General features: G+C 67.0%; 62 protein-coding genes and 2 pseudogenes (1 of these 64 only partly in view). 48 read left to right on the forward strand and 16 right to left on the reverse strand.

Features of this window, described 5'->3' with window-relative positions:
* The 14 genes and pseudogenes from FAZ79_RS07625 to cmoB all read left to right on the forward strand — a co-directional run.
* A pseudogene (locus FAZ79_RS07625) lies at positions 1 to 127 on the forward strand (IS481 family transposase); the annotation flags it as partial.
* A gap of 308 nt (positions 128 to 435) precedes the next feature.
* Positions 436 to 570, forward strand: a complete 135-nt coding sequence (gene rpmH, locus FAZ79_RS07630) for a 50S ribosomal protein L34 (RefSeq protein WP_058574926.1) — start codon at positions 436 to 438, stop codon at positions 568 to 570.
* 5 nt (positions 571 to 575) lie between these two features.
* Positions 576 to 995, forward strand: coding sequence for a ribonuclease P protein component (gene rnpA, locus FAZ79_RS07635; protein WP_136867385.1), 420 nt, complete (start codon positions 576 to 578; stop codon positions 993 to 995).
* Entirely contained in the window at positions 980 to 1,288 is a 309-nt protein-coding gene (gene yidD, locus FAZ79_RS07640; RefSeq protein ID WP_136867386.1) for a membrane protein insertion efficiency factor YidD, read from the forward strand. Before rnpA ends, yidD begins: the two co-directional genes overlap by 16 nt.
* A gap of 9 nt (positions 1,289 to 1,297) precedes the next feature.
* Positions 1,298 to 3,004, forward strand: coding sequence for a membrane protein insertase YidC (gene yidC, locus FAZ79_RS07645; RefSeq protein ID WP_136867387.1), 1,707 nt, complete (start codon positions 1,298 to 1,300; stop codon positions 3,002 to 3,004).
* A gap of 67 nt (positions 3,005 to 3,071) precedes the next feature.
* Positions 3,072 to 4,418 (forward strand): tRNA uridine-5-carboxymethylaminomethyl(34) synthesis GTPase MnmE, encoded by a 1,347-nt coding sequence (gene mnmE / locus FAZ79_RS07650; RefSeq protein WP_136867388.1) that lies wholly within the window; start codon positions 3,072 to 3,074, stop codon positions 4,416 to 4,418.
* Positions 4,419 to 4,534: 116 nt separating this feature from the next.
* On the forward strand, positions 4,535 to 5,089 hold the full coding sequence (locus FAZ79_RS07655) for a PAS domain-containing protein (RefSeq protein ID WP_136867389.1): 555 nt from the start codon (positions 4,535 to 4,537) through the stop codon (positions 5,087 to 5,089).
* A gap of 4 nt (positions 5,090 to 5,093) precedes the next feature.
* Entirely contained in the window at positions 5,094 to 5,639 is a 546-nt protein-coding gene (locus FAZ79_RS07660; RefSeq protein ID WP_136867390.1) for a GNAT family N-acetyltransferase, read from the forward strand.
* Positions 5,640 to 5,698: 59 nt separating this feature from the next.
* Complete coding sequence (locus FAZ79_RS07665; RefSeq protein WP_136867391.1) at positions 5,699 to 6,493, forward strand: EAL domain-containing protein; 795 nt, start codon at positions 5,699 to 5,701, stop codon at positions 6,491 to 6,493.
* Positions 6,494 to 6,634: 141 nt separating this feature from the next.
* Positions 6,635 to 7,702 carry a selenide, water dikinase SelD gene (selD, locus tag FAZ79_RS07670; RefSeq protein ID WP_136867392.1) on the forward strand — a complete coding sequence of 356 codons (1,068 nt, stop codon included), beginning with the start codon at positions 6,635 to 6,637 and terminating at the stop codon, positions 7,700 to 7,702.
* Entirely contained in the window at positions 7,699 to 8,844 is a 1,146-nt protein-coding gene (gene mnmH / locus FAZ79_RS07675; protein ID WP_197039160.1) for a tRNA 2-selenouridine(34) synthase MnmH, read from the forward strand. The genes selD and mnmH overlap by 4 nt, the downstream gene beginning before the upstream one ends.
* Before the next feature lie 49 nt (positions 8,845 to 8,893).
* Complete coding sequence (cmoA, locus tag FAZ79_RS07680) at positions 8,894 to 9,730, forward strand: carboxy-S-adenosyl-L-methionine synthase CmoA (RefSeq protein ID WP_136867393.1); 837 nt, start codon at positions 8,894 to 8,896, stop codon at positions 9,728 to 9,730.
* 151 nt (positions 9,731 to 9,881) lie between these two features.
* Positions 9,882 to 10,856: a DUF2860 family protein gene (locus FAZ79_RS07685; protein ID WP_169303644.1), complete on the forward strand. Its 975-nt coding sequence runs from the start codon at positions 9,882 to 9,884 to the stop codon at positions 10,854 to 10,856.
* 7 nt (positions 10,857 to 10,863) lie between these two features.
* Complete coding sequence (gene cmoB / locus FAZ79_RS07690) at positions 10,864 to 11,862, forward strand: tRNA 5-methoxyuridine(34)/uridine 5-oxyacetic acid(34) synthase CmoB (RefSeq protein ID WP_211238821.1); 999 nt, start codon at positions 10,864 to 10,866, stop codon at positions 11,860 to 11,862.
* A 134-nt stretch (positions 11,863 to 11,996) separates the two neighbouring features.
* Here the strand turns inward: cmoB and FAZ79_RS07695 are convergent, their stop codons facing one another.
* The 3 genes from FAZ79_RS07695 to FAZ79_RS07705 all read right to left on the reverse strand — a co-directional run bounded on the left by FAZ79_RS07695 (position 11,997) and on the right by FAZ79_RS07705 (position 14,682).
* The gene (locus tag FAZ79_RS07695) at positions 11,997 to 12,377 is read right to left on the reverse strand and encodes a hypothetical protein (RefSeq protein WP_169303645.1); all 381 of its coding nucleotides are present in this window, start codon (positions 12,375 to 12,377) and stop codon (positions 11,997 to 11,999) included.
* A gap of 360 nt (positions 12,378 to 12,737) precedes the next feature.
* Positions 12,738 to 14,240 (reverse strand): YifB family Mg chelatase-like AAA ATPase, encoded by a 1,503-nt coding sequence (locus FAZ79_RS07700; protein ID WP_136867396.1) that lies wholly within the window; start codon positions 14,238 to 14,240, stop codon positions 12,738 to 12,740.
* 160 nt (positions 14,241 to 14,400) lie between these two features.
* Positions 14,401 to 14,682, reverse strand: coding sequence for an accessory factor UbiK family protein (locus FAZ79_RS07705; RefSeq protein ID WP_136867397.1), 282 nt, complete (start codon positions 14,680 to 14,682; stop codon positions 14,401 to 14,403).
* 341 nt (positions 14,683 to 15,023) lie between these two features.
* On the opposite strand from FAZ79_RS07705, the gene FAZ79_RS07710 reads away from it, so the two are divergent.
* From FAZ79_RS07710 to FAZ79_RS07720, 3 genes are all read left to right on the forward strand, one after another.
* Positions 15,024 to 15,740 (forward strand): TorF family putative porin, encoded by a 717-nt coding sequence (locus tag FAZ79_RS07710; protein WP_136867398.1) that lies wholly within the window; start codon positions 15,024 to 15,026, stop codon positions 15,738 to 15,740.
* Between the two features lie 64 nt (positions 15,741 to 15,804).
* A complete protein-coding gene (locus FAZ79_RS07715) occupies positions 15,805 to 16,143 on the forward strand; it encodes a P-II family nitrogen regulator (RefSeq protein WP_136867399.1) in 339 nt (112 codons plus the stop codon).
* 15 nt (positions 16,144 to 16,158) lie between these two features.
* Positions 16,159 to 17,403 carry an ammonium transporter gene (locus FAZ79_RS07720; protein ID WP_136867400.1) on the forward strand — a complete coding sequence of 415 codons (1,245 nt, stop codon included), beginning with the start codon at positions 16,159 to 16,161 and terminating at the stop codon, positions 17,401 to 17,403.
* A 108-nt stretch (positions 17,404 to 17,511) separates the two neighbouring features.
* On the opposite strand, the gene FAZ79_RS07725 is transcribed toward FAZ79_RS07720, so the two are convergent.
* The 4 genes from FAZ79_RS07725 to FAZ79_RS07740 form a co-directional block, all read right to left on the reverse strand.
* Positions 17,512 to 18,138 carry a YigZ family protein gene (locus tag FAZ79_RS07725; protein ID WP_136867401.1) on the reverse strand — a complete coding sequence of 209 codons (627 nt, stop codon included), beginning with the start codon at positions 18,136 to 18,138 and terminating at the stop codon, positions 17,512 to 17,514.
* Between the two features lie 73 nt (positions 18,139 to 18,211).
* Entirely contained in the window at positions 18,212 to 18,766 is a 555-nt protein-coding gene (locus tag FAZ79_RS07730; protein WP_136867402.1) for a DJ-1 family glyoxalase III, read from the reverse strand.
* Positions 18,767 to 18,795: 29 nt separating this feature from the next.
* Positions 18,796 to 20,127 (reverse strand): S41 family peptidase, encoded by a 1,332-nt coding sequence (locus FAZ79_RS07735; protein ID WP_136867403.1) that lies wholly within the window; start codon positions 20,125 to 20,127, stop codon positions 18,796 to 18,798.
* Between the two features lie 328 nt (positions 20,128 to 20,455).
* Positions 20,456 to 21,733: a peptidoglycan DD-metalloendopeptidase family protein gene (locus FAZ79_RS07740; RefSeq protein ID WP_169303646.1), complete on the reverse strand. Its 1,278-nt coding sequence runs from the start codon at positions 21,731 to 21,733 to the stop codon at positions 20,456 to 20,458.
* Between the two features lie 360 nt (positions 21,734 to 22,093).
* On the opposite strand from FAZ79_RS07740, the gene FAZ79_RS07745 reads away from it, so the two are divergent.
* From FAZ79_RS07745 to FAZ79_RS07775, 7 genes are all read left to right on the forward strand, one after another.
* Complete coding sequence (locus tag FAZ79_RS07745) at positions 22,094 to 22,423, forward strand: metalloregulator ArsR/SmtB family transcription factor (protein WP_058574906.1); 330 nt, start codon at positions 22,094 to 22,096, stop codon at positions 22,421 to 22,423.
* 80 nt (positions 22,424 to 22,503) lie between these two features.
* Positions 22,504 to 22,716 carry a DUF2892 domain-containing protein gene (locus FAZ79_RS07750; protein ID WP_136867405.1) on the forward strand — a complete coding sequence of 71 codons (213 nt, stop codon included), beginning with the start codon at positions 22,504 to 22,506 and terminating at the stop codon, positions 22,714 to 22,716.
* Between the two features lie 144 nt (positions 22,717 to 22,860).
* On the forward strand, positions 22,861 to 23,289 hold the full coding sequence (locus tag FAZ79_RS07755; protein ID WP_136867406.1) for a rhodanese-like domain-containing protein: 429 nt from the start codon (positions 22,861 to 22,863) through the stop codon (positions 23,287 to 23,289).
* Positions 23,290 to 23,299: 10 nt separating this feature from the next.
* Entirely contained in the window at positions 23,300 to 23,617 is a 318-nt protein-coding gene (gene grxC / locus FAZ79_RS07760) for a glutaredoxin 3 (protein ID WP_136867407.1), read from the forward strand.
* An 84-nt stretch (positions 23,618 to 23,701) separates the two neighbouring features.
* Positions 23,702 to 24,139 carry a thioredoxin TrxC gene (trxC, locus tag FAZ79_RS07765; RefSeq protein ID WP_136867408.1) on the forward strand — a complete coding sequence of 146 codons (438 nt, stop codon included), beginning with the start codon at positions 23,702 to 23,704 and terminating at the stop codon, positions 24,137 to 24,139.
* A gap of 36 nt (positions 24,140 to 24,175) precedes the next feature.
* Positions 24,176 to 24,685 (forward strand): protein-export chaperone SecB, encoded by a 510-nt coding sequence (secB, locus tag FAZ79_RS07770; protein WP_136867409.1) that lies wholly within the window; start codon positions 24,176 to 24,178, stop codon positions 24,683 to 24,685.
* Between the two features lie 9 nt (positions 24,686 to 24,694).
* The gene (locus FAZ79_RS07775; protein ID WP_136867410.1) at positions 24,695 to 25,702 is read left to right on the forward strand and encodes an NAD(P)H-dependent glycerol-3-phosphate dehydrogenase; all 1,008 of its coding nucleotides are present in this window, start codon (positions 24,695 to 24,697) and stop codon (positions 25,700 to 25,702) included.
* Positions 25,703 to 25,721: 19 nt separating this feature from the next.
* On the opposite strand, the gene FAZ79_RS11700 is transcribed toward FAZ79_RS07775, so the two are convergent.
* The 3 genes and pseudogenes from FAZ79_RS11700 to FAZ79_RS07785 form a co-directional block, all read right to left on the reverse strand.
* Positions 25,722 to 25,931 carry a hypothetical protein gene (locus FAZ79_RS11700; protein ID WP_247709525.1) on the reverse strand — a complete coding sequence of 70 codons (210 nt, stop codon included), beginning with the start codon at positions 25,929 to 25,931 and terminating at the stop codon, positions 25,722 to 25,724.
* 103 nt (positions 25,932 to 26,034) lie between these two features.
* A pseudogene (tsaA, locus tag FAZ79_RS11705) lies at positions 26,035 to 26,424 on the reverse strand (tRNA (N6-threonylcarbamoyladenosine(37)-N6)-methyltransferase TrmO); the annotation flags it as partial.
* The gene (locus FAZ79_RS07785) at positions 26,421 to 26,882 is read right to left on the reverse strand and encodes a tRNA (cytidine(34)-2'-O)-methyltransferase (protein ID WP_136867411.1); all 462 of its coding nucleotides are present in this window, start codon (positions 26,880 to 26,882) and stop codon (positions 26,421 to 26,423) included. The gene FAZ79_RS07785 and the pseudogene tsaA, both read right to left, overlap by 4 nt.
* Positions 26,883 to 27,222: 340 nt before the next feature.
* Between FAZ79_RS07785 and purD the strand changes: the two genes are divergently transcribed.
* Both purD and FAZ79_RS07795 read left to right on the forward strand, forming a co-directional pair.
* On the forward strand, positions 27,223 to 28,497 hold the full coding sequence (gene purD, locus FAZ79_RS07790; protein ID WP_136867412.1) for a phosphoribosylamine--glycine ligase: 1,275 nt from the start codon (positions 27,223 to 27,225) through the stop codon (positions 28,495 to 28,497).
* A gap of 102 nt (positions 28,498 to 28,599) precedes the next feature.
* On the forward strand, positions 28,600 to 29,118 hold the full coding sequence (locus FAZ79_RS07795) for a peroxiredoxin (protein ID WP_136867413.1): 519 nt from the start codon (positions 28,600 to 28,602) through the stop codon (positions 29,116 to 29,118).
* 14 nt (positions 29,119 to 29,132) lie between these two features.
* Here FAZ79_RS07795 and FAZ79_RS07800 read toward each other — a convergent pair whose 3' ends face one another.
* From FAZ79_RS07800 to trxA, 3 genes are all read right to left on the reverse strand, one after another.
* Positions 29,133 to 29,588, reverse strand: a complete 456-nt coding sequence (locus FAZ79_RS07800) for a hypothetical protein (RefSeq protein WP_136867414.1) — start codon at positions 29,586 to 29,588, stop codon at positions 29,133 to 29,135.
* A 111-nt stretch (positions 29,589 to 29,699) separates the two neighbouring features.
* Positions 29,700 to 30,959 carry a transcription termination factor Rho gene (rho, locus tag FAZ79_RS07805; protein ID WP_136867415.1) on the reverse strand — a complete coding sequence of 420 codons (1,260 nt, stop codon included), beginning with the start codon at positions 30,957 to 30,959 and terminating at the stop codon, positions 29,700 to 29,702.
* A gap of 321 nt (positions 30,960 to 31,280) precedes the next feature.
* Positions 31,281 to 31,607, reverse strand: a complete 327-nt coding sequence (gene trxA / locus FAZ79_RS07810; RefSeq protein ID WP_136867416.1) for a thioredoxin TrxA — start codon at positions 31,605 to 31,607, stop codon at positions 31,281 to 31,283.
* A 179-nt stretch (positions 31,608 to 31,786) separates the two neighbouring features.
* Between trxA and FAZ79_RS07815 the strand changes: the two genes are divergently transcribed.
* Positions 31,787 to 32,725 carry a hydrogen peroxide-inducible genes activator gene (locus FAZ79_RS07815; protein ID WP_136867417.1) on the forward strand — a complete coding sequence of 313 codons (939 nt, stop codon included), beginning with the start codon at positions 31,787 to 31,789 and terminating at the stop codon, positions 32,723 to 32,725.
* On the opposite strand, the gene FAZ79_RS11710 is transcribed toward FAZ79_RS07815, so the two are convergent.
* Complete coding sequence (locus FAZ79_RS11710; RefSeq protein ID WP_231505854.1) at positions 32,712 to 32,918, reverse strand: cold-shock protein; 207 nt, start codon at positions 32,916 to 32,918, stop codon at positions 32,712 to 32,714. The two genes, FAZ79_RS07815 and FAZ79_RS11710, sit on opposite strands and share 14 nt — an antisense overlap.
* Before the next feature lie 421 nt (positions 32,919 to 33,339).
* On the opposite strand from FAZ79_RS11710, the gene speE reads away from it, so the two are divergent.
* The 17 genes from speE (at position 33,340) to glmU (ending at position 49,179) form a co-directional block, all read left to right on the forward strand.
* On the forward strand, positions 33,340 to 34,191 hold the full coding sequence (gene speE, locus FAZ79_RS07825; protein WP_136867419.1) for a polyamine aminopropyltransferase: 852 nt from the start codon (positions 33,340 to 33,342) through the stop codon (positions 34,189 to 34,191).
* A gap of 100 nt (positions 34,192 to 34,291) precedes the next feature.
* Entirely contained in the window at positions 34,292 to 35,776 is a 1,485-nt protein-coding gene (locus tag FAZ79_RS07830; protein ID WP_136867420.1) for a THUMP domain-containing protein, read from the forward strand.
* A gap of 143 nt (positions 35,777 to 35,919) precedes the next feature.
* Entirely contained in the window at positions 35,920 to 37,800 is a 1,881-nt protein-coding gene (gene mnmG, locus FAZ79_RS07835; RefSeq protein WP_136867421.1) for a tRNA uridine-5-carboxymethylaminomethyl(34) synthesis enzyme MnmG, read from the forward strand.
* A 4-nt stretch (positions 37,801 to 37,804) separates the two neighbouring features.
* Complete coding sequence (gene rsmG / locus FAZ79_RS07840) at positions 37,805 to 38,470, forward strand: 16S rRNA (guanine(527)-N(7))-methyltransferase RsmG (RefSeq protein ID WP_136867422.1); 666 nt, start codon at positions 37,805 to 37,807, stop codon at positions 38,468 to 38,470.
* A complete protein-coding gene (locus FAZ79_RS07845; RefSeq protein ID WP_136867423.1) occupies positions 38,467 to 39,297 on the forward strand; it encodes an AAA family ATPase in 831 nt (276 codons plus the stop codon). The genes rsmG and FAZ79_RS07845 overlap by 4 nt, the downstream gene beginning before the upstream one ends.
* 26 nt (positions 39,298 to 39,323) lie before the next feature.
* Complete coding sequence (locus FAZ79_RS07850; protein ID WP_136867424.1) at positions 39,324 to 40,205, forward strand: ParB/RepB/Spo0J family partition protein; 882 nt, start codon at positions 39,324 to 39,326, stop codon at positions 40,203 to 40,205.
* 175 nt (positions 40,206 to 40,380) lie between these two features.
* Positions 40,381 to 40,671, forward strand: a complete 291-nt coding sequence (locus FAZ79_RS11570) for an AtpZ/AtpI family protein (protein WP_197039158.1) — start codon at positions 40,381 to 40,383, stop codon at positions 40,669 to 40,671.
* A 5-nt stretch (positions 40,672 to 40,676) separates the two neighbouring features.
* Positions 40,677 to 41,075, forward strand: coding sequence for an ATP synthase subunit I (locus FAZ79_RS07860; protein WP_247709526.1), 399 nt, complete (start codon positions 40,677 to 40,679; stop codon positions 41,073 to 41,075).
* 25 nt (positions 41,076 to 41,100) lie between these two features.
* Positions 41,101 to 41,919 carry a F0F1 ATP synthase subunit A gene (gene atpB, locus FAZ79_RS07865; protein ID WP_136867426.1) on the forward strand — a complete coding sequence of 273 codons (819 nt, stop codon included), beginning with the start codon at positions 41,101 to 41,103 and terminating at the stop codon, positions 41,917 to 41,919.
* 54 nt (positions 41,920 to 41,973) lie between these two features.
* Complete coding sequence (gene atpE, locus FAZ79_RS07870; RefSeq protein ID WP_058574883.1) at positions 41,974 to 42,261, forward strand: F0F1 ATP synthase subunit C; 288 nt, start codon at positions 41,974 to 41,976, stop codon at positions 42,259 to 42,261.
* A 98-nt stretch (positions 42,262 to 42,359) separates the two neighbouring features.
* Entirely contained in the window at positions 42,360 to 42,830 is a 471-nt protein-coding gene (locus FAZ79_RS07875; RefSeq protein WP_136867427.1) for a F0F1 ATP synthase subunit B, read from the forward strand.
* Positions 42,831 to 42,846: 16 nt separating this feature from the next.
* Positions 42,847 to 43,383, forward strand: a complete 537-nt coding sequence (locus tag FAZ79_RS07880) for a F0F1 ATP synthase subunit delta (protein ID WP_136867428.1) — start codon at positions 42,847 to 42,849, stop codon at positions 43,381 to 43,383.
* Positions 43,384 to 43,394: 11 nt separating this feature from the next.
* Complete coding sequence (gene atpA / locus FAZ79_RS07885; protein ID WP_136867429.1) at positions 43,395 to 44,933, forward strand: F0F1 ATP synthase subunit alpha; 1,539 nt, start codon at positions 43,395 to 43,397, stop codon at positions 44,931 to 44,933.
* Positions 44,934 to 44,948: 15 nt separating this feature from the next.
* On the forward strand, positions 44,949 to 45,809 hold the full coding sequence (gene atpG / locus FAZ79_RS07890; RefSeq protein ID WP_136867430.1) for a F0F1 ATP synthase subunit gamma: 861 nt from the start codon (positions 44,949 to 44,951) through the stop codon (positions 45,807 to 45,809).
* Positions 45,810 to 45,851: 42 nt separating this feature from the next.
* Positions 45,852 to 47,240, forward strand: coding sequence for a F0F1 ATP synthase subunit beta (gene atpD / locus FAZ79_RS07895; RefSeq protein WP_136867431.1), 1,389 nt, complete (start codon positions 45,852 to 45,854; stop codon positions 47,238 to 47,240).
* A 15-nt stretch (positions 47,241 to 47,255) separates the two neighbouring features.
* Positions 47,256 to 47,699, forward strand: a complete 444-nt coding sequence (gene atpC, locus FAZ79_RS07900; RefSeq protein ID WP_136867432.1) for an ATP synthase F1 subunit epsilon — start codon at positions 47,256 to 47,258, stop codon at positions 47,697 to 47,699.
* Between the two features lie 94 nt (positions 47,700 to 47,793).
* A complete protein-coding gene (glmU, locus tag FAZ79_RS07905; RefSeq protein ID WP_136867433.1) occupies positions 47,794 to 49,179 on the forward strand; it encodes a bifunctional UDP-N-acetylglucosamine diphosphorylase/glucosamine-1-phosphate N-acetyltransferase GlmU in 1,386 nt (461 codons plus the stop codon).
* 21 nt (positions 49,180 to 49,200) lie between these two features.
* On the opposite strand, the gene hemW is transcribed toward glmU, so the two are convergent.
* Both hemW and rdgB read right to left on the reverse strand, forming a co-directional pair.
* Positions 49,201 to 50,370 (reverse strand): radical SAM family heme chaperone HemW, encoded by a 1,170-nt coding sequence (gene hemW, locus FAZ79_RS07910; protein ID WP_136867434.1) that lies wholly within the window; start codon positions 50,368 to 50,370, stop codon positions 49,201 to 49,203.
* Positions 50,371 to 50,377: 7 nt separating this feature from the next.
* Positions 50,378 to 51,010: an RdgB/HAM1 family non-canonical purine NTP pyrophosphatase gene (gene rdgB / locus FAZ79_RS07915; protein WP_136867435.1), complete on the reverse strand. Its 633-nt coding sequence runs from the start codon at positions 51,008 to 51,010 to the stop codon at positions 50,378 to 50,380.
* Positions 51,011 to 51,175: 165 nt separating this feature from the next.
* Here rdgB and ykgO point away from each other — a divergent pair, with 165 nt between their 5' ends.
* The 4 genes from ykgO to tal all read left to right on the forward strand — a co-directional run.
* Positions 51,176 to 51,301 carry a type B 50S ribosomal protein L36 gene (ykgO, locus tag FAZ79_RS07920; protein ID WP_058574874.1) on the forward strand — a complete coding sequence of 42 codons (126 nt, stop codon included), beginning with the start codon at positions 51,176 to 51,178 and terminating at the stop codon, positions 51,299 to 51,301.
* A 148-nt stretch (positions 51,302 to 51,449) separates the two neighbouring features.
* Positions 51,450 to 51,914, forward strand: coding sequence for an Hsp20/alpha crystallin family protein (locus tag FAZ79_RS07925; protein ID WP_136867436.1), 465 nt, complete (start codon positions 51,450 to 51,452; stop codon positions 51,912 to 51,914).
* A 180-nt stretch (positions 51,915 to 52,094) separates the two neighbouring features.
* Positions 52,095 to 52,997, forward strand: a complete 903-nt coding sequence (locus FAZ79_RS07930; protein ID WP_136867437.1) for a DnaJ C-terminal domain-containing protein — start codon at positions 52,095 to 52,097, stop codon at positions 52,995 to 52,997.
* Between the two features lie 97 nt (positions 52,998 to 53,094).
* A protein-coding gene (gene tal / locus FAZ79_RS07935; RefSeq protein ID WP_136867438.1) for a transaldolase crosses the window boundary here: on the forward strand, positions 53,095 to 54,090 show its 5' portion. Its footprint extends 102 nt past the window's final position; the window shows 996 of its 1,098 coding nt (coding positions 1–996); the start codon lies at positions 53,095 to 53,097; its stop codon lies off the right edge, out of view.

Below are 54,090 nucleotides of genomic sequence, written 5' to 3' on the forward strand. Positions count from 1 at the left end.
TGCTCAGCACTTACCCAGATGGCTGCATGACTACAATTGGCACCGGCAACATGGCAGCCTTGACCATAAACCGCCCATCAGCGTCCTTGGGTTACCCGAGGACAACCTCATGAGACTCCACAGCTAGACAAGGGGCGGATGATAACATCCAGCCACGGGTGGTCGACATCTTATCCACAAGATGCCAGCTGGCCTCGACCGACGCGTCGGGGACCCCGATGGGGGCGGTAATTGACGGTCCTCACGTCCGTCGATCGGTGTCACGAGGCCCGGTTCGACCGGGTGGTGTGACGTCGCCCTTGACAGCAGCCCCCGGTCTGTCAGAGTATTCGGCCCCTTTTTCAAGCGGATATGGTCGCCTGAGTTGGCCGAGACGGGCCGATCGAGATCGGCCGATCCGTGCAGTAACACCTGAATCACTACTGGGACGTCGTCATGAAAAGAACCTTTCAGCCGAGCAACTTGCGCCGCAAGCGCACCCACGGTTTCCGTGCCCGCATGAAGACCCGCGGTGGTCGCGCCATCATCAACGCCCGTCGCGCCAAGGGCCGCAAGCGGCTCTCTGCCTGAGGCCGATGACCCCGGCCGCGCCCGAGGCCCCGACCTCCGGGGCCGACAGCAAGGAACCGGCCGTCATTCGTGGCGGCCGGTTTCCGCGTTCGGCGCGCCTGCTTTCCGGGTCGGACTACCAACGCGTGATGCGCGGAGGTAACCGGGTGCATACCGCCAACCTGATGCTGGCCTTGCACGCCAATCCCGGCGGCGAGCCGCGCCTGGGATTGGCTGTCAGCCGCAAGCGGGTACGGCTTGCCCACGAGCGCAATCGGGTCAAGCGCGTCGCCCGCGAACAGTTCCGCCTGAGCCGGGCCGAGTTACCCGGCATGGACGTCGTGGTCCTGGCCAAGTCGGGAGTGGACGGGTTGTCGATGCCCGAGCTGCATCGCCAGATGCGCCAGGCACTGAACAAGGCGAGCCGGAAATGCGCCGCGTCCTGATCGGCCTGGTCAAGGGCTATCGCCTGCTGATCAGCCCGATGCTGCCGCCCTCCTGTCGTTTTTATCCGACCTGTTCCGAGTACGCCGTCGAGGCCCTGTCCCGACACGGTGCGCTCAAGGGGGGCTGGCTGACGCTGCGCCGCCTGGGGCGCTGCCATCCCTTCTGTGCCGGGGGCATCGATCCGGTGCCCGGCACCTCCTCGGAACCCGGCGGCTGCCCGCATGATGCCGAGTCCTCCGCTTCCCGAGCCGATGCCCACCACGGGCCCCATGCCGTTCAATCGCGAGACTGAAAGATTCCCATGGAACAACGCCGCCTGATCCTGATCATCGCCCTGGGCTTCGTCCTGATCCTGCTCTGGCAGGCCTGGCTGGAGGACAATCAGTCACCGGCCGAGCGCAGCAATGTCACCCAGACGACCGAGCAGGCGGCCGCCGACAAGGCGCCGGCCGACGACCTGCCCACCTCGGGCGGGCCGTCCACGGGCGGGGACGTGCCGGCCGCAGCGGGTGGTGACTCGAACGGCAGTGCCTCGGTCGCCGGGGACCGGGTTCGCGTCGAGACCGACGTCCTCTCGCTCGAGATCGACCCGCGGGGTGGCGTAATTCGCCAGGCCGACCTGCTGGAATACCCGGTTGAGCTCGACCGCCCCGACGACCCGGTGCGCCTGCTACAGGACACCAGCGGCTTCACCTACATCGCCCAGTCCGGCCTGATCGGTTCCAAGAACGCGCCGGCGCCGGATCACCACGCCCGTTTCCAGGTCGAGCAGCCCGAATACCGGCTTGCCGAGGGCGAGTCCGTGCTCGAGGTGCCGATGACCTGGGAGCAGGACGGCATCCGCGTCACCAAGACCTACCTGTTCAAGCGCGGCTCCTACGCCGTCGATCTGCGCTACACGGTGGAGAACACCACCGACGCCGAATGGCGCGGCCAGCAATACCGTCAGCTGACCCGCTCGGGTTCCACCCCCGGCATGCAGCTGATGTACACCTATACCGGCGGCGTCTATGCGGGCACGCCGGCCGGCGGTGGCGATCGACTCAACTACGAGAAGATCGAATTCGACGAGATGGGCAAGATCAAGCTGCAGAAGGACCTGCAGGACGGCTGGGCGGCGATCATCCAGCACTACTTCATGAGCGCCTGGGTGCCGTCGAACCCCGAGCAGGTGAACCAGTACTACACGCTCAAGAGCCAGAAGGACGGCTTTACCGTCTACAGCCTCGGGCTGATGTCGCCGGTCACCGCCGTCGCGCCGCAATCGAGCGAGACGCTTGAGTCGATCCTTTACGTCGGGCCCAAGATCCAGTCGAACCTCGAGCCGCTGGCCACCGGCCTGCACCTGGCCGTCGACTTCGGCATCCTCACCTTCATCTCCGAGCCGATCTTCTGGCTGCTCGACCTGTTCCATGACTGGGTCGGCAACTGGGGCTGGGCGATCGTGCTGGTCACCGTGGTGATCAAGCTCCTGTTCCTGTGGCCATCGGCGGTGAGCTACCGCTCCATGGCCCGCATGCGGGCGGTCACGCCCAAGATGCAGGCGCTCAAGGAGCGCTTCGGCGATGACAAGCAGCGTCTCTCGCAGGAGATGATGAAGCTCTACCAGAAGGAGAAGATCAATCCGCTGGGCGGCTGCCTGCCGATCCTGATCCAGATCCCGGTGTTCATCGCGCTCTACTGGGTGCTGGTCGAGTCGGTCGAACTGCGCCAGGCGCCGTGGATCCTGTGGATCGAGGACCTCACCCAGAAGGACCCGTACTTCATCCTGCCGCTGCTGATGGGCGCCTCGATGTTCCTGCAGCAGAAGCTCAACCCCGCACCGGTCGATCCGATGCAGAAGAAGATCTTCCAGTGGCTGCCGGTGGTGTTCACGGTCTTCTTCGCCTTCTTCCCGGCCGGCCTGGTGCTGTACTGGTTCGTCAACAACCTGCTCTCGATCGTCCAGCAGGCGATCATCACCCGCCGGGTGGAAAAGCAGATGGCGGCCCAGAAGGGATCGAGCTGATCCGCGGCGATGGTTGCCCCGAGATGTTTCCCGTGAAACATCGCCCCGGCGCTCGTCGGTTGCCGTCGTGAGTGCGGCACCGGTCGACACGATCTGCGCGGTGGCCACGGCCGCCGGTCGGGCCGGCGTGGGCGTGGTGCGCCTGTCGGGCCCGGAAGCCCGCGCGATCATCACGCGGTTGACCGGCACCTCCCCCCGGCCGCGTCACGCGCATTACGTCACCTTGAAGCGTCGAGCCGACGAGTCGGTGCTCGACGACGGTATCGTCCTCTACTTTCCGGGGCCGCACTCCTACACCGGCGAGGACGTGGTCGAGTGGCAGGGTCACGGCAACCCGGTGCTGCTGGACGCCGCGGTCGAGGAAATGGTCGGCTGCGGCGCCCGCACGGCGCGTCCGGGGGAGTTCACCGAACGCGCCTTTCTCAACGGCCGGATGGATCTCGCGCAGGCCGAGGCGGTTGCCGACCTGATCGAGGCCGGTTCCACGCAGGCGGCCACCGCCGCGCGCCGGTCCCTGACCGGGGCGTTCTCGCGACGCGTGGATGCCTTCGTCGAGCACCTGATCCACCTGCGCATGTACATCGAGGCGGCGCTCGATTTCCCGGAAGAAGAGATCGACTTCCTCTCCGACACGCGCCTGCGCGACCAGCTGGCCGACTTGCGCCGCGAACTCGCCGACCTGCTGGGGCGCACCGGCGAGGGCGTGCGGTTGCGCGAGGGGTTGCAGCTGGTGATCGTCGGTCAGCCCAATGCCGGCAAGTCCAGCCTGCTCAACCAGCTGGCCGGGGAATCGCGCGCGATCGTCACCGAGATCGCCGGCACGACCCGCGACGTGCTGCGCGCCGAGATCATGCTCGACGGCCTGCCGATCCACGTGATCGACACCGCCGGGCTGCGCGAGAGCGATGACCCGATCGAGCAGGAAGGCATTCGGCGTGCCTGGGAAGAGGTCGAGCGAGCCGACCTGATCCTGCACCTGATCGACGGCGCGCGCGGGCGCTCGGCCGAGGACGAGGAAACCCTCGCCCGCCTGCCTGACAAGCCGCTGCTGACCGTGATCAACAAGGTCGACCTGACCGACCAGTCGCCGTCCGAGTCCGTCGAGGACGGCACGCTGCGCCTCAGTGCCCGGACCGGGGCCGGCGTGGACGCGCTGCGTCGCGAGTTGCGTCACCTGGCTGGCGTCTCCGACCGGACCGAGGACCCCTTTATCGCGCGCCGTCGCCACCTCGAGGCACTGGAGCGTGCCCGGGACAGCTTGGCCGAGGCGGGTGACTCGCTGGCCCTGGGTGCAGGCGAACTCGCTGCCGAGTCGCTGCGTCGCGCGCAGAGCTCGATGGAGGCGATCACCGGGCGCTACACCGCCGACGACCTGCTCGGCGAGATATTCGGCAGCTTCTGCATCGGCAAGTAGGCCTTCCCGAGCGCCACGCTTGGTTGAAGGGCCGGACGCCGCAGGCTTTAATACCCGATCGAATTTTCTTGGGAACCGGTTCGCCGCCGGCATCCCGCGGGTAGAGGAGTGTCGCCATGCTGTCGATGGAGTACCAGCCGCCGATCGACATCCGTCAGGTCACCGGGCGCGTGGTGGGCCTGGGTAGCCACCGTGCCCTGCAGTCGAAGACCGACTGCCGCGGCATCATCACTCAGGCCAGCCGGTCGCTGGCCGAGATCTCCGGGTTCGCGGTCGACGAGCTGATCGGCCAGCCGCACAACATCCTGCGCCACCCGGATATGCCGGATACGGTCTATCACCTGATGTGGCAGACGATCCAGGCGGATGACGAGTTCTTCGGCATCGTCAAGAATCGCTGCAAGAACGGCGATCACTACTGGGTGCTCACCCGAGTCGCGCCGATCGTGCGCGAGGGCCAGACGCAGGGCTACACCTCGGCCCGCTTCCTGCCACGCGCGGACGTCGTGCCGGAGTGGGAGAAGCTGTTTACCGACATGCGCGCCGCCGAGCAGCGCAGTGGCCACGACGACCAGCGCCGTTTTGCCCCGGCCGTCGAGGTGATGAACCGTTTCGTTCGGCGCCACGGTTACGCGAACCTGCAGCAAATGGTGCTCTCCTCGCGGGGTTGAGCCGATGGCGCTGCCCACACCTGCCCCCACGAACCGCCGTGGCCTGTCGCTCGATCCGGCCGCCACCGCCGACCTGCCCGAGATCGCCCGCCTGGCGGAGATCATCTGGTGGCGTTGCTACCCGCCGATCATCGGCAGCGGCCAGGTGCACTACATGCTCGGCCGGGGCTATGCCTTGCCGGCGCTGCGTGAGTCGCTGCGAAACGGCACGCGGTTTTCCCTGTTGCGCCTGGCCGGCCGGTCGATCGGCTTTTCCGCCTGGCGTCCGGCGGGCGGGGGCGGTTTCCTCGACAAGTTGTACCTGCATCCGGGGTTTCACGGCACGGGACTGGGGCGATGGTTGATCGATGCCACCTGCCGTGAGATGGCCCGCGACGGGGTCGACCGGGCCTGTCTGCGGGTCAATCGACACAACCGGCCGGCGATCCGTGCCTACGAGCGGGCCGGCTTCGTGATCACCGGCACCGACTGCCAGCCCATCGGGGGCGGCTACGTGATGGACGATTACCTCATGAGCCGCACGGGAATCCTCGGGCTTTTGCTAGACTGATCCACTGGTCCCGCGTGTCTTCACGGGCCATGGATTGCAGGTGCCCCTGGAGGTTGTCGATGCCGCAAGTAACCGAACTCAACGATTTGCAGGTGTTCCCCGACGGGGTGCGCCAGGTGACTTGCCGCGACTGCCTCGCCGAGGCCTCGGATCGACTGGGGTTCGCGTTCTCCATGGCCTTCCAGCCGATCGTCGATATCGATCGCGGCGAGGTCTATGCCTACGAGGCCCTGGTGCGCGGCCCCAACGGCGAATCGGCGGGCAGCGTGCTCACCCAGGTCAATGACCAGAATCGCTACTACTTCGACCAGGCCGCGCGCGTGACCGCGATTCGCCTGGCCGCGGAGCTCGGCATCGAGGCCAATCTGAGCATCAATTTCATGCCCAACGCGGTCTACAAGCCGCAGGCCTGCATCCGCGCGACCATGGAGGCGGCGAGCATCTACGGCTTCGACCCGAGGCGGTTGATCTTCGAGGTCACCGAGGCCGAGCGCATCACCGATCGCGGCCACCTGCGGTCGATTTTCGACGAGTACCGTGAGCGCGGGCTGCTGCGCGCGATCGACGATTACGGCGAGGGCTTTGCCGGACTGAACCACCTGATCGAGCTCGAACCGGACCTGGTCAAGATCGATCTCAACCTGGTGCGCGGCGTCGATGACCATCAAAGCAAGCAGGCCGTGATCCGTTCGACGGCGATGATGTGCGAGGAGATGGGTATCGAGTTGATCGCCGAGGGCGTCGAGACGCGCGAGGAATACGAGACGCTGCGGTCGCTCGGACTGAACCGATTCCAGGGCTACTGGTTCGCCAAGCCCGGTTTCGAGACCCTGCCGATTCCCGAGATGCCCTGAAGACGTTGAAGACGGCCCGGTTCGGCACGGGTAGCCCCTGCCGGACCCGACGGGACGACAGTTTGCGCGGCCGGCTGTGCCGCCCGTCGACCACGCGCCTCTCGCCCCACCCGTGCTCGATCACTTGCCACCGACGATTCCATGCCCAGAGAAAACGCCCCCACCATCCGCTTGACCCAGTACAGCCACGGTGCCGGCTGCGGCTGCAAGATCGCCCCGGCGCTGCTCGACGACATGCTGGCCTCCAGCCTGGCCCCGATCCAGCCCGATGCCCGCCTGCTCGTGGGCAACGATTCGCGCGATGACGCGGCGGTCTTCGACCTGGGCGATGGCAGCGCGATCATCTCGACCACCGACTTCTTCATGCCGATCGTCGACGACCCGTTCACCTTCGGCCGGATCGCTGCGACCAATGCCATCAGCGACGTCTACGCCATGGGTGGCCAACCCCTGCTCGCCATCGCCATCCTTGGCTGGCCGATCGACAAGCTTGGGCCCGAGGTGGCCGCGGCGGTCATCGACGGTGGGCGCAGCGCCTGCCTTGATGCGGGCATCACGTTGGCCGGCGGCCACTCGATCGACGCGCCCGAGCCCATCTTCGGCCTGGCCGTCACCGGCCGCGTCGAGCTCGACCGCCTCAAGCGCAACGACACCGCGCGTGCCGGCGACCAGTTGTTCCTGACCAAGCCGCTTGGCGTGGGCGTGCTGACCACGGCGCAGAAGAACGGCGTGCTCGATGCCGCGCATGCCGATTTCGCCCCGGACAGCATGACGCGCCTGAACCGCATCGGCCGGGAGCTGGCATCGATCGAGGCGGTCACCGCGATGACCGACGTCACCGGTTTCGGGCTGGGTGGCCACCTGCTCGAGCTGGTGCGGGGCAGCCGCTTGCGCGCCGAGATCGACGTGGCATCCCTGCCGCTGATCGAGGCGGTCGCCGATTACATCGCCGCCGGCCAGATGCCGGGCGGCACCGGCCGCAATTTTGCGAGCTATGGGCAGGAGCTCGGCGCCATGAGCGAGTTCGCGCGCGCCATCGTCTGCGACCCGCAGACCTCGGGGGGGCTGCTGGTCTCGGTGCGCCCCGAGGCAGTGGACTCGGTCGCCGCGTTGCTGAAAGAGGCGGGCCTGCACGCCACGCCCATCGGTCGCCTGCACGAACCGGATGACGGCCCGCGCGTGGTCTTCCACGAGGACGACCGAGCGTGAGCGGGCGAGCCGATCTGCCGCTGGTCACCGACATCGCCTCGATCTTCCTCGACGAGCGGCCGATGCTGGACGTTCGCGCGCCGGTGGAATTCGAGCAGGGCGCCTTTCCCGGCGCCGAGAATCGTCCCCTGCTCACCGACGAGGAACGTCACCAGGTCGGGATTCGCTACAAGGAAGCGGGCCAGGACGCAGCGATCGCGCTGGGTTACGCGTTGGTGGATGCCGAGGAGAAGGCCCGGCGCGTGGCCGAATGGCGGGCGTTCGTCGAGGCGCATCCGCAAGGCCTCTTGTACTGCTTTCGTGGCGGGCTGCGCTCGCGGCTGACCCAGCAGATGCTGTTCGAGGCGACCGGTATCGCCTACCCGCGCGTCGCCGGCGGCTACAAGGCGATGCGGCGTTTCCTGCTCGATGCGCTCGAGACCCAGGCCGTCGACGCGCCGCTGATCATGCTCGGCGGGCGTACCGGGGTCGGCAAGACGCCCTTCCTGACTCGATTCGAGCGGTTTCTCGACCTCGAGGGACGGGCTCGTCACAAGGGCTCGGCCTTCGGCCGCGAGCCCGAGCCCCAGCCCACGCCGATCGATTTCGAGAACCAGGTCGCCATCGACCTGCTGCGCCTGCGCCACCGCGCGCCCGACGAGCCGATCCTGGTGGAGGACGAGGGCAAGATGGTCGGCGCGCGCCAGGTGCCGCCGACGCTGTTCGAGCGCATGCGCACCTCGCCGCTGGTGGTGATCGAACGGCCCCTGGACGAGCGCGTCGAACAGAGTCTCAAGGACTACATCATCGACCTCGAGGCCGGTTACCGTCGGGTGCTGGCCACCGATGCCGCCGGGGCGAGTGAGCGGGTCCGAGCGCATATCCTCGGGGCGATCGACCGGGTGGCCAAGCGCCTGGGCGGGGTGCGCCACGCCAGGGTGCGCGGCATGGCCGCCGAGGCACTGGATGCCTGGTACGAACGCGACGACGTCCAGGGTCTGCGTGACCTGATCCGCGTCATGCTGGTCGAGTACTACGACCCGATGTACGACTACCAGCTGGCCGGAAAGCGCGACCGGATCGTCTTCAGCGGCCCGCCGGAGGCGGTGGCCGAGGAGCTGGTTTCGCGGGGGTTGCGACCGCAAGGGTCGCCCTGTTCGTGATCCACCCGTCGCGGTAGACTTTCCCGCCCCTGGGAAGACCGCGTAACTCATGTCCGAATCAAAGCCACCAACCGCCACCAGCGGTCGCGACGATCTCTTTTCCGGCCCGACGGCGCCGGCGGCGTTCCGTTTCGACGCCTCGGTGGCGGCGGTCTTTCCGGACATGATCTCGCGCTCCGTGCCGGGCTATCGCTTCAACCTCGAGCTGGTGGCCGCGATTGCCCGTCGGCACGTTCGGTCCGATTCGAGGGTCTACGACCTGGGCTGTTCGCTGGGCGCCATGACCCTCTCGATCCGCTCGGCCCTCGCCGGGATGGACGCGCCGCCGGATCGAGTCGAGCTGATTGGCGTGGACAACTCGCCGGCCATGCTCGAACGCGCCCGCGCCCAGCTCGCCGCCTTCCATTCGCCCTATCCCACCGATCTCGTCTGTGCCGATCTGGCCGAGGTGGTGCCCGAACGCGCCTCGATGGTGGTGCTCGGCTACACGTTGCAGTTCGTCGACCCGGACAGCCGGGATGCCGTGATCGAGTCGATCCACGACGGCCTGCTGCCGGGCGGCGTGCTGGTGCTGGCCGAAAAGGTCCACGAACCCGATCCCGGGGCGCAAGCCCTGATGACCGAGTTGCACCACGACTTCAAGCGGGCCAACGGCTACTCCGAGCTCGAGATTGCCGGCAAGCGTCAGGCCCTGGAAAACGTGCTGCGCAGCGAGACGGTCACGGCGCATGAACAGCGGCTGCGCCGCGCCGGATTTGCCGAGGTGGTGATGCTCTCGCGCCATTACGGTTTCTGCCTGTGGTTGGCGCGACGATGCAAAAAAACAACGCGAGATGCCGACGGATCGGTGACTCCAGGGAACCGCTCATGGCGCGAGGAGACATAACTCTTATGCTGTGCGGCCCGTGCCGATCGGACGCGCGATTCGTGGCCGGTGAACAACAGGAACATAGCCGATGACATCCTCCGAACAACCCGTTGCTCGAGCCATTGGTCAAACCCTCGCCGGAACCCTGGGCCGGGGACTCGCCTTGACGATGCTGTCGCTCGGCCTCCTGGTCGCGACGGGCGTCCAGTCGGCCCCGATCGCCGACGAGACCGGCCTGTCCGGCGAAGTCCAGCCGCTGGTCGGGGTGATCTCGAGTCGCTCCAACCTGGCCGTCTCCAGCGACCAGAAACGCATCGATTCCCTCTACAGCCTCTCCTCGCGCGAGATGCGCGCCGTGGGGGGCGTGCTGGGCCGCATCGACTACACCGTGGTGCCGCGCGAGCTCGCGCTCTACGCCGGCACCCCGCGGTCGGCACTGGCCGACGGCGAGCTCGCCCTCGAGCTGGGCGCGCGCTACCTGGTCGACCGGGTCGGCCTGCTGACCGCCGGGGTGATCCCGGTCACGGTCAACGATAGCGAGGTGTGGTCGGATCCATTCGTCACGGGGACCCGCCGGGATGCCAGCGACGTCGACCGGCGGGGTCTGCGTCTGGGTCTCGCCGGCATCGCCGGCACCGGCCTGTCGATCGACTACCGTCTCTATCGTCGCGACATCGACCAGGAGCGCTCCGGCCAGGCATTGGGGCTGTCGGCCGCCGATCGCCGACTGCTAGACCGCGAGGGCACCGAGCATCGGTTCGACCTCAACTATCGCCTCGCCGTGACCGACAACCTGAGTCTCACCCCGGGCGTGCAGTATCGCCGCCTGGATGCCGATGGTGCCGCGAATCGCGGCTGGCTGGTTCGACCGCAGCTGACCGCGAGCTACGACATCGATCGCTGGTCGCTCTCGATGACCGGCTACTACGGGGTGGATCGCTACGACGCCCGTCAACCGATCTACGACGAGTACCGCGATGGCCGGGAAATGGGCGTGGTCGCCGGTGTGCGCTACGCCGAGCCATTCGGCTGGTCGAACTGGTCGGTCAATGCCTACGGCGTGTGGTCCGAACGCGATTCCGACATCCGGTTCTATGACCAGGAAACCGGCCTGTTCGCCGTCGGGCTGGGTTACCGGTTCTGATTCGTCGATGAGGGATGCCGCCACCGAGGGGGCGATCGCGCTCGGCATCGAACGCATCGCTCGGCAGACGCGTGCCGCGCTCGGTCATCTCCCCCGGCGCATGCCGATGGAGGGATGGCGTACGTTCGACTGGGCGGCGGTCAACCACGGCGACTGGCCACGCTGGCTCGCCGCGATCGGCCGGCTGCCTGAACGACCGGTCGATGCCGTCAACCACCTTGATTGCCCTGCCATCACTGCCCGGGCCGAGGCGCCCCTGCCCGGGCTCGAGGACGCCCTCCGCGACCTGATCCCGTGGCGCAAGGGCCCGTACGAGCTCTTCGGCGTAACGATCGACACCGAGTGGCGCTCGGACCTCAAGTGGGACCGACTGGTCGACCATATCCAGCCGCTCGCCGGGCGGCGGGTGCTCGATATCGGCAGCGGCAACGGCTATCACCTCTGGCGCATGCTCGGTGCCGGGGCGGATTTCGCGCTCGGCGTCGATCCCACCTGGGTGTTCGTGGCGCAGTTTCATGCCGTCGCCCACCTGCTCGGCGAGACGCGTGCCGGCATCGTGCCCACCACGCTGGAGGGTTTTCCGCAGCGCCCGCGCTTCGACACCGTCTTCTCGATGGGCGTGCTCTACCACCGCCGCGACCCGTTCACGCACCTCGGCGAACTCAAGGCCTGCCTGCGTCCGGGCGGCGAGCTGGTGCTCGAGACCCTGGTGGTCGAGGGCGATGCCACCACCATTCTCACGCCGGCCGATCGCTACGCCGGCATGCGCAACGTCTGGTTCCTGCCCAGCCCGGCCGCCGTCATCGGCTGGCTCAAGCGCATGGGTTTCGTCGATCCCGAGCTGGTCGACGTGTCGGTGACCACGACCGAGGAGCAGCACCGCACCGAGTGGTTCGGCGACCGGCAGTCGCTGGTCGACTTCCTCGATCCCGACGATCCTGTCCGTACCCGCGAAGGGCTGCCTGCGCCCCGGCGCGCGATCATCACGGCCCGCTGCCCGGGCTGAGGCCCGGCACGCTCCCTCTACTAGTTGCCGGCGAACAGCCGGCCAAGGTTGGGGTAAACGGTAGCTGCGGCCAATACTCCCCTCGATATAGCGGGAAGCTGGTCGGGCTCGAGTTAGGGAGGATGAAATGCCGTTCAGAGCGGCTTAGAAAAGGCGTGGTACATGGGCAACATTTTGATGAGCTCGCCGATAAGTTCGGCTGCATCCGCACATTCTTGCGCCAAGTCCCGGAAGTCCTGCGGCGTGTACTTCCATGTCTTTGGTATTGGTTCTGGTTTAAAGGTTGGCATGCTCAAACCTTTAGCCATCCGTTGTGCAGCCGAACCGCCTGTCCTCCACGCGAATTCGTTATGCCTGTCGGTGATGATTCCGAAGAATCCATGCGCCAGCTTGGCTCGACGCGTGGCGAGTTGCTCGTACTTATCAAGCTCTATCGAAAGCCACTGCGCAAAGCCTTCATTGGTCAAAGCGGTTTCAGTCAAAATCACCTCAACCTTTCTCTTTGTCGAGGTCATCTTTCGCCATCTTTCCACTGCGGTCGGGGCCTCTTCCCAGCGAATCATGGCAAGCATGACCCCTAGAGTTGCTTCCAAGCTTGCAAATGAGGTGATACAGGCGCCCACACCGGAGCTAAGCACAGGGTGGTTGGCAACGGCTTCTGTACTCCAGTCGATCGGAGGGTCCTGGCGTCGTAGTGGTTGGGGCATGGCGCATCGAATAATACGGATTGAATGGCTCGATGGGCTGTGGGTCGATCGAGAGCGTAGCGGAGAAATTGACCTGGACACCTGCACGCCATCAATCCCGCCCTGTACGAGTATCTGTCTAGGGCCGGTAATCATCATAGCCCGCCACGCGTACTGAGCCATTGACCGTCAGCTCCCAGCGAAAAGCCGATCGAGGTTCCGGTAGCCGATCGCCTCGGCCAGGGCGGCCGAATCGATCGCCTCGCGATCCTCGTAGTCGGCGATGCTGCGGGCGAGCTTGAGGATCCGTTCGCGTGCCCGCCCCGAAAGATTCAACTGCTCGATCGCCCGGTTGAGCATGTCGCGCTCGGCGTTGGCCAGCACGATGTGTTCGGCCACCCCGGCGGCGTCCAGCCGCGCGTTGACCACTCCTTGTCGAGCCCGCATGCGCTCTCGCGCGGCAATGACCCGCTCGCGGACGGCTTGGCTGTCCTCACCGTCCGGCTGGGCCTGATCCAGATCGGTGGCCGGCACGCGCGGTACCTCGAGGTGAATGTCGATCCGGTCGAGCAAGGGCCCGGAAACCTTGGCGCGGTAGCGCTGGGCCGCGCGCGAGTGGATCTCCGTGCCCTGCGGTGAGGGGTTCATCGCCGCGACCAGCTGAAAGTCGGCCGGGAAGCGGGCGTGGCGTGCGGCCCGGGAGATCATCACCGAACCCGCCTCGAGCGGCTCGCGCAGGGCCTCGAGCACGCGGCGATCGAATTCCGGCAGCTCGTCGAGAAAGAGCGTGCCGTGGTGGGCGAGCGAAATCTCCCCCGGCGCCGGGTGAGAGCCGCCACCGATCAGCGCGACGGCCGAGGCCGAATGGTGCGGGGCGCGAAACGGGCGTTCGCCGAAGCGAGTCGGGTCGAACCCACCGGGCGTGACCGTGGCGACCTCGGCGGCGGCCAGCGCCTCCTCCTCGGTCATCGGGGGCAGGATGCCGGCCAGCCGCTGGGCCAGCATGCTCTTGCCGGCACCCGGTGGACCGATCAGCAAGAGGTTGTGTTTGCCCGCCGCCGCGATGGCGAGCGCGCGCTTGGCGCGCGGCTGACCGCGGACGTCGGCCAGATCCCCGTTGATGGCCGGGTCGACCGGCGGGGGTGGGCGGTGTTCCAGTCGCACGGGATCGGCCTCGCCGGCGAGGTAGGCGACCAGGTCGCGCAGGTGATGCAGTCCTCGCCCGGCCACCCCCGGGATCAGTTCCGCCTCGGCCTGCCCGTCGACCGGCAGGAGCAACTCCCGCCCGGCATCGCGCGCCGCTCGAGCCGCCGACAGATTGCCGCGCACCGAGCGCAGGCCGCCGTCCAGGGACAGCTCGCCCAGGCATTCGATCTGTGACAGGCGTTCGCGTGCGGGTGCCGGCAGCTGGCCGGTGGCGGCCAGGATGGCCAGGGCGATGGCGAGATCGAAGCGCGCGCTTTCCTTGGGCAGGTCGGCCGGGGCCAGATTGACGGTCAGCCGTCGTGGCGGGAACTCAAAGCCCGAGGACAGGATCGCCGCGCGTACGCGGTCCCGCGACTCGCGCACGGCGGTCTCGGGAAGCCCGACCAGGGTGAATGCCGGTAGTCCCGGGGCGACGTGGGCCTCCACGGTGACTTGCGGGGCATGAATGCCGAGCAGCGCCCGGCTGTGGATCTTGGCGATGGGCATGTCCGTATGCCTCGTTTGTCGGGTTATCGGTCGGCGCCTATTGCGGGAAACTCGGCGCCGAGGAGGGGTGAGCTGAGGCAGCTGGCGGCCGGGCATCCATGCCCGTCGGCCGTGGTCGTTCTGGCGAACCGGTCCGGAAACCGCTTCGCGGGTCCTGGGTTCAGTTGGCCATGTCGCCTTCTTCATTCTCGGGCTGGCCGCCGTGGTGCTTTTCCATCTCGGCGACGCGCTGCTCGAGCGCCTCGAGCTTGGCACGGGTGCGGGCGAGCACCTGGGTCTGGACGTCGAATTCCTCGCGCGTGACCAGATCCATGCGGGAAAACCCGTTGCTGACGGCCTGGCGGACGGCCTTCTCGAACTCCTGCTTGCCCTCGCGCAGGCTGTCGGGCATTGCCTGCTCGATGCGCTGGGAGATCTCTTCGATCGTGTGGGTGATGGACATCTCGGTACCTCGGGTGGTTCGTGCAGACCTGACCTCGGGATTGTTGGGGATACCCCGGGCAGATGCAAGACAACCTGAGCCGGGGAGATCACACCGATCCGCACCCCGAAGCATCGGTGTATCGCGGGCGATACACCGGTCGATCACGGGCGTGCCGTGCGCACCATAAAGAGGCAGGCGAGAAAATTGCCGTCCCCAAATTGGGGAGGCGGGGCGGTCGGTGCCGAAGAGGGTTTCGGTGAGGTCGTCGATAAGTGTCTATAAGTAAAGGAAAACCGCAACTGGCACGGGCGGTGCAATGGCCTGGGTGAACCCGAACGTTCACCTGATGGAGCACAGACATGAAAAAGACCCTTATCGCTACCAGCATTGCCTCCGCCGTCAGCCTGTCGGCCCTCACCCTGCCCTCCGTGGCTGCGGCCGAGGTGTCCGCCAATGTCGGCGTGGTCTCCAACTACTTCTTCCGTGGCGTGACCCAGACCGACGACGGCGCAGCCGTCCAGGGTGGTCTCGACTACGCGCACGACTCCGGTTTCTACGCCGGCACCTGGGCGTCCACCGTCGATTTCGGCGACGGCACCAGCTACGAGCTCGACCTCTACGCCGGTTACGGCGGCAGCATCGGCGATCTCGGCTACGACGTGGGCTACATCTACTACGCCTACCCGGACGGTGACGATCTCGACTTCGGCGAGATCTACGGCTCGCTGTCCTACAGCTATCTCACCGCGGGCCTGGCCTACACGGTGAACTCCCAGGCCACGGGCGAAAGCGCCTTCGACACGGGCGACCTGTACTACTACGCCGGTGTCGACGTGCCGTTCGGCGAGTCCGGCTACAGCGGCAGCCTGTACTACGGCTACTACACCTTCGATGCCGACAGCTCGACCAACGAGCTCGATTACGGCCACTGGAGCGCCGGCCTGTCCAAGGATGCCGGTGAATTCGGCTCCTTTGGCCTGAATCTCGAACTGGCCGACATCGACGAGAACCACGGCTTCGGCGACGACAACTCGGACGACCTGAAGCTCTGGATCAGCTGGTCGAAGTCGTTCTGATCGCCCCCGCCCCAAACGGACTCATGGGTCGGCCCGGTGCCGGCCCGCATCCGAGGAGAGAGACATGAAACTGATTACGGCAATCATCAAGCCCTTCAAGCTTGACGACGTGCGCGAGGCGCTCGGCGGCGTCGGCGTGAAGGGCATCACCATGACCGAGGTCAAGGGCTTCGGTCGCCAGAAAGGCCACACCGAGCTGTATCGCGGCGCGGAATACGTGGTCGACTTCCTGCCCAAGGTCAAGCTGGAGATGGTCGTGGACGACGCGCTCGCCGACCAGGTGATCGAGGTGATCACCAACGCGGCGAGTACCGGCAAGATCGGCGACGGCAAGATCTTCGTCTCGCCGATCGAGGAAGCCATTCGCATCCGGACCGGCGAGACCGGTACGGACGCCCTTTAAGCGGAGGATTTCACCGTGGAAACTCAAGTCATCGAACTGGGCTATGCCCTCGATACGTTCTACTTCCTGATCGCCGGTGCCTTCGTCATGTGGATGGCGGCGGGCTTCACCATGCTCGAGGCGGGCCTGGTGCGCTCCAAGAGCACCGTCGAGATCCTGACCAAGAACATCGCGCTGTTCTCGATCGCCTGCGTGATGTACATGGTGGTGGGCTACAACATCATGTACAGCGACGGCATCTCCAGCCTGATCCCGGGCCTGTCGTTCTTCATCGGCGGCGACAACTCGGCGGCGGACGTCGTGGCGAGTGGTGGCGACATCTACTACTCCAACATGGCCGACTTCTTCTTCCAGGTCGTGTTCGTGGCCACCGCCATGTCGATTGTGTCCGGCGTGGTCGCCGAGCGCATGAAGCTGTGGGCCTTCCTCGCCTTCACCGTGGTCCTCACCGGCCTGATCTACCCGATCCAGGGCTACTGGAGCTGGGGTGGCGGCATCCTGAGCGATCTCGGCTACTCCGACTACGCCGGCTCGGGCATCGTCCACTTCACCGGTGCGGTCGCCGCGCTGGCGGGTGTGCTGCTGCTTGGTCCGCGTAAGGGCAAGTTCGGTCCGAACGGCCAGGTCAACGCCCTGCCGGGTGCGAACCTGCCGCTGGCGACCCTAGGTACGTTCATCCTGTGGCTGGGCTGGTTCGGCTTCAACGGCGGCTCGGAGCTCAAGGTGTCCGACGTCGGTTCGGCCAACGCCGTCGCCCAGGTGTTCACCAACACCAATCTGGCGGCCGCCGGTGGCGTGATCGCGGCGATGATCACCTCGCGCCTGGCCTTCGGCAAGGTCGACCTGACCATGGTGCTCAACGGCGCGCTGGCCGGTCTCGTCGCCATCACCGCCGACCCGGCTTCCCCGTCGGCCCTGCTGGCGACCCTGATCGGTGCGATCGGCGGCGTGATCGTGGTGTTCTCGATCCTCGGTTTCGAGAAGATCAAGATCGACGACCCGGTCGGTGCCCTGTCGGTCCACGGCGTGGCCGGTATCTGGGGTGTGCTGGCGGTCCTGCTGTCGAACGACGAGGCGACCCTCGGCGGGCAGCTCGCGGGTCTGGCCCTGATCGGTGGCTTCGTCTTCGTCGCCAGCCTGGTGATCTGGCTGATCCTCAAGGCCGTCATGGGCCTGCGCATCAGCGAGGAAGACGAGCAGGAAGGCGTTGACTCGGTCGAGTGCGGCATGGAGGCCTACCCCGAGTTCACCAACAAGTAAGGACGCATCGAGTCGTTCGACGACACAGGGACGTGTCAGGAAAAACGAGGCCCGGGCAACTGCCCGGGCCTTTTTGCGTGCGTCGGCCGGCATGGAGGCCGGCGTCGCTCAATCGTCGGGCGGCTTGATCCGTTCGATGCCCTGGGAACCGAGAAAGGCCTGGAAGGCCTCGACCTGTTCCACGGGTACGTCGAGGCGTGCGGTGACCCGGTTGCCGTAGTCGATCGATTGCAGTTGGGCGCCGTGCTGCTCCGCCCAGTGCCGCAACGGTTGCTCGTCGGCGAAGTCGAACGCCAGGTCGAACCCCTGCTGCGGGCGATGCGCGTCCAGGGGGAGGTCGGCGAGCGCCTGTTGTGTCGCCCCGGCATAGGCGCGCACCAGGCCGCCCGCGCCCAGCTTCACGCCGCCGAAGTAGCGCGTCACCACCACGATCACGTCGCCGATGCCCTTGTGCTGGATCACGTTGAGGATCGGCTTGCCGGCCGTGCCGCTCGGCTCGCCGTCATCGCTCATCGCCGCGCTGGCGGCGGTGTCGGGATTGCCGACCAGGTAGGCCCAGCAATGATGGCGGGCGTCCGGGTAGTCAGTCTTCATCGAGTCGACGAAGGCCAGGGCGGCCCGGCGGTCCGCGACCGGCCCGGCACGGGCGATAAAGCGGCTTTTCTTGACCTCGAGCTCGCGCTCGATCGTCGTGGCCGGGGTGACGTAGCCGGTTGACGAGGGTTGCTGGCTCATGACGTCATAACGGAAAACGCCTGCCGGGTGGGCAGGCGCGGTATGTAATTGGAGCGCTTGTCGATCAGGCGACTCAACGGGCGAGCTTGGCTTCCACCGCGTCGCGGGTCTCGCGCCCGGCCAGCTGTTCGACCAGCGCGAGCGCAAAGTCCATCGCCACCCCCGGGCCCCGGCCGGTGACCAGGTTGCCGTCGACCACCACGGCCTCGTCGGTCACCTCGGCCCCCTGCGCCTCGTTGGCATCGAGCGCGCCGGGGAAATGCGTGATGCGCCGGCCCTTGAGCAGGTTTGCGGCGGCCAGCACCTTCGGCGCGGCACAGATCGCGCCGATCCAGCGTCCGGCAACCGACTGGTCCTGCAGGCGCTTGAGCACCCGCTTGTCGGCGGCGAGGTTGTTCGCCCCCGGCTGGCCGCCAGGCAGGACGATGGCATCGAAGACCCGGCTGTCGTCGAGCAGCGTGAGGTTGGTATCCGCGACCACCGTGGTGCCGCGCGAACCGGTCACCTCATCCTCGTGCAGGGCGGTGATCTCCACCTGGATCCCGCCACGACGCAGGATGTCGATGGTGGTGATGGCCTCCAGGTCCTCGAACCCGGGTGCCAGGATGACCAGAGCCTTGCTTGCCATGTCGTGTTTCCTCCTCGTGTGCCGCCGGATCAGCGGTGGGTGTTCTTGCTGACGATCACCATGCCCTTGAGCATGTTGAGTGCCTCGTAGAGCTGGTAGTCACGGATGACGAGCGGTTCGCGCTCCTCGTCGTCCTCGTCGCCCTCCGCCTGCTTGATGGCATCCATCATGTCCGAGTCGCCGTTGGTCAGGTGGCCGGCCAGGCTGGCCTCGGAGATCGAGAACACGTCCTCGATGTCGCTGACCTTGAGCTGGTGGACGGTGACGTCGGGCGTGATGCCCTCGGCCTGGATGGAGCGGCCGCTCGGGGTGTAGTAGCGCGCGGTGGTCAGGCGCAGGGCGCCGCCGTTTGACAGCGGCATGATCGACTGGACCGAGCCCTTGCCGAAGGTCTTCTCGCCGATGACCAGTGCCCGGCCGCTGTCCTGCAGGGCGCCGGCAACGATCTCGGACGCCGAGGCCGACCCGCCGTTGACCAGCACCACGATGGGCGCGCCGTCGAGGCGATCGCCGTTGCTGGCCTCGAAGCTCATCTTGGCGTCGGCAACCCGGCCCTTGGTGTAGACGATCTGGCCTTCCTCTAGGAAGGCGTCGACCATCTCGACCGAGCCGTCGAGCACGCCGCCCGGGTTGTTGCGCAGGTCGAGCACCAGCCCCTTGAGCGCCTCGTCCTCGTTCTTCTCGACCAGCGCATCGAGGGCCTTGTGCATCTGCTCGACGGTGCGCGACTGGAACTGCGAGACGCGGATGTAGCCCATGCCCGGCTCGAGCAGCTCGTGCTTGACCGACTCGGTCTTGATGATCGCGCGGGTGATGGTGAACTCGAGCGGTTTCTTCTCGCCTTCGCGGGCGATGGTCAGGTCGATGTCGGTGTCCGGCTTGCCGCGCATGCGCTTGACGGCCTCTTCCAGGTCCATGTCCTGGGTGAGCTCGCCGTCGATGCGGATGATCTTGTCGCCCGCCTCGAGCCCGGCGCGCTTGGCCGGCGTGTCGTCGATCGGCGCGATGACCGTCAGCACGCCGTCCTTCATGCCGACCTGGATGCCCAGGCCGCCGAATTCGCCGCTGGTGGACTCGCGCAGGCTCTTGAATTCCTCGTCATCGAGGTAGCCCGAGTGCGGATCGAGCTCCGAGATCATCCCGCGGATGGAATTCTCGATCAGCTCGCCCTCGCTGATGTCGTCGACGTAGTCCGAGCGCACCCGGTCGAGCACGTCGGAGTAGGTCCGCAGCTGCTCGAGCGGGATGTCGCCGTTGACGTCGGCCGGGCGTTCGGCCATCGCGTTGATGGCGATGGCAATGGCAAAACCGAAGAAGGCGGCGATGCCCAGGCTCGAGGTTTTGCGGATCCAAGTGGTCATGGTGTTCTCTCTAGACATGTATCGTCGGCGTCGTGCGGCCGGTCGGGCCGGTCAGGCGTCTGCCCAGGCGGCAGGCCGTGTGGTTACGTGACGGTGGGGGCGAGACGGCGGCAATCAAGATGCCCCGTCCAACGCGATCGCCCGGCCGCGGTCGTCCGCCCCTGGCGCTCGTTTCGTCGCCCCCCGGTCGCCCCCGACCAGGCCCGGGCCTGGTCGGCATGGGCACCGCCAACTATGCCACGGTCGCGCCCCCGGCGGCGAGCCCGATCGGTGGATCGGAACGTACCTTGAATAGTACACGCGGCGACCCGGTGCCATCGCCGTCCGGTCAGCCGCCCACGGCCTGGCGCCAGGCCGGCCAGCGGCCCGGATCGACCGGCCGATTGCCCCGCCGCACCTCCACGTACAACCCCTCCTGGCCGGCGTCGATCACGCCCGATGTGCAGAGGCGATCGCCCCGCTCGACCCGGTCGCCCTTGGCGACGTCCAGCGAGCGGCAATGGGCGTAAAGGGAGAGAAAGTCGCCATCGTGGCGCAGCATCACCAGTTGCCCCCATCCCTTGAGCGTGCCGGCGAAGGCCACCCGCCCGCCGTCGACCGCCCGCACGGCGCTGGCACCGTCGGCGTGGAAGATCACGCCATCGTTGCGCAGGCGGCCTTGCGGCAGGGTTTCGCCAAAGCGTCGCTCGATGCGCCCGGTGATCGGGATGCTGCCGTCATCCCGGACCTGGGCGGGGGGCGTCGTGCCGGGCGGTTCGCTTTCCTGTCTGGCCAGCCGCTCGGTCCGCTCGCGTTCGGCCCGCTGCTCGGCCTCGCGGCGTTCCTGGTCCGCGCGCTTGGCCGCTTCCTCGGCGGCCTTGCGTGCCGCGGCCACCTCGCGATCGAGTCGGCGCTTGCGGTCCAGCAGGCCTTTCAGGTCCCGCTGCTGCTTGTCCAGTGTCTCGCCCAGCGAGGCGAGCAGTCGTTGCTGTTCGGTGAGGTTCTTGCCCACCTCTTCGTAATGGCGATCGAGCCGCGTGCCCGCGTCGCGCAGCTCGCGGTCGGTCTCGGCGATCGCCGTACGGTTCTCGGCCAGCTCGACGCGTTGCCTTTCCAGGGCCCGGCGGGCCTCCTGGACCGGGCGAATCAGGGCGCGCAGGTAGTGCAGGTCGCGATCGGTTTGCAGGGCATCGCCATCGCCGAGCAGTGCCTGCAGCACGCTGCCGCGCGTCAGCGGGTAGGCGGCCTGCAGGCGACGCTCGAGTTCGGCCCGTCGCTGGGCCAGCCCGTCGCGCAGTTCGGCCTCGTGGCGGTCGAGGGTCCGTTGCCGCGCCTCGAGTTCGCGGCGCTCGGCGTCGAGTTCGGCCGACTTCTCTTCCAGGAAGGCCATGCGCTTTTGCAGCTTGGCCAATGCCTCGCGCGCCGCGGCCCGTTCCTGCTCGGTGGACTCGATCTCCTCGCGCTGGGCCTCGATGCGCTGCTCGATGGCCGGCTCGGCGAACGTCGGCGTGGCGGCCCCCGCCATCAGGGCCAGGGCCAGGACGAGCGGGATTGGCCGCCGGGCCGCGCGGTGGCGGTGTCGGGCCGGCGGGCTGGCGATGGGTGATTGTGGCGGTGACTGTGGCAAGGCGGCCCCTGACCGTGGACGAACGATAGGATGTGGCAGCGCCGGGTGACGGTTGCCGGGTCGGCGGTCGGCTGGGGTCACCGGCCCGCCACGGGGTCGAGCGGCGGCTGCAACAATTCGGTGGAAAAGCGGTAGTATACGGAGGTGGGGAATCTCTGCACGAATCGGCAATGCCTGCCTAAACAACGCGCGGGCGATCGTGTCGGTAGATCCCTGGGGGGAGGCCGCCGAGCGGGCCAACCGGGCCATCTGGGGTGAGCGGCGGGGCGATGGCCCCGGCCGCCGCGCATCCGGAGCTTGTCCCGGGTCCCGTGGAGGCTGTCGCCGTCCGTCACCCGCAACCAGCACTTGGGTCGAACCATGAATTTGGAAACCGAGGAATATCCCGCCACCCGGCTGATGGGCCGCTCAGAGGACATCGAGCGTGCCTCGCGGTCGTTGAAGGCGATGTCGCACCCGCTGCGGCTCAAGATCCTGTGCGTCTTGGGCGACAACGAGCTCAGCGTGCAGCAGATCGTCGAGGCCGTCGGCACGACCCAGAGCAACATCTCTCAGCACCTGGCCATCCTGCGCGACAAGGGCATCCTCGCCTCGCGCAAGGACGCCAACCGGGTGTTCTACCGGGTCTCCGACGCGCGAACGTTGCGCCTGATCGGCATGATGCAGGAAGTTTTTTGCCCGCTTAATTAGGATAGAATAAAATAATTCTATTCGGGTGTGCCTTTCCTTGCTGGCGCGCCCTCCTAACGAGTTTTTGCGGAGGCATGCACATGACGACCGATCGCTACGTTCGCATCATCGCCGGGTTGATGATCCTGGCCACCCTCGCCCTGGCGCACGTCACCGGCCAGGCGGATCTCGGCCGGTTGTCCTGGCTGTGGCTGACCGCGTTCATCGGCCTGAATCTGTTCCAGAGCGGCATCACCCGCTTTTGCCCGCTGGATTCGATTCTGGCCAAGCTGGGCGTGCGGCGCGCCTCCTGAGTCCAGCCGCCGGTCGCGAAACGGCCGGCTCGTTGACCCGACAAGGCACCGGATCGGCATCATGCCGCCGGTGCCTTGAATTTTTTGTGCGCCGCGGCCATTGTATGGCCCACCTTATCTCCCCCGATTTTCAGAGAAGACGCAATGGAATCCTTTATCGATTTCCTGGCCCGCCACTGGGTGCTCTCGACCGTAGCCGCCGTCCTCATCGTGCTGCTGGTTAGCAACGAGCTCTCCCGCCGCCTGCAGAAGTTCAAGACGCTCGATCCGGCCGAGGTCGCCCGCAAGGCCGGCCGCGACGGCGTGGCGCTGATCGACGTGCGCGAGGACAACGAGTGGAAGGCCGGGCACATCAAGGGCGCGCGCCACATCCCGCTGGGCAAGCTGGAAAAGAAGCTCGGCGAGATCAAGGGCGAGAACCCCGACGAGGTGGTGCTGTACTGCCGCTCGGGCAATCGCTCGGCCACCGCGGCCAACATCCTGGTCAAGGGCGGGTTCGAGAACGTCAGCCATCTCGGCGGCGGCATCCTGGCCTGGGAAGGCCAGAACTACCCCGTTTCCAAGGGCAAGTAAGGCGTTCGGCATGACCGCTGACCCCGGCAACCAGCCGGCGATCGTCGTCTACCAGAGCCCGCTCTGCCCCTTCTGCCATTTCGCCAAGCGGCTGCTGAAAAAGCGCGGGCTCGCCTTCGAGTCGATCAACGTGCAGCTGTCCTCGGCGAAACGGGACGAGATGATCCAGCGCGCCAAGCGCCTGACCGTCCCGCAGATCTTCATCGGCGAGACGCACGTGGGCGGTTACGACGAACTGGCGGCCCTGGACCGGAACGATCGACTGATGCCGCTGGTGGAGGCCGAGGCCCGCCGTGCGGCGGGCGAGCCGCCGGTCGAGGGTGCCTGACGCGACGCCGCGCCACGTACTGGCACCACGGCGCCCCGGTCGCGCTATCATGACGGTCGGCATCGAGCGAGAGGACGCGCCGCGATGAGTGATTCCAGACACGTGGTCTGCCCGGCCTGCGGGGCAATCAACCGCCTGCCCGTCGAACGGCTTGGCAGCGGCAACTGCGGCCGCTGCGGCGAGACCCTGTTTCCCGGCCAGCCCGTGGTGCTGGACGACTCCCGCTTCGAGCGCCAGGTCAGCCGCAGCGAGCTGCCGGTGCTGGTCGACTTCTGGGCCGAGTGGTGCGGGCCGTGCAAGATGATGGCCCCGACCTTCGACCAGCTGGCACGCGACTTCCGTGGCCGGCTGGTGGTCGCCAAGCTCGAGACCGAGCGTGCGCCGGCCGTCTCGGCGCGCTTCGGCATCCGCAGCATCCCGACGATGATCCTTTTCTCCGGCGGCCGCGAGATCGACCGCCTTTCCGGTGCCCTGCCGGCCGCGCAACTGACGCAGTGGCTGGCCGGGCACGGCATCCGCTGACTCCCGACGAATCCACCGACGACCAGGAAATACGACATGGCAGAGGGCGAAAACACCGCCGCCGGCAATGGCCAGGCAACGGAAGGCAACGACCAGCAGTTCTTCGTGCAGAAGATCTACCTGAAGGACCTGTCCTTCGAGTCGCCGCAGGCGCCGGACATCTTCACCCGCGACGACTGGAAGCCCGAGGTCAGCGTCCAGGTAGGCAACAACGCCACGCGCCTGAGCGATGCCGCCTTCGAGACCGAGCTGACCATCACCGTCACGGCCACCGTCGAGGAAAAGACCATCTACCTCGCCGAGGTGCAGTACGGCGGGGTGTTCACCATCAAGGGCTTCGACGACGCCACGCGTCGCCAGCTGCTGGGTGCCTACTGCCCGACGCTGCTCTTCCCCTACATCCGCGAGACGGTCGGTGACCTGGTGATGAAGGGCGGCTTCCCGCAGATGGTGCTCCAGCCGATCAACTTCGACGCCCTGTACGCCCAGCACGAGCAGCAGCGCGCGGCGCAGGCCGAAGGCGCAGCCGACGCCCGTCCGAACTGATCGTTCGCGATGAGTGACGCGGCACGCACACGGATCGCGGTGCTCGGTGCCGGCTCCTGGGGCACCGCGCTGGCCTCCCTGCTGGCGACCAACGGGGCCCAGGTCCGCCTGTGGGCGCGTGATGCCGAGCAGGCGCAGGCGATCGATCGCGACCACCAGAACGCGCGCTACCTGCCGGGAATCGCCTTGCCCGAGACATTGCGGGCGGGTTCGGACCTGGCCTGGGCCGTGGAGGACGCCGACCAGGTCTGGCTGGTGCTGCCGACCAAGATTCTGGGCGAGTTCCTCGCCGAGCACGCCGCGACACTCCCGCGTTCGGCCATCTACGTCACCGCCTCCAAGGGCTTCGAGCCCGGCACGGGGCGGCGTATCGACGAGCTGGTGGCCGGCGCGCTGGGCGACGTCTCGTTCGCGGTGGTCTCCGGGCCGACCTTCGCCATCGAGGTGGCTCACGGTCGGCCGGCGGCGCTGGCCGTCGGCAGCCGCGACCGGGCCGTCGCCGAGACGGTCGCCGATGCCCTGCGCAACGACCATATCCGCTGCTACCCCAGTAGCGACGTGGTGGGCATCGAGCTCGCCGGTGGTCTCAAGAACGTGCTGGCGATCGCGGCCGGCGTCTCCGACGGGTTCGGTTTTGGCGCCAACACGCGCGCGGCGCTGATCACGCGGGGGCTGGCGGAGATCATGCGCCTGGGCGAGGCGATGGGCGCGCGGATGGAGACCTTCACCGGACTGGCGGGGCTGGGCGATCTGGTGCTGACCTGCACCGACGATCACTCGCGCAACCGCCAGTTCGGCCTGCGGCTGGCGAAGGGCGAGTCGGTCGAGGCGGCGGTGGCCGGCATCGGCCAGGCCGTCGAGGGCATCAGCGCCGCGCGTGAGGGCCACCGCCTCGCGCAGGCGCACGGTCAGGAGATGCCGATTACCGAGGCGGTCTATCGCGTGCTTTACGAAGGCTTGCCCGCCCGGGAGGCCGTCGCCGAGCTGCTGTCGCGCGATCCGCGCCCCGAAGACTGAGGCGCGCCTGTCCCGGCCGTCAGTCGGCGGCGGTCACGATCTCCCGGATCTCCGCGCGATGCTCGCGCACCACGAAGCGCACGTCGATCTCCTCGATGCGCATACCGTAGACCCGCTCCGGGTCGTCGTGGAAGGCCGGGCGCGGGTCCTGTGCCAGGGTCTGTTCGATCAGCGCGACCCGTTCGGAGGACAATCGCTCCAGCCACGGCTCGGCCGCCCCCCAGACCACGGCCAGCCGCGCCGGTGGCTCGCTGGCCCAGCCCCCCCCGGCTGTCGGCCGGGCAGTCGGCGTAGGGCACGTGCGGCTTGACGTCGAGGATCGGCGTGCCGTCGAGCAGGTCCAGTCCACCCAGGTGCAGCCGCACCCCGTCCTCGTCGCGTTGCACGTCGATCAGTCGCACCACCGACAGCCCGATCGGATTCGGTCGGATCGGGGCGCGACTGGCGAACACCCCCACCCGTTCGTTGCCCCCCAGCCGCGGCGGGCGGACCGCCTTGCGGTCTCCCGCCTGCATGCGGCGCTTGGCGTGGAACACCCAGACCAGCCACAGGTGCGAGAACGCCTCGATGCCTTGCCACGCGGTCGGGTCCCGCCATTCGGCGGTCGGCACCAGGATGCCGGTGGCCGCCGGCACGATGCCCGACTGGCGCGGGATGCCGAAGCCCTCCCGATAGGGGCTCTCGATAAGCCCGATGGGCCGCATGCGCCACTCGTCGATCATTGCGCCCCCTCGAAGTTCAGTTGACGCCAGGCCTCGAAGAAGGCCACGGCGGCGGCGTTGGCCAGGTTGAGGCTGCGCGAGCCCGGCACCATCGGCAGGTAGAGCCGTTGCGATGCGGGCAGGGACTCCAGTACCTCGTCGGGCAGACCGCGGGTCTCGGGGCCAAACAGCAACACGTCATCGGGCCGGTATTCGATCCGGTCGTAGCGCGTGGTGCCGCGTGTGGAGAAGGCCAGCATCCGCCCGGCAACCGCCGTCCGCGCCTGCTCGAGATTGGCGTGTCGATGGACGTGGGTCAGGGCGTGGTAGTCCAGCCCGGCCCGGCGCACGGCCTTTTCCGACAGGGAGAAGCCGAGCGGCTCGATCAGGTGCAGCGCCGAGCCGGTATTGGCGCACAGCCGGATCAGGTTGCCGGTGTTGGGCGGGATCTCGGGTTCGAACAGCATGATCGATGGCATCCGGGCATTGTAGGCCAGCCCGGCGATTCGCCGTGCAGGACCAGCGGGCGGAGGGTCCGTGGGCTGATGTAGAATGCGAGCCACATCCCGTTCGTCCGCCCGTGACTCCACCTCCCGTGGCGCGGGCGCGCGAACTTTAGGGAAACTCTGCACGACTGCCATACCGCTCTGCGCGTTTTGGCGAGTCGCCCGTGCTCCGCGTTGCGATGTCTTGACGTGGCCGCCGGCACGCCGGCGACATCGCGCCTTGATCACGAACGACTCGCCAGGCCAGAGTGGCATGGCATTCGTGTAGAGTTTCCCCAGCAGACTTGCCTGGTGACGGCGTGGAGGAAAAGGCATGAAGGTACTGGTAATCGGTGGTGGCGGCCGCGAGCACGCCCTGGCGTGGAAGATCGCCCAGTCGTCGCGGGTGGAGACGGTCTTTGTCGCGCCCGGCAATCCCGGCACGGCCGCCGAAGCCAAGTGCCGCAACGTGCCGATTTCCGCGGCGAACGTCGCCGAACTGGTCGCCTTCGCGGCCGATAACGCCATCGATCTGACCGTGGTGGGTCCCGAGGCGCCGCTGGTGGAGGGCGTGGTCGACACCTTCCGTGACGCCGGGCTGGCGATCTTCGGCCCGACCCAGAAGGCGGCCCAGCTTGAGGGTTCCAAGGCCTTCGCCAAGGACTTCATGGAGCGCCACGCCATCCCCACCGCCAAGTACCGGGTGTTCGACACCGCCGCGCCGGCGATCGACTTCGTTCACGAGCATGGCGCCCCGGTGGTGGTGAAGGCCGACGGGCTGGCCGCCGGCAAGGGCGTGATCGTCGCCCAGAGTACCGACGAGGCCGAGGCCGCCATCCGCGACATCTTCGCCGGTCAGTTCGGTGCGGCCGGCGCGCGCGTGGTGGTCGAGTCCTTCCTTGCGGGCGAGGAGGCGAGCTTCATCGTCATGGTCGATGGCGAACACGTCCTGCCGATGGCCTCCAGCCAGGACCACAAGGCCCGCGACGAGGGCGATAAAGGCCCCAACACCGGCGGCATGGGCGCCTACTCGCCTGCGCCAGTGCTCGATGACGCGATGATCGAGCAGGTGATGGCGCAGGTGATCGAGCCGACGGTGAAGGGCATGGCCCTCGACGGCCTGCCCTACACCGGCTTTCTCTACGCCGGGCTGATGATCGGCGCGGATGGCGAGCCGCAGGTGCTCGAGTTCAACTGCCGCTTCGGCGACCCGGAGACCCAGCCGGTGCTGATGCGCCTGGACAGCGACCTCGTCGACCTGGTCGAGGCCGGCGTCAACGGCACGCTCGACCAGGCCACCGCCGAGTGGACCGACAGGGCGGCCGTGGGCGTGGTGCTGGCCTCGGCTGGCTACCCGGAGAGTTCGTCGAAGGGGGACGTGATCACCGGTCTCGATGCGTTGCCCGACGGCGTGAAGGCCTTCCACGCCGGCACGGCGGAAACGGACGGCCAGATCGTCACCAACGGCGGGCGGGTGCTCTGCATCACCGCGCTGGGCGAAACGGTCGAGGCGGCGCAGCAGGCCGCCTACGCCGGGGTCGACCAGGTGCACTTCGAGGGCGGCTTCTGCCGTCGCGATATCGGCTGGCGGGCGATCGGCCGAGGCTGATCACGGCGGAGCCGGTTGCCGTTGGCGGCATCCGACCGACTGGTGAACGGCGCAAAAGCTGCTTTACTCCGTGACCGACCAACCTGTCACGGTGACTTCCCCATGCGTCGTTTCCTTTCCCTGCTCGCCACCCTCGTTATCGCCGGCACCGCGCAGGCCGCGGATCTCGCCGTGGGCGATCCCGCCCCGGTCTTCGCCCTGCCCGACCAGGATGGCGAGACCCGCCGCCTCGAGGATTACCGTGGCCAGTGGCTGGTGCTGTACTTCTATCCCAAGGACGACACGCCCGGCTGCACCACCGAGGCCTGCAGCTTTCGCGACAATATCAACCGCCTGATCGCGCAGGACGCGGCCGTGCTGGGCGTGAGCATGGACAGCGTCGCGAGCCACGCCGATTTCGCCCGCGAGTACGAGTTGCCCTTCCCATTGCTCGCCGACCCGGACGGCGAGGTGGTCGAGCGGTACGGCGCGCTGAGCGACTTCATGGTGGTGAAGTTCGCCAAGCGCCAGACCTTCATCATCGATCCCGAGGGCAATATCGCGACGATCTACCGCAAGGTGGACCCCGACGAACACGTGAAGGACGTGCTCGATGACCTCAAGGCCTTGAGAGGAAACTAGGCGCTAACTGGGCGCTAGTCCACACGGAACTGCGCGTGGCAGGCCATGCACTGGTTCATGGCCTCGGCGGTCATTGCCGTGATGTCCTCGAGCGGGTCGACCTCGGCACGCACCGCGATTTCCTCGAAGGCCATGTGCATCGGTCCGCCGATGGCCCGGAATTCGGACGGCGTCTTGGCGCGGATCGACTCCGGGGTGTTGCGCGCCATGCGATTGCCGGAGCGCTGGGCCGCAGCGATGATCATCTCGCGGTCGTCATCGGCGATGCCCCGCAGGATCTGCTGGACGCTGCCGAGCATCTGGCGCATGTCTTCGAGGAAGATCGCCTGCTCTTCGGAGGTAAAGCCGAGGCTTTGGCGGGGATCGGGATGGTTCGAGGCCGCGCTTGAGAGTGTCGGTAGCGCGAGCAGTGCCAGTCCGGCGAGTGCCATGAGCGAGTCGGTGGCCAGGCGGTGGTGGGACGGGTTCATGCCATGTTCATCGTGACGCGGGATCCACCTCATCTTAGGCGGTCAGCCATGAGGCGCGCCATAAAAAACCCCGGCCTGAGCCGGGGTTTCTCGTTTCGAGCGATGGGTCTGTTAGCCGCGACGCATCGAGTCGTAGAACTCGTTGTTGGTCTTGGTCTGCTGGAGCTTGTCGAGCAGGAACTCCACCGCCTCGAGCTCGCCCATCGGGTGGAGGAACTTGCGCAAGATCCACATCTTCTGCAGCTCCTCGGTATCCGTGAGCAGCTCCTCTCGGCGGGTGCCGGAGCGGTTGATGTTGATCGCCGGGTAGACGCGCTTTTCCGCGATGCGCCGATCGAGGTGGAGCTCCATGTTGCCGGTGCCCTTGAATTCCTCGTAGATCACCTCGTCCATCTTCGATCCGGTGTCGACCAGCGCGGTGGCGAGGATGGTCAGGCTGCCGCCTTCCTCGACGTTGCGCGCCGCACCGAAGAAGCGCTTCGGCCGGTGCAGGGCGTTGGCATCGACACCACCGGTCAGGACCTTGCCCGAGGACGGCACCACGGTGTTGTAGGCGCGCGCCAGGCGGGTGATCGAGTCGAGCAGGATCACCACGTCGCGCTTGTGCTCGACCAGGCGCTTGGCCTTCTCGATCACCATCTCGGCGACCTGCACGTGGCGCGGGGCCGGTTCGTCGAAGGTCGAGGCGACCACCTCGCCGCGCACGGTGCGCTGCATCTCGGTGACCTCTTCCGGGCGCTCGTCGATCAGCAGCACGATCAGGTCGCACTCGGGGTGGTTGTGGGTGATGCTCTGGGCGATGTTCTGCAAGAGCATCGTCTTGCCCGCCTTCGGCGGGGCGACGATCAGGCCGCGCTGGCCCTTGCCGATCGGCGCGACGATGTCGATGATCCGGGCGGTCAGGTCCTCGGTCGAGCCGTTGCCGCGCTCCATGCGCATGCGCTTCTCGGCATGCAGCGGGGTGAGGTCACCGAACAGGATCTTGGTCTTGGAGGCCTCGGGCTTCTCGAGGTTGATCTTCTCGATCTTCAGGAGCGCGAAGTAGCGCTCGTTGTCCTTCGGCGGGCGGATCGTGCCGCTGATGGTGTCGCCGGTCTGCAGGTTGAAGCGCCGTATCTGCGAGGGCGAGACGTAGATGTCGGCCGGGCCGGCGAGGTAGGAGCCGTCGGCGCTGCGCAGAAAACCGAACCCGTCCGAGAGGATCTCCAGTACGCCGTCGCCGTGGATCGATTCGCCCGTCTTGGCGTGCGCCTTGAGCAGGGCGAAGATCACGTCCTGCTTGCGTGTCCGGGCGATGTTGTCCAGTCCCATCGACTGGGCCAGCTCCATGAGTTCCGGAACGGGCTTGCTCTTGAGTTCGGTTAGATTCATTCGGATGGATTCGTCGTGGGGACCGCGGCGGGCCACAGATGGAAAATCAACGGGATGTCGAAGGGCGAAATCAAATGCTGAGATCGGAAGGCCACCGAGGTGTGGCCGGACGACAGAAGGGGTGTGTCGTCTGAGGGAGTCGCGGAGCGCGTCCGGGTGGCTTGCGGCCGACGGGTCGGGGCGACCTCGGGGCCGGTGCAGCGGGACGGGTGGCGTTCGGCGATCCCTTGACTGGCTGGGATTCTGGCACAGAACCCACCACTTGCCAAACGGGTCGGGGTGGTTTGGCGGGATGTGGTGTCGGTTCGTGTCGCGCCGGGGTTACAGGGCCGAGTCGATGAAGTCGGTCAGTTGCGACTTGGAGACGGCGCCGACCTTGGTGCCCTCGACCTTGCCGCCCTTGAACAGCATCAGGGTCGGAATGCCGCGGATGCCGTTCTGGCGCGGGGTTTCCGGGTTCTCGTCGATGTTGACCTTGGCGATCTTGAGCTTGCCGGCGTATTCGTCGGCCACCTCGTCGAGGATCGGCGTGATCATCTTGCAGGGGCCGCACCACTCGGCCCAGAAGTCGACCAGGACGGGCGTGTCGCTGTTGATGACCTGGGCTTCGAAATCCGCGTCGGATACGTAGACGATGTTGTCGCTCACGGCATGACTCCTAAATATCAGTGACTGTTAATGCCTGTCGGGCAATTGTTCATCCCTTGACGCCGCTTTTCAAGCGACCGCACCTCGTGGTGCTATTCTGCTGCCCGACAGGGTCGGGCGTGCCGAACACCCGGAGTATGGCCCGGCCTTCTCGATCACGCAAAAGGAACCTGCCCCCAATGGCTTCTTTGACCGAGCTCCGCTACGTGGTCGCCGTTGCCCGCGAGCGGCATTTCGGGCGCGCCGCCGCGCGCTGTTTCGTCAGCCAGCCCACCCTGAGCGTCGGGGTCAAGCGCCTGGAGTCCGCGCTCGGCGTGCAGATCTTCGAACGCGCCAGCCGCTCCGAGGTGCAGGTCACCACCGAGGGCCGCGCGATCATCGAGCAGGCCGAGCGGGTGCTCGACGAGATGGAGCGCCTGGAGGATCTGGCGCATACCCGCCGCGATCCGCTGGCCGCCCCGCTGCGCGTGGGGCTGATCCACACGGTCGGGCCCTACCTGCTGCCGCGACTGATCGGCCGGTTGCACGAACTGGCGCCACGCATGCCGATCGAGATCACCGAGGGGCTGACCGCCGATCTCGCCGAGCAGCTCGAGCACGGCGAGATCGACGTGGTGGTGCTGTCCCTGCCGTTCGAGGCGCCGGGCGTCACGGTCGAGCCGGTCTACCGCGAGCCATTCACCGTGGCGGTGCCGGTCGGTCACCCCCTGGCCGACCAGGAGGCGATCGAGCCCAACCAGCTCGCCGAGCACGACCTGTTGCTGCTCGGCCAGGGGCACTGCTTCCGTGACCAGGTGCTGGGGGTCTGCCCGCGCTGCAACGACGGGCGGGCCTTCGGGCGCCTGCAGCGCACGCTGGAGGGCGGGTCGCTGGAGACGATGCGGATGATGGTCGCCAGCGGGGCCGGGATCACGGTGCTGCCCTGCGCCTCGACCTGGGCGCAGGACGAGGGCACGCAGGCGCTGGTGCGCTACCTGCCGTTCGCCAGCGACACGCCGACGCGCGACATCGCCTTGGCCAGCCGCCGGCGTTTTTCCCGTCCGCAGGCGATCGAGGTGCTGGCCCGGTCGATCCGGGAAACCCTGCCGGCCTGCTGCGAGCCGCTCAGTCGAGAATGACGACCTCTTCGGCCTGCGGGCCCTTGCGCCCCTGGCCGATCTGGTACTCGACCTTCTGCCCCTCGTTGAGGCGCGAGGCGCCGCCATCGTTGATGGCGCGGAAGTGAACGAACAGGTCCTCGCCGTTGTCACGGATGATGAAGCCGAAGCCCTTGTCGACGTTGAACCACTTGACCTTGCCGGTCTCGCGCACGGGCTCGTGTTCCACCGCGACCTCCTTGGGTCGCAGGCCGGGCTTGGCGGGGCGGGCGGTGAGCCAACCGGCCAGCAGGGAAATGATCAGGATGACGGCGGCGGAGGCGAGAAACTGCAGCAGCCGCTGGTCGAGGTGGTCGTAGATCTGGCCGATGGCCAGCGCGCCGATGACGGCGAGTCCGAGGGTGACGATAAAGGCGGTAAGTCGAGAGTCCTGCCAGGTTTTCATGGGTGGGATAGGTTCCGTGTTGGTTGTGTGTCGTTATTCGAGATGGCGGCCCGGCGTGAAACCTTTCCGGCGGGATATAGGCCGGATGTCATCCGTCACGAGGGGGCTCGCGGCTGGTATTCTGTCACATTTGCCTCATGCCTGACGCCCCGAATCGGGTCGGGGCGAGGCGAATCACGGGAGGGAGGTCATGTCCGGCAAGCACGGCGAGTGGGTCTACGAGACGGTCGAGGAAATGGGCGCGCGCTTCGGCATCCGTGCCACGGAGAAGCTGCTCGACGAGCAGACGCCCTACCAGCACCTCGAGGTCTGGCGTACCGAGCGCTGGGGCAACCTGATGCTGCTCGACGGGGTGATGATGCTCTCCTCGCTGGAGAACTATCTCTACCACGAGATGATGGCCCACCCCGCGCTGCAGACCCACCCGGCCCCGCGCAACGTGGTGATCATCGGCGGCGGCGACTGCGGCACGCTTACCGAGGTGCTCAAGCACCGGGAGGTCGAGTCGGTGGTGCAGATCGACATCGACGAGGCGGTCACCCGTGCGGCCGAACGCTTCTTCCCGGAGCTCACTGCCCACAACGACGACCCGCGCGTCTCGCTCCGGTTCGAGGACGGCGTGGCGTGGATGAAGAACGCCCCGAGCGCGAGTGTCGACGTGACCATCGTCGATTCCACCGACCCCATCGGCCCGGGCACCGGCCTGTTCGGTCCGGACTTCCTCGCCGACTGCCACCGCGTGCTGCGCGAGGACGGCATCATGGTCGGTCAGAGCGAATCGCCGTTCTACCACCTGCCGCTGATGCTCGATTATCACCGCGCGATGAAGGCGGCCGGTTTTGCCGAGCGTCGCTCGCTGCTGTTCCCGCAGCCGGTCTACCCGGGTGGCTCGATCACCGGCACGCTGGCGCGCAAGGCCGGCCCACTCGACGAGCTGCGCCCGCTGGCCGACGAGGTCGTCACGCGCTACTACAGCACGGCCCTGCATCGCGGCCTGTTGGCAACGCCGCCGTTCATGCAGGAGGCGCTCGGCGAGGTCTGAGCCCGCGGCACGTCGCCGTCCCTGCCCTGTCCAATCGACCTGCCCCGCCCGCCAGGCGGGGCCGGCATCGTTTTCATTCCCTTTGCACGTAATGCCCGTCATGTCCGAAACCGACTGGTCCGAACGCCTCATCATCCGGCCCGCCCCGGAAATGCAGCTGAAGTCGTGGCCGACGCGCCGGCGTTTTCGCAATACCCTGATGAACAACCTGCGTGCGGCGCTCGACGGGGTCCCCCACGAGTTGCGTGTCGACCAGGGGCGACTGCTGTTGCTGACCGCCGAGCTCGACGCGGTCGCCGGGCGGCTGGAGCGCGTCTTCGGCGTGGCTTCGTATTCGCCGGTCGAGGCCGTGGTGGAGCCGACGCTCGAGGCCCTGATCCAGGCCGCCCGTGACCGCTTCGCCGACAGGGTGCACGGCCGGCGTTACGCGGTGCGCTGCAAGCGCCACGGCGGTCCACGCCTATCGACCCGCGAGGTCGAATGCCAGGTCGGCGCCGCCCTCAATCCCTTCGGCACGGTCGATCTCGACGCGCCCGAGGTGCGGGTGGAGATCGATCTGGTCGAGGACGGCGCCTGGCTGTTCACCGAGCGCCGTCCCGGCCCGGGCGGCGTGCCGCTGGGGGTGCAGGATCGGGCGGTGACCCTGATGTCCGGCGGCTTCGATTCACCGGTGGCCGCCTGGTACACGATGCGCCGCGGGGTGGGCAACGACTACGTGTTCTGCAACCTCGGAGGGGCGACCCACGAGAACATGGTGACGCGCATCGCCCACCGCCTGGCGCGCGACTGGGCCGTGGGTGACCGGCCGCGGCTGTTCGTGGTCGACTTCCTGCCGGTGGTCGCCGACCTGCGCGAGCGATTGGCCGGCGAGGTCTGGCAGGTGGTGTTGAAGCGGCTGATGTATCGGGCCGGCGAGGGCGTGGCCCGACGCATCGGTGCGCAGGCGCTGGTCACCGGCGAGGCGCTCTCGCAGGTCTCCTCGCAGACCCTGTCCAATCTCAACAGCATCGATCCGGCCAGCGGGTTGCCGGTGTTGCGCCCGCTGATCGGTTTCGACAAGACCGAGATCATGAGGCTGGCCCGGCGGATCGGTACCTATGCGCTCTCCGAGGGCGTGCCGGAATTCTGCGCCCTGTCGAACAGCAAGCCGCTGGTCTCGTCTCGGCGGGGGCGGATCGACCGCGAGGAGGCGCAACTCGACCACGCCCTGCTCGACCGGGCGGTCGCCGAGGCCCGCGAGATCGACCTCGCCGCGTTGACGGACGAGGATCTCGCCGAGCCGGATGTGCTGGCCGACGCGATTCCCGCCGACGCGACGATCATCGACTGCCAGCCGCCACGGCGGTTTCGCGACTGGCACCTGCCCGGCGCGGTCAACTACCCACCCGACGTGCTGGCGCGCCGGTTCGAGTCGTTGCCGACCGATCGTCGTTACCTGCTCTACTGCCTGCGCGGCGCCAACGCACCGATGCTCGCCGAGCGCATGCAGCGCGCCGGCTACGAGGCGCATGCGTTTCGTGGCGGCGTGAGTCGGCTGCGCCGCGCCTTCGAACGCGGCGATCCGGCGGTGGTCGGCGCGGCGTGATTTCCGGCGATAACTGCTGGATCTGAAAGCGGTTTCCGTTATACTGCCGCGCCCCCGACGGGGGTGCGCAGCTATCCCCGGCGCTCGTTGCCATACTTTTCATGCCCGGGGGGTATTAGCCGCATTGGCGGCAGGAGGTTCCCATGCGTTATCCAGATCGATTCCCCGTGATCGTCATCGGCGGTGGTCATGCTGGCACCGAGGCGGCCCTGGCGTCCGCGCGCATGGGCGTGGAGACCCTGCTGGTCACCCACAACATCGAGACCCTCGGCCAGATGAGCTGCAACCCCGCGATCGGCGGGATCGGCAAGGGTCACCTGGTCAAGGAGATCGACGCGCTGGGCGGCGCGATGGCGCATGCCGCCGATCTCGGCGGCATCCAGTTCCGCATCCTCAATGCCCGCAAGGGCCCGGCGGTGCGTGCCACCCGCGCCCAGGCCGATCGCGTGCGCTACAAGGCCGCCGTGCGCCACATGCTGGAAAACCAGCCGCACCTGACCCTGTTCCAGCAGGCCGTCGACGATCTGATCCTCGACGGCGAGCGGGTCGTGGGCGTGCGCACCTCGGGCGGCATCGAGTTTTTCGGGGAGTCGGTGGTGCTGACCGCCGGCACCTTCCTGGCCGGGCAGATCCACGTCGGGCTGGAGCGCTCCGAGGGCGGCCGCGCCGGTGACCCGCCGGCCAAGAAGCTCGCCGACACGCTGCGCTCGCTCGACCTCGGGGTCGCGCGCCTGAAGACCGGCACCCCGCCGCGTCTCGACTGCCGCAGCCTGGATTTCTCCGTGATGCAGGCCCAGCCGGGCGACACGCCCACGCCGGTGTTCTCCTTCCTCGGCTCGCCCGAGGAGCATCCGCGCCAGGTCGAGTGCTTCATCACGCACACCAACGAGCGCACCCACGAGATCATCCGCGGCGGGCTGGATCGCTCGCCGATGTTCACCGGCAATATCGAGGGCATCGGCCCACGCTACTGTCCGTCGATCGAGGACAAGATCCACCGTTTCGCCGACAAGGCCTCGCACCAGATCTTCGTCGAGCCCGAGGGGCTGGACACCCACGAGGTCTACCCCAACGGCATCTCCACCAGCCTGCCGTTCGACGTGCAGCTCGAGCTGGTGCGCTCGATCCGCGGCTTCGAGAACGCGCACATCACGCGCCCGGGCTACGCGATCGAGTACGACTTCTTCGATCCGCGCGGTCTCAGGCCGACGCTCGAGACCCGCGCGATAGAGGGCCTGTTCTTCGCCGGCCAGATCAACGGCACCACCGGCTACGAGGAGGCCGCCGCGCAGGGCCTGATGGCCGGTGCGAACGCCGCGGCGCGCGTGCTCGACCGCGATGCGCTCACCCTGCGCCGCGACCAGGCGTATCTCGGCGTGCTGGTGGACGATCTCACTACCCAGGGCACGCTCGAGCCGTATCGCATGTTCACCAGCCGGGCGGAATACCGCCTGATGCTGCGCGAGGACAACGCCGACCAGCGCCTGACTGGAATCGGTCGCGAACTCGGCCTGGTCGACGAGCGTCGCTGGCGGGCCTTCAACGAGAAGATGGAGGCGATCGAGACCGAGCGTGGGCGACTGAAGGACATCTGGGTCCACCCGGGCCACCCGGCGGCCGACAAGCTCGACGGGTCGATCACGCGCAACGTCACCGCGCTGGACCTGCTGCGTCGCCCCGAGCTGGATTACGCCAAGATCGCCGCGGTCGACGAGTTGGCGCCCGAGGCCATGCCGGCCCCGGCGGTGATCGAGCAGCTCGAGATCGAGGCCAAGTACGCCGGCTACATCGACCGGCAGCGCGACGAGGTCGCCCGCTCGGTCAAGCAGGAAGAGCAGTCGATCCCGGCGGATATCGACTACGCCGAGATCCCGGGGCTGTCCAACGAGGTGCGCGACAAGCTGGGCCAGCAGCGCCCGGCCACGGTCGGTCAGGCCGCGCGCATCCCCGGCGTGACCCCGGCGGCCGTCTCCCTGCTGCTGGTGCATCTCAAGCGCCGCGGCCAGCTGGCCCGTTCGGCCTGATCGCATGTCGGCGGCGCTATCCGACGAGCAACGACAACGACTCGAACGGCAGCTGGCCGACGGCGTCGAGCGCCTCGGTCTCGAGCTCGATCCGCAAGTCGCCCCCCGACTGATCGACTACCTCGCCCTGCTGGCCCGCTGGAACCGGCCCTACAATCTCACCGCCGTGCGCGACCCGGCGGCGATGGTCACCCGCCACCTGCTCGATTCGCTCGCCGTGCTGCCGCACCTGCCCGCCTGCCCGCGTCTGCTCGATATTGGCAGTGGTCCCGGCATACCGGGTATGATCTTGGCGGTTTGTCGCCCCGACAGTGAGGTCACCTTGGTCGACTCCAATCTCAAGATGACGCGTTTCGCGATGGCCGCCCGGCGCGAGTTGGGGCTGGACAACGTCGCCGTGCGACGCGAGCGCGTCGAAGAGCTCGAACCAAGCGATCGGTTCGACTGCATCATCTCGCGCGCCTTTGCCGCCCTGGCCGACTTCGTTCGGCTCGGCGCCCCGCTGCTCGCCGACGGCGGCCGGTTGTACGCCATGAAGGGGCGGCTCGATCCGCAGGAGCTCGATGCCCTGCCCGACGGGTTCGTCGTCACTGGCCGGCACGTGCTGGATATCCCCGATCTGGATGCCGAACGCCACCTGCTGGTCGTGGAACGGGCGGGCACCGCATGAGCTGGGTGATCGCGATCACCAATCAGAAGGGTGGCGTCGGCAAGACCACCACCGCGGTGAACCTCGCCGCCGCGTTGCAGGCCTTCGGCCGCCGCGTGCTCCTGGTCGACATGGACCCGCAGGGCAACGCCACCGTCAGTGCCGGCTACGACAAGCACTCGGTCGAGCGTCACGTCGGCCAGGTGTTGCTCGAGGAGATCGGCGTGACCGAGGCGCTGCTGCCCACCGACCCCGGCGGGTTCGACCTGCTGCCCGCCACCATCGATCTCGCCGGCGCCGAGTTCCAGCTGGTCACGCGCATCGGTCGCGAGACCAAGCTGCGCCAGGCGCTGGCCCCGCTGGTCGAGGACTACGACTTCGTCCTGATCGACTGCCCGCCGGCATTGAACACCCTCACCATCAACAGCCTGGCCGCGGCCGACGACGTGCTGATCCCGGTGCAGTGCGAATACTTCGCGCTCGAGGGGCTGTCCGCGTTGCTGGATACGATCGAGCAGGTGCGGGTCGCGCTCAACCCGGACCTCGGCATCGCCGGGGTGCTGCGCACCCTGTATGATGCGCGCAACCGACTCGCCCAGGACGTGAGCGGACAGTTGCGCCAGCACTTCGGCGACCGGGTCTTCGACGCGCTGGTGCCGCGCAACGTGCGCCTGGCCGAGGCGCCCAGCCACGGCCTGCCGGCCATGTTCTACGACAAGAGCTCCAGCGGTGCCGAGGCGCATGCCGACGTGGCCCGCGAACTGGTCAAGCGGGCGCGCAAGCGCGGCAAGCTGGGCAAGCCGGCCGCCCTGCGCCAGGGCCGCGGCGGGGCGGCGGGGCGCGACTGACGAACGGGACACACAGAGGCCTTTCCATGAGCACGAAACGCAAGGGATTGGGGCGCGGTCTGGATGCCCTGCTGGGTACCGCGGAACGGCCCGCCGAGCAGGCCGGCGCGCAACTGCGCGAGCTGGCGGTCGACCTTATCCGTCCCAACCCGTTCCAGCCGCGCACCCGCTTCGACGAGGCCGCCCTGACCGAGCTGGCCGACTCGATCCGTGCCCAGGGGGTGATCCAGCCGGTGGTGGTGCGCCGCCGCTCAGGCGAGTACGAACTGATCGCCGGGGAGCGCCGCTGGCGGGCCGCGCAGAAGGCGGGTCTCGACCACATCCCGGCAGTCGTGCGCGAGATCGACGACAACCAGGCCGCCGCCATGGCCCTGATCGAGAACCTGCAGCGCGAGGATCTCGATGCCATCGAGCAGGCCCAGGCCATGCAGCGGCTGGTCAAGGAATTCGAGCTCACCCACCAGCAGGTGGCCGACGTGCTGGGCGTATCCCGCCCGGCGGTGAGCAATGCATTGCGCCTGCTCGACCTGGCCTCGCCGGTGCAGAAGCTCCTGCGCGAGCGTCGGATCGAGGCCGGCCACGCTCGCAGCCTGGCCGCCTTGCCGAAGAAGGAGCAGGCCGGCATCGCCGAGAAGGTGGTGGCCCGCACGCTGACCGTGCGCCAGGTCGAGTCCATGGTCAGTCGCTACCTCAAGTCAGCGGCGCCTGCCGCCGAGGCCGATGACGACCCGGATACCCGTGCGCTGGAGCGGCGGCTGGGCGAGGCGCTCGGCACGGCCGTCACCATCCAGGCCAATCGCCGCGGCAAGGGGCGCGTGGTGCTCGGTTTCGACAGCCTCGATCAGCTCGACGGCCTGATCGAGCGCCTGGTCGGCCGCAACGAGGGCGGGCGCCCCGAGGTCGATTGACCCGAGGCCAGCGTGGGGGCTGACGCGACGCTGACGATGGCGCAGCGTTGCCCGACGCGCGCCGGCCGAACTCGTTGCTGGCCCGTCGCGCCGATTCCGTAGCCTGCCAAGGCATCCTTGCTTGTCGATCGATGAGCGAATCGCTACACTGACCGCCAATTTTTGGGCCCCGAACATGAACGATCGCGACAAGACGCCCGCCGATGCTGGCCAGAAAGGTCAGGGTGGCTACTGGAGCGCGCGCTTCAAGGGGCTGCTGCAGGTCGGTGCGGGGAACATGTTTGCCTCCAGCATCATCGCCGGGCTGTTGCTCGGCTACCTGCTGGACGCTTGGCTCGATACGGCCCCGATCTTCATGTTGATCCTCGGGGCGCTGGGTTTCGTCGCCGGCATGCGCAACGCGAAGAAGGCGCTGCTGGCCACCGGTCGTGACGAGCCGCAAGACAAGGATTCGGGGCGCCCGTGAGTCGCATGGCGGAGGCAATCACCCGCCGCGGGCGGCGCGTGGTGACGGTCCAGCTGGCCGTGCTCGCGCTGGGTGTCGGACTGGCCCTGCTGCATTCGCCGCACGCGGCGCTGTCGGCTGCCGGCGGCGTCGCGGTGGCGATGCTGCTGGCCTGGATGCTGCGACGCTCCATGGCTCGAGCCACCGAGCTCGCCGTGGAATCGCCGCAGCAGAGCATGAACACGATGTATCTCGGGGCGGCGGTGCGCTTTGTCGCGCTGCTCGCCCTGATGGCGGTCGGACTGGGGCTGCTGAAGCTGGACGCGCGATTCATGGTCGGGGCCTTCGTGGTCGCCATGATCGCCGGCGTCCTCGCCGCCCGCGGACAGGATTCCGGGCGTCCGACCGACCGGACAACAGATTGATTTCAAGCTTGAGGAGTTAGAGACAGTGGCTACGGAGAATGCGGGCGGTGGCCCGGTTGAATATATCCAGCATCACCTGACCAACCTCCACGTTGGCGAAGGCTTCTGGCAGCTGAACATCGACACGATCTTCTTCAGCGTCCTGCTGGGTGCGCTGATCGTGTTCGTGGCCATGCGCATCGGCCGCGGCCTGCGCGCGGAGACCCCCAACGGCCTGCAGAATGCCGCCGAGGGGATTCTCGAGTTCGTCGACGAGCAGATCCGCGACTCGTTCGGCAGCCGCGCGCCGAAGATCATCGCCCCGCTGGCCCTGACCATCCTGCTGTGGGTCTGGCTCATGAACTTCATGGACCTGATCCCGATCGACCTGCTGCCGGCCATCGCTTCCGGTCTGGGCGTCGAATACCTCAAGGTGGTGCCGACCACCGACCTGAACACCACGCTTGCCATGGCGCTGTTCGTGTTCATCCTGACCGTCTACTACAGCATCAAGGTGAAGGGCCTGGGCGGCTACATCAAGATGTTCCTGTTCCATCCCTTCGGCAAGTTCCTCATCCCGATCAACATCGTGATGACCGCGATCGACGAGCTTGCCAAGCCGATCAGCCTCGCGCTGCGTCTGTTCGGCAACATGTTTGCCGGTGAGCTGGTCTTCCTGCTGATCGCCCTGCTGACCCTGGGTGCGACCATCAGTGCCAGCCTGCTCATCTGGTTCCCGCTGCAGGTCGTGCTGGACATGGCGTGGATCGCCTTCCACATCCTGGTCATCACGCTGCAGGCATTCATCTTCATGGTGCTCACCATCGTCTACATCGGTATGGCGCATACCCAAGACGATCACTGATCACCGACCCGAGTTTCCTTTGACCCTTTGTTTTTCTGATTAGGAGAAGAAGCCATGACCCCCGATATGCTCGCTACCATCTATGCCTACACCGCTGTTGGCGTTGGTGTGATCCTCGCTGCCGCCGGCCTCGGCTCGGCCATCGGCTGGGGCCTGATCTGTTCCAAGACCCTCGAGGGCATCGCGCGTCAGCCGGAGATGCGTCCGCAGCTGATGACCAACATGTTCATCTTCGCTGGTCTGATGGAATCCTTCCCGTTCATCATCCTCGCGTTCGCGATGTGGTTCCTGTTCGCCAACCCGTTCGTCGGTGCCCTGACCTCCGCGATTGGCGCCCTCTAAATCGCGTCCTTCGTGACATCGATTCGGCAGACGCGGCGGTTCGATCCGCCGCGTCCTGCTGACCGGAAACCCAATCCGTATTTACGCGAGGGGACATTGTGAGTATTTCGATCACACTGGTTGCTCAGCTGATCGCCTTCGTGCTGATGATCTGGCTGGTCAACAAATATCTGTGGGCGCCGCTCTCCGCACTGATGGAAGCGCGTCGCAAGAAGATTGCTGACGGCCTGTCCGCTTCCGAGCGCGGCAAGCACGAGCTGAAACTGGCCCAGGAGCGCTCGACCGAGCTGCTGCGCGAGGCCAAGGACAAGGCGAACGACATCATCGCCCAGGCGAACTCCCGTTCGAACCAGATCCTGGAAGAGGCGCGCAACAACGCCAAGACCGAGGCCGAGCGCATCGTCGCCCAGGCCAACGCCGAGATCGACCGCGAGGTCAATCGCGCCAAGGAAGAGCTCCGTGCCCAGGTTGCCGATGTGGCGGCCACCGGTGCCGAGCGCATCCTCAAGCGCGAGGTGACGGACAAGGACCACGAATCCGCGATCTCAGATCTGATCGCTCGGATCTAAGACAAGCGGAGGCCCTATGTCTGAGAACACCACAGTCGCCATCTCGTACGCGAAGGCAGTGCACGACCTCTGTGCCGATGCGGCACAGGCCAAGCACTGGTCCGAGGCGCTTGCCGGGCTGTCTGCCGTTGCGCAGAACGCCGACATGGTGGCGTTTCTGGGCGACGAGGCACGCTCCCGTGCCGACCGGCTCGCCGGCTTCATCAAGGTGGTCGAGGACGCCGTCGACGAGAAGGCGCTCAACCTCGTGCGCCTGCTCGGCGAACGCGACCGCCTCGATCTGCTGCCGGAAGTGGCCGCGGCCTTCGAGAAGCTGCGTGCCGAAGCGGAGCGCCGCATCGTGGCCTCCGTCGTCTCGGCCAAGCCTCTGACCGACGAGCAGTCGAACCAAATCAAAACAGCGCTCGGCAAGCGACTCGATCGCACCGTAGAGCTCGAAACTACCGTCGACGAGGACCTCATCGGCGGCGCGATCATCCGCGCCGGTGACCTGGTCATCGACGGATCGATGCGCGGAGAGCTCGAGCATCTTGCCGTACAAATGAGTCGCTAAGGAGATCTTCCATGATCAACCCGTCTGAAATCAGCAGTCTGATTAAAGAGCGCATCGAAAACTTCGATGCCGGCGCGGAAGCGCAAACCGTCGGCACCATCGTCCCGGTGGGCGACGGCATCATCAAAGTTCACGGCCTGAGCGAAGCCATGCTGGGCGAAATGCTCGAGCTGCCGGGCGGCGCGTTTGCCGTGGCCATGAACCTGGAGCGCGACTCGGTCGGCGCCGTGGTTCTGGGCAATTACGAGCACCTCAAGGAAGGCGACCAGGTCAAGTGCACCCAGCGCATCCTGGAAGTGCCGATCGGCAAGGAGCTGCTGGGCCGCGTCGTGAACACCCTCGGTCAGCCGATCGACGGTCGCGGCGAGCTCAACGCCGAGACCACCGCGCCGATCGAGAAGATCGCGCCGGGCGTCATCGAGCGTCAGAGCGTCGACCAGCCGATCCTCACCGGTATCAAGGCCATCGACTCGATGGTGCCGATCGGCCGTGGCCAGCGTGAGCTGATCATCGGCGACCGCCAGACCGGTAAGACCGCGGTCGCGATCGACACGATCATCAACCAGAAGGGCAAGGGCGTTTACTGCGTCTACGTCGCGATGGGCCAGAAGGCCTCCACCGTGGCCAACGTGGTACGCGAGCTCGAGAAGCACGGCGCGATGGAATACACCATCGTCGTTTCCGCTTCCGCCGCCGACCCGGCCGCCATGCAGTACCTGGCCGCCTACGCCGGCTGCACCATGGGCGAGTACTTCCGCGACCGCGGCATGGATTCGCTGATCGTGTACGACGACCTGACCAAGCAGGCCTGGGCCTACCGCCAGATCTCCTTGCTGCTGCGTCGTCCGCCGGGCCGCGAAGCCTACCCGGGTGACATCTTCTACCTGCACTCGCGTCTGCTGGAGCGTGCCTCCCGCGTCAACGAGGACTACGTCGAGAAGTTCACCAACGGCGAAGTCAAGGGCAAGACCGGTTCGCTGACCGCGCTGCCGATCATCGAGACCCAGGGCGGCGACGTCTCCGCGTTCGTTCCGACCAACGTGATCTCGATCACCGACGGTCAGATCTTCCTCGAGACCGACCTGTTCAACTCCGGCATCCGCCCGGCGATCAACCCGGGCATCTCCGTATCCCGTGTCGGTGGCTCGGCGCAGACCAAGGCGGTCAAGAAGCTGGCCGGCGGTATCCGTACCGATCTGGCCCAGTACCGTGAGCTGGCGGCGTTCTCGCAGTTCGCCTCGGATCTCGACGAAGTGACCCGCAAGCAGCTCGAGCGCGGCAAGCGCGTCACCGAGCTGATGAAGCAGCCGCAGTTCAAGCCGCTGTCGGTCACCGAGATGTCCCTGTCGCTCACCGCCGCCAACGAGGGCTTCCTCGATGACGTGCCGGTCGAGAAGGTCAACGACTTCGAGGCCGCTCTGCACGCCTTTGCCGCCGACAACGCCGGCGAGCTGGCGAAGAAGATCGGTGACGAGGGCAACTACAGCGATGAGATCGCCGCCGAGCTGAAAAAGGTCGTCGAGGACTTCAAGGCCAAAGGCGTCTATTAACCGGGGGGCGAAATCATGGCCGTAGGCAAAGAGATTCGCACCAAGATCAAGAGCGTCCAGAACACGCGCAAGATCACCAAGGCGATGGAAATGGTGGCCGCATCCAAGATGCGGCGCGCCCAGGAAGCGATGGAGGCGACCCGTCCCTACGCCGAGAAGTTTCTCGAGGTAGTGGGTCACATCACCAACGCGCATCCTGAGTACCGCCATCCGCTGATGGTCGAGCGTGAAGTCAAACGCGTTCTGATGATCGTGGTGACCACGGATCGGGGCCTGTGCGGCGGGCTGAACGTCAACCTGCTCAAGCGCACGGCCGACAAGATTCGGGAATACGAGAAGAATGGTGTCGAGGTCGACGTCATCCCGGTCGGCAGCAAGGGCCGCGCTTTCTTCCGCCGGTACGGGGGCAACATCCTGACCTCCGTCACCGGTCTGGGGGACAAGCCGAACTACGCGGCGATGCGCAAGGCGATCAACGCGGCACTGGCCGCGTTCGAGAACGGCGACATCGACCGGATCGATCTGGCCCACAACGAGTTCGTGAACTCGATGAGCCAGAACCCGGTCGTTGAGCAGATCGCGCCCTTGCGGTACCAGGAGGACGAGAGCCTCAAGCATCACTGGGACTACATCTACGAGCCGGACTCGGAGATTGTCCTGGATGCGGTGCTCAAGCGGTACCTGTCGGGCCAGATCGTGTCCGCGGCCGTCGAGAACGTGGCATGCGAGATGGCGGCACGCCGGATCGCGATGAAGAACGCGTCCGACAACGCCAGCGACATGATCACGGACCTCAAGCTGCAGTACAACAAGGCGCGTCAGGCGGCGATCACTCAGGAGATCTCCGAGATCGTGTCCGGCGCGGCCGCCGTGTGACGACGGCACCAACCCATTTTTCGAATTGAAAGAGGAACACACATGAGTTCTGGAAAAATTGTCGAGATCATCGGGGCGGTGATCGACGTCGAATTTCCGCATGACCAGGTGCCTTCCGTCTACGACGCGCTGCGCGTTGACGAGAACGGTCTGGTGATCGAGGTTCAACAGCAGATCGGTGACGGCATCGTTCGTGGCATCGCCATGGGCACCTCCGACGGTCTCAAGCGCGGCCTGTCCGTGACTTCCACCGGCAAGCCGATCTCGGTACCGGTCGGCAAGGGCACCCTGGGTCGCATCATGGACGTCCTGGGCGAGCCGATCGACGAGGCCGGCGCAGTCGAGAGCGACGAGAAGTGGTCGATCCACCGCAAGGCGCCGACCTTCGACGAGCAGGCCTCGGGCACCGAGCTGCTGGAGACCGGCGTGAAGGTCATCGACCTGCTCTGCCCGTTCGCCAAGGGCGGCAAGGTCGGCCTGTTCGGCGGTGCCGGCGTGGGCAAGACCGTCAACATGATGGAGCTGATCCGCAACATCGCCGTCGAGCACAGCGGCTACTCGGTTTTTGCCGGCGTGGGCGAGCGTACCCGTGAGGGCAACGACTTCTACCACGAGATGAAGGACTCCAACGTCCTCGACAAGGTCGCCCTGGTCTACGGCCAGATGAACGAGCCGCCGGGCAACCGTCTGCGCGTCGCGTTGACCGGTCTGACCATGGCCGAGTTCTTCCGTGACGAGGGTCGTGACGTCCTGATGTTCATCGACAACATCTACCGTTACACCCTGGCGGGTACCGAGGTTTCCGCACTGCTGGGCCGCATGCCGGCCGCGGTGGGCTACCAGCCGACGCTGGCCGAGGAAATGGGCGTTCTCCAGGAGCGCATCACCTCGACCAAGACGGGCTCGATCACCTCCGTCCAGGCGGTCTACGTACCGGCGGACGACCTGACCGACCCGGCCCCGGCCACCACCTTCGCCCACCTCGACGCGACCGTCGTACTGGCACGTGACATCGCCGCCATGGGTATCTACCCGGCGATCGATCCGCTGGACTCCACCAGCCGCCAGCTCGACCCGCAGGTCGTCGGTGAAGAGCACTACAACACCGCCCGCGGCGTGCAGACCACCCTGCAGCGGTACAAGGAGCTCAAGGACATCATCGCCATCCTCGGCATGGACGAGCTGTCCGACGACGACAAGGCGGTCGTATCCCGTGCTCGTAAGATCCAGCGCTTCCTGTCGCAGCCGTTCTTCGTTGCCGAAGTGTTCACGGGCGCCCCGGGCCGCTACGTTCCGCTCAAGGAAACGATCCGCGCGTTCAAGGGCATCGTGGCCGGCGAATACGACCACCTGCCGGAGCAGGCGTTCTACATGGTTGGCACCATCGACGAAGCCGTCGAGAAGGCCAACAAGATGGCTGAGAAGGCCTGATAACGGAGGTCGACAATGGCTATGACTACCCGAGTCGACATCGTCAGCATGGAAAAGCCGATCTTCACCGGGAAGGCGACCTTCGTCACCATCCCGACCGAAGCCGGCGAAATGGGCGTCACCGCCCGCCACACGCAGACGTTGTCGGTACTGCGTCCGGGCGAAGTCCGGGTGCATCAGGACGACGGCTCGATCGTGCGCTATTTCGTCGGTTTCGGGGTGGTCGAAGTCCAGCCCCACGTGGTCAGCATCATTGCTGACTGGGCGCTGACGGAAGAGGACGCGAAGAACCTGGATCCGAACGAACTCGAAGCCCGCATGGGTGAAGAGGAGGATTACGTTCAGGAGTACGAGCAGCGCGGGCAGCTCGACTTCACCTCGGCCGAGATGATCATGGTCGAGGCGGAAGAACGCCTCAAGTGGATCAAGTCCATGCGTTCCGCGGGCGGTCGCCACTAAGGCGACGCGTCGGCAGACGTGTTGAAAAGGGGCCTTCGGGCTCCTTTTTTGTTTCCGCCGTTTCGATCGGCACGAAACCAGAGGTACGTACGCAATGAAGGATTCCGCAACCGGCCGACTGCACGTGGTGGTGCTTGCCGCGGGCAAGGGCACGCGCATGCGCTCGAGCAAGCCCAAGGTGCTGCACGAGATCGCCGGTCGATCGATGCTGAGCCACTGCCTGGACACCGCCGCAGCGCTCAATCCGGCCACGATCCGGGTGGTGATCGGCCACCAGGGCGAGGCGGTGCGCGAGTCGCAGTCCGGTCGCGAGGTCGAGTGGGTCTGGCAGCGCGAGCAGAACGGGACCGGTCACGCGGTCCAACTGGGCATCGAGGGCCTGGCGGCCGGGCCCGACGACCGGGTACTGGTGCTGTACGCCGACGTGCCCCTGCTGGGCGCCGACCTCCTGGGGCAGCTGACCGGCTCCAATGCGGCGGTGGGCTTGCTGACGGTGCGGATGGACGACCCGACCGGCTATGGCCGCATCATCCGCGACGAGCGCGGCCGGGTGCAGCGCATCGTCGAGCAGAAGGATGCCAGCGCGGCCGAACGCGAGGTGCGCGAGGTCAACACCGGGATCCTCATGGCGCGTTACGGGGACCTGGTTGCCTGGCTTGACCGTCTCGAGTCCGGCAACGCCCAGGGCGAGCTCTACCTGACCGACATCGTCGAGATGGCCGCGAGCGAGGACAAGGCAGTCGAGGCCTTGGTCGCCGAGGATGTCTGGGCGGTGACCGGGGTGAACGACCGGCTCGCCCTTGCCCGCCTGGAGCGGGTCTACCAGGCGCGCCAGGCCGAGGTGCTGGCCCTGGCCGGCACGACGATCATGGACCCGGCCCGCCTGGACATCCGCGGCCGGCTGCATTGCGGCATGGACGTCTCGATCGACGTCGATTGCGTGTTCGAGGGCGAGGTGCGCCTTGGCGACAACGTGCGCATCGGCCCGCACTGCGTGCTGCGCGACTGCGAGATCGGTCCGAATTCGATCGTGGAGGCCTTCAGCCACCTCGACGGGGTGGTGACCGCGGGCGACAACGCGATCGGTCCCTACGCCCGTCTGCGACCCGGCGCGGCGCTGGACTCGGCCGCCAAGATCGGCAACTTCGTCGAGGTGAAGGCCGCCCGGATCGGCGAGCGCTCCAAGGTCAATCACCTGTCGTACGTGGGCGATGCCCGCGTCGGCGACGACTGCAACCTCGGCGCCGGCACGATCACCTGCAACTACGATGGCGCGAACAAGCACCACACGGAGATCGGTGACGGGGTCTTCGTCGGTTCGGCCGTGCAGTTGGTCGCGCCGGTGACCGTCGGCCGCGGCGCGACCGTCGGGGCAGGCTCGACCATCACGCGCGACGTCGCCGAGGGGGAGTTGGCCATCGCGCGCAGCCGACAGAAGGGCATCGCCGGCTGGCGACGCCCGCAGAAAAAGCGCGACTGAACGAGGCTTTCGACCGGGGGCTTATCCCTCCGGCAGGAAACGCCCGAGTACGTCGTTGAGAAAGCGCAGGCCGCGCTCGGTTGGCCGGATGGTCTGGATGTCCCACTCGATCAACCCGTCGTCCTCCAGCCCACGCAGGGTCTCGGAGACCACGGCGATGGGCATGCCGGTGCGCTCCTGGAACAGGCTCACCAGAAAGCCCTCGGTCAGGCGCAGGGCGTTGAGCATGAACTCGAACGGGATTTCCTTGCGGCCGATGTCGTGGGCGTCGACGTTCTCCGGTTGACCCGCCAGCTCCAGGTACCGGTTGGGGTGGCGGCTGCGCATGCGTCGCTCGATACGGTTCTCCGCCGGGATCGTCAGCTTGCCGTGGGCGCCGGCACCGATGCCGAGATAGTCGCCGAACTGCCAATAGTTCATGTTGTGCTGGCAGACGTGATCGGGCTGGGCAAAGGCCGAGATCTCGTAGTGACCGTAGCCGGCGCCGATCAGTCGCTCACGGCCGGCCTCGCCGATCGCCTCGAGGGTGACATCGGCCGGCAAGGCCGGCGGGCTGAAGGCGAAGGCCGTGTTGGGTTCGATGGTCAGCTGGTACCAGGACAGGTGCGGTGGCTCGAGCGAGATCGCGGTGTCGATGTCCGCCAGGCCATCGCCTTCCGTCTGCCCGGGCAGGCCGTGCATCAGGTCGATGTTGAAGCTGTCGAGACCGGCATCGTGCGCCGCCTCGATGGTACGCCAGGCTGCGCGCCGGTCGTGGATGCGGCCCAGTCGCTCAAGCGAGTCGTCGTTGAAGCTCTGCACGCCGATCGAGACCCGGTTGAAGCCGATGGCACGGTACTCGGCCAGCCTTGATGCCATGTCGGTGCCCGGGTTGACCTCGAGGGTCACCTCGCGCGTAAAGCGCAGGTCGAGCAGGGCGCGCAGGCCGGACATCAACCGGTCCAGTGCCTCCGGCGAGAACAGGCTGGGCGTGCCCCCGCCGAGGAAGATGGTCTCGATCGGCCGGCCCCAGATCAGCGGCAACTCGGGTTCGAGGTCGCGCAGCAGCGCGTCGATGTACTCGGCCTCGGGTAGCTCGCGACCCTTGAGCCCGTGCGAGTTGAAGTCGCAGTAAGGGCACTTCTCCACGCACCACGGCAGGTGGACGTAGAGCGAGAGCGGCGGGTTGTCGGTGAATTGCAGCAGGCTCATCGGTGGCTCACGCGGAATGGATGTCGATCGAGGCGAGTTGCTCGATCAGTTGCTTCAAGGCGCGGGCGCGGTGGCTGACGCGGTGCTTCTCGTCCGGATCCATCTCGCCGACGCTCATGCCGTGCTCCGGGGAGAAGAACAGCGGGTCGTAGCCGAATCCGCGCGTACCGCGAGGGGCATCGAGCACCTCGCCTTCCCAGGTGCCCTCGACGACGATCGGCGCCTCGTCCCCGGCGTTCTGGACGAAGGCCAGGGCGCAGACGAAGCGCGCGCTGCGCGGGGCATCCGGGCGACGCGCCAGTTCGTCGACCAGCTTGGCGTTGTTCTCGGCATCGCTGGCGTCCTCGCCGGCAAAGCGCGAGGAGAAGATCCCCGGCCGGCCGTCGAGGGCATCGACCACCAGCCCGGAATCGTCGCCGATCGCCGGGTGGCCGGTGATCGCCGCGGTGTGTCGCGCCTTGATCAGGGCATTGCCGCGGAAGCTGTCGGCATCCTCGGTCGGGGAGGAGACGTTCCAGCCGCGCTGCGAGACGAAGCGCAGCCGCGTCAGCGTGGGGTGGCTTTCAGCCAGCACCCGGCGCATTTCCTCGAACTCGGCCATCTTGCCGTCGTTGTTGGTGGCGATCACGATGTCGGTCATTCGGGCGTCCCGGTCGGTTGATGCAGGCAGCGAGGATACCTGCAACCGGGCACTCCTGCAGTGCCCCGGGTCGCCTCGGGCAAGGCGGTGGTTGCCAAAGCGGGCCGGATCGGCTATATTGCCGCGCTTTGTGTGGAACCGAGCGGATTAGCGAAAGGGGCGTCCATGAAAATTCTGTCTTCTCTCAAGTCAGCCAAGAAGCGACACAAGGACTGCCAGGTCGTTCGTCGTCGCGGCAAGGTTTACGTCATCAACAAGACCAACCCGCGCTTCAAGGCCCGTCAGCGCTAAGGCGACCGACGGACTGATGCGTGACACAAGGCCCCGCCTCGGCGGGGCCTTGTCGTGTCCGGGGCTTGAAAATTCCCGAGCTCGACCTACATCGAACGCATGAACAAGGCATTGGCCAGTCATTGAACATCGAGAGGAGGTGTTGAACATGGCTATCGTGCGTTACAAGCCGGAAGGTCAGACCCGCAACCACCCCTGGGGTATGCTGGATCAGCTCTATCGCGAGATGAACTCGCTGTTCGAGCCGAGCCTCAGCGAGGGGGGCGACGAGGGCAAGCTCGAGATCGCGGACTGGGCGCCGGCGGTCGACATCAAGGAAAACGAAAACGCCTACGAGTTGCACGTCGACCTGCCGGGCGTCGACCCGAAGAGCGTCGAGGTCACGGCCGACAACGGCGTGCTCGAGATCAAGGGCGAGCGCAACTCGGAGCTGAAGAAGTCCCAGGATGGCTACTCGCGCATCGAGCGTCACTACGGGCGTTTCTATCGCCGCTTCACCCTGCCCGAGCAGGTGGATGCCGACGGCATCAAGGCGAGCTCCGAGCACGGGGTGCTCACCGTGACGATCCCCAAGGCGGAAAGCTCCAAGCCGCGGCGCATCGAGGTGAGCTGATCCGCTCCGGCCGCCGGCCGCGGATGCACGCGAAAAGCCCGGCGGCCCCGGGCTTTTCCTCTTTGGGCTTTTCTTTAATTTCCGGCGTGCCGAAAGCCCGACCCAACCCCGACGGCCCGGGGCGGGTTTTCGAGACGCCGGCCAGACGGCAAACCGAACATCACTCGGAGGAGTGCAGGCGTGAAATATCACGACTACTACGCAACCCTGGGCGTGGCGCGTAATGCCTCGCAGGACGAGATCAAGCGGGCCTACCGCAAGCTCGCGCAGAAATACCACCCGGACCGCAACAAGAGCGCCGAGGCCGAGGACAAGTTCAAGGAGATCAACGAGGCCTACGAGGTGCTCGGCGATCAGCAGAAACGGGCGCGCTACGACGCCCTCGGTTCGGGCTATCACCACGGCGACGAGTTCGGTGCCGGCCCCGGCGGCCCCGGTGGATTCGGGGGCGGCTTCGGCGGTGACGACTTCGGCGCCGGCGGCTTTTCCGATTTCTTCTCCCAGTTCTTCGGCGGCGGCTTCGGTGGCCCGGGTGGTCCGGGTGGCGGCCAGGGCCGCAGCGTACGCGGCCAGGATGTCGAGGCCGAGGCGCCGGTGCCGCTGGAGCTGCTGGTCACCGGCGGGGCACACACCATCCGGGTCTCCGATGGTCGTGGCGGCGCCCGCTCGCTGAAGGTCAACGTGCCGGCCGGCTCCGCGCCGGGGCGGCGTATCCGGCTGTCCGGCCAGGGCCAGCCGAGCCCGATGGGCGGGCCGGCGGGTGATCTCTACCTGGTGCTGACCCTGCGCGAGGAGGATCGCGACCGGGTCGATGGCAACCACATCATCCAGGAACTGCCGATCACGCCCTGGGAGGCGGCGCTGGGCGCCAAGGTGCCGGTCACCCTGCCCGACGGCAAGCGCATCAACATGAGCGTGCCCGCCGGGTCGCAATCCGGTCGCAAGCTGCGCATCCCCAAGCGCGGCTTTGCCGGTGGCGATCTCTTCCTCGAGCTGATGATCCACACCCCGCCGGCCAAGACCGACGAGGCGCGCGAGTTCTACGAGGAAATGCGCGCCTCGATGCCCTACGATCCGCGATAAGGGCACGTGGGCGGCGCCTGAGCGTCTAAGCTCCGGGTAGGGGCGCCGCCGCGGTGCCTCGTCCGTGTCACGCGCCAGCAACCGGGAGGGGTCGCCGATGACCGCGCATGCCTTGAGCCAGCTCCACCAATCGCAGGGCCAGAGCCTCTGGCTGGACAACCTGTCGCGGGCCCTGTTGACCGACGAGGGCCTGCCGCGGCTGATCCGCGATTACGGCATCCGCGGCGTGACCTCAAATCCGTCGATCTTCAAGAAGGCGATCGTCGGCAGCGACCTCTACAGCGAGGACATCGCCGCCGGCAAGCGCCGGTATTCGGACGTCGAGTCGGTCTACGAGCACCTGGTGGTCACCGATATCCAGCGCGCCTGCGACCTGCTGCGCCCGGTCTGGGACCAGTCGCACGGCGAGGACGGCTGGGTCTCCTGGGAGGAATCGCCCGGCATCGCCCACGACGCCGAGGCCTCGGTGCGCGCCGCCCACCGCCTGCGCGAACTGGTCGGTCGGCCCAACGTCCTGATCAAGGTGCCGGGCACGGTCGAGGGCATCGAGGCCTTCGAGCGCCTGATCGGCGACGGGGTGAGCGTCAACGTCACCCTCTTGTTCTCCCTCGATCAGGTCCGGCGGGTGTTCGCCGCCTATCGACGCGGCATCGAGCAGCTGGAGAAGAACGGCGGCAAGGTCGCGGAGGTGCGCGCGGTGGCCAGCCTGTTCATGAGCCGGGTCGACACCCTGGTCGACAAGCAGCTCGAGGCCATCGGCGGCGAGCGCGCCGAGGCGCTCAAGGGGCGTGCGGCGCTGGCCCTGGCCGGCATGGCCTACGCGCATTTCCGCGAGGTGTTCGAGGACGAGTCGTTCGACCGCTTCGAGCAGGGAGGCGCCTGGCCGCAGTACCTGCTCTGGGCGAGCACCGGCACCAAGAACCCGGCCTACTCGGACCTGCTCTACGTCGAGAACCTGATCGCGCCGCGCACCATCAACACGCTGCCGGACGCGACCCTCGAGGCGTTCGCCGACCATGGCCGGATCGCCTCCCTGTTGAAGCCGCGCCTCGACGAGGATCGCGAGGTCTGGGCCGAGCTGGCCGATCTGGGC

It is taken from the genome of Guyparkeria sp. SB14A (assembly GCF_005096345.1).
GTDB lineage: Bacteria > Pseudomonadota > Gammaproteobacteria > Halothiobacillales > Halothiobacillaceae > Guyparkeria > Guyparkeria hydrothermalis.

Coding starts and splice junctions, on each gene's coding strand:
- rpmH (WP_058574926.1), top strand. CDS start 436: ATGAAAAGAACCTTTCAGCCGAGCAACTTGCGCCGCAAGCGCACCCAC.
- rnpA (WP_136867385.1), top strand. CDS start 576: ATGACCCCGGCCGCGCCCGAGGCCCCGACCTCCGGGGCCGACAGCAAG.
- yidD (WP_136867386.1), top strand. CDS start 980: ATGCGCCGCGTCCTGATCGGCCTGGTCAAGGGCTATCGCCTGCTGATC.
- yidC (WP_136867387.1), top strand. CDS start 1,298: ATGGAACAACGCCGCCTGATCCTGATCATCGCCCTGGGCTTCGTCCTG.
- FAZ79_RS07655 (WP_136867389.1), top strand. CDS start 4,535: ATGCTGTCGATGGAGTACCAGCCGCCGATCGACATCCGTCAGGTCACC.
- FAZ79_RS07660 (WP_136867390.1), top strand. CDS start 5,094: ATGGCGCTGCCCACACCTGCCCCCACGAACCGCCGTGGCCTGTCGCTC.
- FAZ79_RS07665 (WP_136867391.1), top strand. CDS start 5,699: ATGCCGCAAGTAACCGAACTCAACGATTTGCAGGTGTTCCCCGACGGG.
- selD (WP_136867392.1), top strand. CDS start 6,635: ATGCCCAGAGAAAACGCCCCCACCATCCGCTTGACCCAGTACAGCCAC.
- cmoA (WP_136867393.1), top strand. CDS start 8,894: ATGTCCGAATCAAAGCCACCAACCGCCACCAGCGGTCGCGACGATCTC.
- FAZ79_RS07685 (WP_169303644.1), top strand. CDS start 9,882: ATGCTGTCGCTCGGCCTCCTGGTCGCGACGGGCGTCCAGTCGGCCCCG.
- cmoB (WP_211238821.1), top strand. CDS start 10,864: ATGAGGGATGCCGCCACCGAGGGGGCGATCGCGCTCGGCATCGAACGC.
- FAZ79_RS07695 (WP_169303645.1), bottom strand. CDS start 12,377: ATGACCTCGACAAAGAGAAAGGTTGAGGTGATTTTGACTGAAACCGCT.
- FAZ79_RS07700 (WP_136867396.1), bottom strand. CDS start 14,240: ATGCCCATCGCCAAGATCCACAGCCGGGCGCTGCTCGGCATTCATGCC.
- FAZ79_RS07705 (WP_136867397.1), bottom strand. CDS start 14,682: ATGTCCATCACCCACACGATCGAAGAGATCTCCCAGCGCATCGAGCAG.
- FAZ79_RS07710 (WP_136867398.1), top strand. CDS start 15,024: ATGAAAAAGACCCTTATCGCTACCAGCATTGCCTCCGCCGTCAGCCTG.
- FAZ79_RS07715 (WP_136867399.1), top strand. CDS start 15,805: ATGAAACTGATTACGGCAATCATCAAGCCCTTCAAGCTTGACGACGTG.
- FAZ79_RS07725 (WP_136867401.1), bottom strand. CDS start 18,138: ATGAGCCAGCAACCCTCGTCAACCGGCTACGTCACCCCGGCCACGACG.
- FAZ79_RS07730 (WP_136867402.1), bottom strand. CDS start 18,766: ATGGCAAGCAAGGCTCTGGTCATCCTGGCACCCGGGTTCGAGGACCTG.
- FAZ79_RS07735 (WP_136867403.1), bottom strand. CDS start 20,127: ATGACCACTTGGATCCGCAAAACCTCGAGCCTGGGCATCGCCGCCTTC.
- FAZ79_RS07745 (WP_058574906.1), top strand. CDS start 22,094: ATGAATTTGGAAACCGAGGAATATCCCGCCACCCGGCTGATGGGCCGC.
- FAZ79_RS07750 (WP_136867405.1), top strand. CDS start 22,504: ATGACGACCGATCGCTACGTTCGCATCATCGCCGGGTTGATGATCCTG.
- FAZ79_RS07755 (WP_136867406.1), top strand. CDS start 22,861: ATGGAATCCTTTATCGATTTCCTGGCCCGCCACTGGGTGCTCTCGACC.
- grxC (WP_136867407.1), top strand. CDS start 23,300: ATGACCGCTGACCCCGGCAACCAGCCGGCGATCGTCGTCTACCAGAGC.
- trxC (WP_136867408.1), top strand. CDS start 23,702: ATGAGTGATTCCAGACACGTGGTCTGCCCGGCCTGCGGGGCAATCAAC.
- secB (WP_136867409.1), top strand. CDS start 24,176: ATGGCAGAGGGCGAAAACACCGCCGCCGGCAATGGCCAGGCAACGGAA.
- FAZ79_RS07775 (WP_136867410.1), top strand. CDS start 24,695: ATGAGTGACGCGGCACGCACACGGATCGCGGTGCTCGGTGCCGGCTCC.
- FAZ79_RS07785 (WP_136867411.1), bottom strand. CDS start 26,882: ATGCCATCGATCATGCTGTTCGAACCCGAGATCCCGCCCAACACCGGC.
- purD (WP_136867412.1), top strand. CDS start 27,223: ATGAAGGTACTGGTAATCGGTGGTGGCGGCCGCGAGCACGCCCTGGCG.
- FAZ79_RS07795 (WP_136867413.1), top strand. CDS start 28,600: ATGCGTCGTTTCCTTTCCCTGCTCGCCACCCTCGTTATCGCCGGCACC.
- FAZ79_RS07800 (WP_136867414.1), bottom strand. CDS start 29,588: ATGAACCCGTCCCACCACCGCCTGGCCACCGACTCGCTCATGGCACTC.
- rho (WP_136867415.1), bottom strand. CDS start 30,959: ATGAATCTAACCGAACTCAAGAGCAAGCCCGTTCCGGAACTCATGGAG.
- FAZ79_RS07815 (WP_136867417.1), top strand. CDS start 31,787: ATGGCTTCTTTGACCGAGCTCCGCTACGTGGTCGCCGTTGCCCGCGAG.
- speE (WP_136867419.1), top strand. CDS start 33,340: ATGTCCGGCAAGCACGGCGAGTGGGTCTACGAGACGGTCGAGGAAATG.
- FAZ79_RS07830 (WP_136867420.1), top strand. CDS start 34,292: ATGTCCGAAACCGACTGGTCCGAACGCCTCATCATCCGGCCCGCCCCG.
- mnmG (WP_136867421.1), top strand. CDS start 35,920: ATGCGTTATCCAGATCGATTCCCCGTGATCGTCATCGGCGGTGGTCAT.
- rsmG (WP_136867422.1), top strand. CDS start 37,805: ATGTCGGCGGCGCTATCCGACGAGCAACGACAACGACTCGAACGGCAG.
- FAZ79_RS07845 (WP_136867423.1), top strand. CDS start 38,467: ATGAGCTGGGTGATCGCGATCACCAATCAGAAGGGTGGCGTCGGCAAG.
- FAZ79_RS07850 (WP_136867424.1), top strand. CDS start 39,324: ATGAGCACGAAACGCAAGGGATTGGGGCGCGGTCTGGATGCCCTGCTG.
- FAZ79_RS11570 (WP_197039158.1), top strand. CDS start 40,381: ATGAACGATCGCGACAAGACGCCCGCCGATGCTGGCCAGAAAGGTCAG.
- FAZ79_RS07860 (WP_247709526.1), top strand. CDS start 40,677: ATGGCGGAGGCAATCACCCGCCGCGGGCGGCGCGTGGTGACGGTCCAG.
- atpE (WP_058574883.1), top strand. CDS start 41,974: ATGACCCCCGATATGCTCGCTACCATCTATGCCTACACCGCTGTTGGC.
- FAZ79_RS07880 (WP_136867428.1), top strand. CDS start 42,847: ATGTCTGAGAACACCACAGTCGCCATCTCGTACGCGAAGGCAGTGCAC.
- atpA (WP_136867429.1), top strand. CDS start 43,395: ATGATCAACCCGTCTGAAATCAGCAGTCTGATTAAAGAGCGCATCGAA.
- atpG (WP_136867430.1), top strand. CDS start 44,949: ATGGCCGTAGGCAAAGAGATTCGCACCAAGATCAAGAGCGTCCAGAAC.
- atpD (WP_136867431.1), top strand. CDS start 45,852: ATGAGTTCTGGAAAAATTGTCGAGATCATCGGGGCGGTGATCGACGTC.
- atpC (WP_136867432.1), top strand. CDS start 47,256: ATGGCTATGACTACCCGAGTCGACATCGTCAGCATGGAAAAGCCGATC.
- glmU (WP_136867433.1), top strand. CDS start 47,794: ATGAAGGATTCCGCAACCGGCCGACTGCACGTGGTGGTGCTTGCCGCG.
- hemW (WP_136867434.1), bottom strand. CDS start 50,370: ATGAGCCTGCTGCAATTCACCGACAACCCGCCGCTCTCGCTCTACGTC.
- rdgB (WP_136867435.1), bottom strand. CDS start 51,010: ATGACCGACATCGTGATCGCCACCAACAACGACGGCAAGATGGCCGAG.
- ykgO (WP_058574874.1), top strand. CDS start 51,176: ATGAAAATTCTGTCTTCTCTCAAGTCAGCCAAGAAGCGACACAAGGAC.
- FAZ79_RS07925 (WP_136867436.1), top strand. CDS start 51,450: ATGGCTATCGTGCGTTACAAGCCGGAAGGTCAGACCCGCAACCACCCC.